Consider the following 56,923-nt stretch of genomic DNA (forward strand, 5'->3'; position numbering starts at 1 on the left):
TGCGCTATACACCGACTATGCCCTTGCTTTGGATAGCAACGATTGGGATCGTTGGCCGGAGTTCTTCGTGGACGATTGCGTCTACAAGATTCAGCCGCGCGAAAACTATGATCGTGGCTTCCCGCTCTCGACGCTCGCGTTCGAAAGCAAGGGCATGTTAAAGGACCGTGTCTACGGCATGACCGAGACCATCTTCCATGACCCGTACTACCAAAGGCATGTAGTTAGTATTCCAAAGGTAACAGCAGTCAATGCGGGGCACATCGAGGCGCAGGCCAACTACGCGGTATTTCGTACGAAGCCTGACGAACTCACGAGTGTGTTCAATGTGGGCCGCTATATCGACTCAGTCCGACGCACGCCTGACGGACTAAAGCTCGCCAGCCGCATCTGCGTGTTCGACAGCGAAATGATCGCGAACTCGATTATTTACCCGATTTGAGGTGAAAGATGGCAAAGCAGTGGACGAAGGTCATCGAACTGGTCGCCATACCGGCGGACGATGTGACGGCTGTAATCGCCGCCGGACGCGAGGTCGCTATCTACAGCGTCGATGGAGCGGTCTATGCAACTGACAACGTCTGCACGCACGGACACGCCCGTCTGTGCGATGGATTCCTCGATGACCACGAGATCGAGTGCCCGCTGCACCAGGGCAAGTTCGACGTACGCAGCGGTAAGGCCATGTGCGAACCGTTGACCGAGGATATCCAAACGTATCCGATCAAGGTCGAGAACGGTTCGGTCTACATCGAAATTTAGCCCGACACCGGGCGCTGAAGAAACTGTCGCTCGGCGACACATTCCGTGAGCTCTCGCACCGCGAGAGCGTAGATGCAGGGACGACCATCATCAGGAGACACGCATGACTGCTAATACGGTCAAAGAACAGCGCGCTGCCTATTATCAGCAACTCTCGACACAACAGCTATCTCCGCTCTGGGAGTCGTTGCACAACCTCGTGCCCAAAGAGCCGCGACCGCAGGCCAAGGCAGCTATCTGGAAGTACGCTTCAATTCGCGATCTGGTCATGCAGGCCGGCTCGATCATCAGCGCCGAGGAAGCGGTTCGGCGAGTACTTGTGCTCGAAAATCCAGGCCTGCCGGGCAAATCAAGTATTACACCGGCGCTCTACGCCGGCCTGCAGTTGATCCTTCCCGGCGAGGTTGCGCCGAGTCATCGCCATACTCAGTCGGCGTTGCGCTTCATCATGGAAGGCCGGGGTGCTTGGACCGCGGTCAACGGCGAACGCACCACCATGCATCCCGGTGATTTCATCATCACGCCTTCCTGGACCTGGCATGACCACGGGAACCCGGGCGTCGCCGACGGTGGCGAGCCGGTTGTGTGGCTTGACGGTCTGGACATTCCTGTCGTTGGGGCGCTTGACGCTGGATTCGCTGAAAGCTATCCCGAATCCAGCCAACCGGTGCTACGCCCGGAGGGCGACAGCTTTGCGCGGTTTGGGCACAACATGGTTCCTGTCCGTCATGTGGTCAGCGATCCAACGTCGCCGATCTTCAGCTATCCCTATGAGCGCAGCCGGGAAGCACTCGATACTCTCCATCGCAATGGCGAGCTGGACGCATGGGACGGCGTCAAACTCCGCTACCTCAATCCTGTGACGGGTGGCTGGCCGATGCCTACCATTGCGACATTCATGCAGTTTCTGCCAGCCGGATTTTCCGGGAAGACTTATCGCACGACCGACGCCACCATCTTTTGTGTCGTGGAAGGCAAGGGTAGCGTGCGTATCGGCGATGCACACTTCGAGTTCGCACCACACGATATCTTTGTCGTGCCGTCGTGGCAGCCAGTGAGTCTGGAGGCCAATGACGACAGCGTGCTTTTCAGCTATTCAGATCGCCCCATCCTTTCAGCGCTGAATTTGCTGCGTGAAAAGCGCGACTAAGTTTTCGCCTTCGGTGCGAGGGATGCGCTGAGCGTTCTTCGCACACATTCGTCCAGTCAGTTAGCTATCAGGAGACTCTTGTTATGGAATTCGTTTTTCAACCTGACGCACCCGTCGCTGTGCCTATTGTGGGTAGCGATGCGCATTATGCTGTGCGCCGCGTCTATTGCGTCGGCCGTAACTATGCTGCACACGCGCGTGAAATGGGCTTCGATCCCGATCGCGAACCGCCGTTTTTCTTCTGCAAGCCCACAGACGCGGTGGTGCCGGTGGCCTATGGCGAGTCGCTGGAGTTGAACTATCCGCCTCAAACTAACAACTTCCACTACGAGGCGGAGCTGGTCGCGGTGATCGGAAAAGGTGGGTCCGACATCGCGGTAGCCGATGCACTCGATCACGTCTGGGGCTATGCCGTCGGCCTCGACATGACGCGCCGCGACTTGCAGATGAAGATGCGCGAAATGGGGCGTCCGTGGGAAATCGGCAAGGCCTTTGATCGCTCCGCGCCGATTGGCCCGATTCACAAGGCGGGTGACGTCGGGCATTTTGAAAACGGCGGCATATGGTTGACGGTGAACGGCGAAACGAAGCAGCAGAGCGACGTCGCGCATCTGATCTGGTCGGTTGCTGAGACCGTCGCCGACCTATCGAAGTTCTTCCGCCTTGAGCCGGGCGACGTCATCTACACAGGAACGCCAGAAGGCGTTGGCGCAGTAAACGCAGGGGATTCGATCACGGTAGGCGTTGAGAAGCTGGGCGAGCTTCACGTCCGCGTGGTGTAGAGGGGGGCGTCATGGAACTGCACAGTTTTTTCAATAGCTCGACCTCGTATCGGGTACGTATCGCGCTTGAGCTCAAGGGCGTTTCGTTTGACTACGTTCCGGTCAACATCCGGACCGGTGAGCACCGCAAAGAAGCGTATGTCGAAGGGGTAAATCCCTCGGCTGCCGTTCCGGCGTTGACGGATGGTGAGTTCAGCCTGGGCCAGTCACTTGCGATCGTCGATTGGCTCGACACCCGCTATCCGGAGCCGCAGCTCATTCCTGCAGAGCCCGAGCAACGTGCGCGTGTGCTGGAAGTGTCACAGCTGATTTCTTCCGATATGCATTCGGTCAACAACCTTCGTGTGCTCAAGTACCTCGATACTGTTCTGAATGTCACGCCGGAGCAGAAGAGCGAGTGGTACAAGCATTGGGTAGCCGAGGGGATGAGCGGCGTTGAACGGCTGCTCTCGAAATATGGCAGACTCCCCTGGTGCTTTGGTGAACAGCCTACGTTGGCCGACTGTTGTCTCGTTCCACAGATTGCGAACGCGCTGAGGATGGGGTGCAACCTGGATGCGTACCCAACGAGCATGGCCGTTTATCGCCACGCGATCTCTCATCCGGCGTTTGATGCAGCGCAACCTGGACTTCAGCCCGATTTTGTCTCGCCGTAACAGAAACATGGCCAGGCGCTTGCCCTGGCCTGGTTTAGAGCTCCCATGGAATGGGGCGCGAGGACAATGTTATTTATCCTCGCGCCAGTTGGGCTTGAAATGCTAATCAGAATGGGTACGGCTGTCCCGCTGGCTCGATCGTAATCCACTTGAGTTCGGTGAATTCGTCGATGACCGCACGTCCGTCGAAGCGGCCGTACCCGCTTTGCTTCATTCCCCCGTACGGCGCCTGCGCTTCGTTTTGCACCGTAGCACCATTGATGTGTACGCAGCCGGCATCGATTCTGCGTGCGACAGCCAAGGCACGGGTCACGTCGCGCCCAAAGACGGCGGACGACAAACCATACGCGGTATCATTGGCTACTCTCACTGCCTCCTCGACTCCAGATACCCGTACAACCGTTGTGACGGGACCAAAGGTTTCCTCGTCGTAAATCGCCATCGTCGGATCTACGTGGTCGACGATCGTGGGTCGCATGACTGCGGCGGCTGCTTCGCCCCCTGTCACCACCTTCGCGCCTTTCGACAACGCATCGTTGATGAGCGAATTGATTCGCTTACCCGATTCCGCGCTGACCAACGGGCCAACTACGCATTCGGCACCGGTGGCCGGGTCGCTGACCGGCAGTTCGTTTGCGCGCGCGGCAAAACGGGTAACAAACTGGTCGGCGACCTTTTCGTCGACGACGAATCGCTCGGTCGACATGCAGATTTGACCCTGGTACAGAAACGACCCGAATGTTGCCGCATTGACGGCCGCGTCGATGTCCGCGTCGTCGAGTACAACAAATGGCGCTTTGCCGCCCAGTTCAAGCAGGCAGCGCTTTAGCTGGCTCGCCGCTTTCTCTGCAATGATTCGACCTACTCGCGTTGAACCGGTGAAGTTGATTCGGCGAACTGCGGGGTGAGCGATTAGCGCGTCGATGACTTGTGGTGAATCTTCAGTAGCGCAGGTGACAAAGTTCAGCACGCCCGGGGGAAAACCCGCTTCGTAGAGACTCTGTGCGACGGCTAGGTGGGTCGCCGGACTGGTCTCGGACGCCTTGAACACGACGGTGTTGCCGCAAATCAACGGGTATGCGATCGCGCGGGCAGCAAGGAGTACTGGACCGTTCCACGGGACGATGCTTAAGACGACACCTACTGGATGCCGCTCCGTAAAGGAGAGCGTGTCAGGCTTATCAGTAGGAATTGTTTCACCTTGAATTTGCGTCGCTAACGCGGCTGCCTCGCGAAAGAGAGCGGCGGACCCCATGACGTTGAAGTCGGACCACAGGTTAGATGCGCCTATCTCGTTGGCCATTGTCTCGCGCAGAGAGAGAAGCTTGCCTTCGAGAATGTCCGCTGCCTTCAATAGTAGGCGACGACGCTCTGAAGGGCCCACCTTACTCCAACTGCCTAACGCTGCTCGCGCCGAGTCCGCTGCGGCGATCGCGTCTGCAACGGTCGCCGCTGCGCCTACCGTGACCACGCTGCCCGAAACCGGGTGGTAACGTGAGAATGTTTTACCGTCTCCAGCGTCTTTGGTTTCGTTATCTATGACGAGTTGCGTCTTCAAGTTTCTGCTCCTGTAACCCAGATTGAGCCAGTTTTACTGGCCTTCAAACATCAGTACCGGCTTGATCGTCGCTCCGCTCTCACTGTCCTTCATCGCCTCGTTGACTTGGTCGAAACGATATTGCTTGATGAGCCTGTCGAACGGGAAACGTCCTTGGCGGTACAGCTCGATGAGAGTGGGGATGAAACGGTGCGAAAGGGCGTCGCCCTGAACGATGCCCATGATTCGTCGGCTGGGAATCATGACGTCGTTAATATTCAGCGAAACCTCAGTGCCGATTTTGGTGGCACCCACGATTCCACACGTGCCGAAGATTGACAGACTGTCAACTGCTTGACGAAGCACCTCGGGCCGCCCACTGCATTCCAGTGTAAAGTTCGCACCACCCCCGGTGAACTCGCGGATCGCCTCAACCGGGTTAGCCAGTTTCGGGTTGACAGTGTGTGTGGCGCCAAGCTGAAGTGCCAATTCGAGCCGATTTGGCACGATATCGACGGCGATAATGGTAGTCGCGCCTGCTACTCTGGCAGCCATGATGGCGGCCAGTCCGACTGCCCCTGTCCCGAACGCCGCAAAGCTTGAGCCCGCTGATACTTTCAGAGAGTTCAGCACGGCGCCGGCACCCGTCTGGATACCGCAACCCAAAGGGGCGAGCAGTTCCAGTGGGATGTCTTTGGGAACCTTGATAACGTTGCGATCGCTTGCGAGTGCATAGGTTGAGAATGAAGATTGGCCAAAGAAATGACCGTGGACGGAATGTCCCGCGCAATCGCAGAGGCCACTCGTACCATCTTCTCGCGCTCCTCCGAAATTCAGAGGTGCCATGTTTTCGCAGTATGCAGGGTGCCCGGACACGCATGTATCGCAATGTCCGCAAGACATGTATGTCATCACGACGTGATCGCCCGGCACAACTCGCGTTACCTCGCTGCCGACGGCCTCGACAATTCCGGCACCTTCGTGACCGAGTACAAGTGGGAGTGGCGTGGTAAACAACTGGTCACGGATGACCATGTCCGTGTGGCAAACACCAGTGGCAACTATCTTGACAACTACTTCGTGTGGTTGCGGATCTCCGAGAGTGAGTTGTTCGAGCGTGAGAGCACCGCCCGCGGTGCGGACGATGGCTGCAGTAATCTGTTGTGGCATGAAATGTCTCCTGGGGAATCGCGTCGGGTCGGCTTTCGGGAGCAGTAATTTTTTTGCGAATAGGCTGCCGCCGCTGCTCTGTTTCTTCGAGAGATCACTGACCGAAGTTTGACGCATCAATCGTTTTATGCATGCACGGCGTCAGCTTTGCTCGGTGGTGTCGACTTACAAATAATGGACGACAGTGGACGTTGGGCCAATAAAGCCACGCTTAATTGGCATATTCACGGGGTGAATATTGCTTCGTCGGGAGGAGCGCGATGGATAGGCCTCGCAAGGTTCGCCGTACCTTCCTGGCTGGCAGGTTTGGCGGTAATGACGCACGAGGCAAGCGGGACCTTGGAAGTAACGCGACCAGCCGAATTTTCAAGGATAGCGACCAAGTGAACCGATGAGCCTTTTCGTCTAGTTCAGGTATCTCGGCGTAGGCGTCGACACATTGCCTCGTGCACCTAGCGGGTGAAGCTGCTGGCTCTAGTCGGCTCACCGCTCTGCTAGGTTGGCAGTTCGGGAGATGCACATGGGCCGCCCCATTGCAGGTACTGGTGTAGAGCCGCTTCCATATCTTGTGGCGATGATCTGCTGCGGTTCGTTTTAGTTTTCGACCCAATCCACCATCCGCAGCAGCATATCGTGAGCTTCGTCAGGTGGCACGAAACACGGATAAGGTTGACCTAGTCTCATGCCTAGACTATGGCCGAAATCGCTGCGGAGGTGGGTGAGGAAGACGTCTTCGTCGTCTGATCACGAAAGGGATACGTGTCGCGTTTCGCGCATGCAAAGCATGCCAATAAGGCCTACCGCTGAGGCTACGGATACATACGCGCCTACCCAACTCAAACCGCCGTGTGCGGCTAGCAACTGAGCGATATATGGCGCGACCGACGCTCCAAGGATACCGCCCAAGTTGTAGGAAACGCCCGCCCCGGTGTATCGGACGTTTGTCGGAAAGAGTTCTGGTAGCAGGGCGCCCATCGGGGCGAACGTTGCACCCATCAGGAACAACTGAATGACGAGGAAAAGCAGGATCAGCGTAGTGGAGCCACTTCCGAGAAGCGGCTCCATCAAGAATCCCGACAGAATAGCTGCAGTAATGCCCGCGATCATCACAGGTTTTCTGCCGCAACGGTCTGATGCCCACGCCGCGAGCGGTGTAGCGAGCGCCATAAATACCACTGCAATGCAAAGCAGGCCGAGAAAGGTCTGACGTGGCATGTGCAGCACCGACACGCCGTACGAGAGGGAAAACGTGGTGGAGTTGTAAAACAACGTGTAACAAGGCACCATCGCCAACGCCCCGAGCAGAGTGGGGAGCCAATGTTTCGAGAGGAGTTCTGCGCTTGGGACCTTTATACATTCGCGCTTCTCAATTGCGGCGCGGAAGGCGGGCGTTTCGGCAATCTTGAGACGGACGTACAGACCCAACACAACGAGGACTGCGCTGACGAGAAAGGGAACTCGCCACCCCCAGTCGCGAAACTGGTCGTCAGTCAGTGTCAACGATAGCGCAAAGAAAAGGCCGTTCGAAGCAAGGAAGCCGATTGACGGGCCCAGTGCGGGAAACATGCCGTACCAGCCACGCTTACCCGCGGGAGCGTTTTCTGTGGCGAGCAGTGAGGCACCTCCCCATTCACCGCCCAAGCCTATACCTTGACCGAAACGGAGCGCGCATAGCAGAACCGGTGCGAGACTCCCGATCGAGTTGTAGCCAGGTAAAAAGCCGATCAAAGTGGTTGACGTGCCCATCACCAGGAGTGAACCAACTAACGTCGACTTCCGGCCGATGCGATCACCAAAGTGACCGAACAAAAATGATCCTATAGGACGGGCAATGAAGGCGATCCCGAACGTCACAAATGCCGACAGGGCTTGCGCGGTTGCCGATCCCCGTGGGAAAAATACCGGGCCGATAACTAACGCAGCGGCTGTCGCATAGACGTAGAAGTCATAGAATTCGATGGCTGTACCTATAAAGCTCGCGAACAATATCTTCGTACTCCTATTTTGTTGTTTGACGGAGTTTACTTTTGTAGTAGGTACAGATGAGACTGACATTTTTAGGTTCTCCGAGGCGTGGCTACGTCTGTTCTTGTGGTGGTGTAGAGGTTGTCCGACCGGCGTGCCAGTGACAACGGTCTGCGATCGAATCAGGGCTGAACGAGGCAGATGTCGTCGACGGCGGATTCAAGTGTTCGCAGCGGTAAATTTATACATGAAATATATTGTGCATATGTAGAAATATGATCAGGATAGTTCCTGATAGGGTAAATGCGTATAACTGGCGCAGGCCTCGTTTTCCATGAAATATGGCGATTAGGTCTTGCCAACGTGCAAAGGCAGTGCCAGCAACTATTTCTTCTGGATTGGTATGAAACATAGAATTCGTATGTGAATACTTACCGTTTTCAAATGTTCGCGCAGTCTTCCACATGAGACGGCGATCTGGTTGGCGCGTGTCTTGCAGCTGTTGCACTGGCTCAGTAGGAATGCACCAAGTGGACGCCAATAGATAACCGCTAACCCTGCAGTGTGCGACGCGTTCATCTGACCAGTGTCTTACTAGAGGCGCGAAAGACGGGTTCAGAAACTTGCCGGCGCGTCTCGCGCTGCTCGACGATGTCAATCATTGATGGGGAGGCAGTGGTCGCAAGATCGAGCCGACGGAATCATTACGGTGGACTTGACATCCGGTTTCCGAGAACACTACCTGGCGCCCTGCATCAGACCGTTAGTGGCTTGTCAACGACTTCCTGGTTAGCGCTGAGCCTGTGGTTGCCTCTTCGCTGCTGATGGCGGAAATGGCGCGCGAACATCTGTCACACGGTTGGTTGCTTATTGTGTCGCACCCGATGCGGTGTTTCTAATCGGATTCGTGGTACCGACGATCGTCATTCACGTGGACGAATCGGCTCTTCCAGTGGTGAGCGACGTATAACCCCGTGCTGCGTCGAAGCCAGAGATGAGAGGCGTCCGTAACGAGCGTCGTCGATTGCGCGACGCAGTCTTGACGGTTTCTCGCTGTCGTCGTGCATCGACAATAGCAGCATTCCGCTGGCAGAAATCGCGTCGCACGTGTTTGTTCAACGAAGCACATGCCCACGTCGGACAGCGGTAATACGCCGGTCGACGTGGGGGTAAGGAGAGCCGACCGGCGGTTCAGAAACCAGCATGTCCTTTGGCGACTCGCCATAAGGCGTCGGAGCCATGTCCTATGGTAGATAGCCGCTTTCTTCCGGGCTCAAAGCGAATCAGATCGGGACCCAATTTCCCGCCGGCCGAAGTAGATCGAACGATGACGCATGCTAGTCGCAGCCCGCGACTAGCAATCTTCAATCAGACGATGTTGCGACGAGGTCGAAGTGCTCGACCTGAGGTGCGCAGGCGAAGTAGGGGTCGACAATGCTTCGCCACTCAACGGCTGCGAGGGTGCCCCGAAAGCCGAGTGTGTGGTCCTCCAAGCTATCCCATTCGATCTGAAGGATATAACGCTCCGGTGATTCGACGCTTCGCCGCAATGAGTAGTGGCGAAAGCCCCTTGCTTTTGCGATGACCGTCTCGACACCGCGTCGCACGGCTTGCTCAAACTCTGCTTGTTGGCCGGGATAGGTGAGCAGATCCGCTAGTTCGAGAATCATGGAGGGTCCTATTTGGTTCATGGGGACAGATGGGAGTCGTGTCGTGTGGGCATTTCGTTCAAGATCCACGATGTGACCGACGCGTGTTGAGGCGACCATCCCAGATCGTGCCGCGCGCGCTTGGCGCGGACGCGGCTGTTGCTGCCGAGCGAGTAGAAGGCAAGCGGTTCGCTCCAGCGGCTTGCGGCTTCTTCGGCGTCGAGCGACTCAACGGTGCCTAGCCCGAGCCTTGTCGCGATTGCCGCCCCAATCTCGGCGAAGGAAGCCTCTCCGTTCTCCACAAAATAGAATGCGCCGCTCGTCGCGTTGTCAAACGCGAGCAGATAGAGCGCGGTGACGTCGTCGATATGGACATTCGACCACCGATTTGCGCCTTTGCCGACGATCTGCACCACGCCATTTTCGCGCGCGTTCTGGACCAGAGAAGGGATCTGTATGCTGAGCGGATTGATTCCACGCCCAACTCCATAAATGAGGCTGGGACAGATCACAGCCGACCGGATGCCGCGATCTGCCGCGCCGAGAATGAACTGGTTCAGCGCATGCCTGGGCTGTTTGAGCGGCTCGACGACGAACGGCGTGTCTTCATCAAATATCGCATCCGCGGTCCACTCGCCGCGGGCATCGTCGCCGATCACCTTGACCCGCTCGTATGCAGAAATACTTTGCCCGACCCTTGTAGGGCTTCGAGCATGGCTTCTACCGATTCAAGGTCGTCGGCACTTGCGGTGTTGATCACACCGTCGGCGGCTCTTGCTTCGAATTTGAGCAGATCGACATCGGCAAGCGATCCGAAGACCGGCTCGATTCCGGCGTTACCGACCAGTTCGGCGTTAGCTGGCGAACGAACGAGTCCGCGCACACGATGCCCCGCGTCCTTCAGCGCCGCGGCGACGCTGCTACCGATGTATCCGGTTGCGCCTGTAAGGAAGATGTTCATTGGTGAGAATCCTTGATGAAGTTGCGGACGGGCCGCGCGCGGCAAATCTATGTTCGGGTCGGCAGACTATCAGCGTCCGTCGACAGCGTATGTTGACGCTGCTGCCTCCGCCCGCGCACCGCAAATGCCGCAGTGCGACGGACCCGATTCCGCCGCCTCCGCCCGTGACGACCGCGATCTTGCCTCTGAGCCGCGGGCCATCAAGTTTCCTTGTTCTGTGTATGCAAGCCTCTCGAACGTTGGTCGGACGTTCGAGTCATCCGACACGTTAAAGTCTACATTAATTCATATGTGAAGTATTAAGTGTACTGGCAAACAGATCGGCAAGTGCGGATCGAAAATGTGGCGACATTGATGTTTTTATGCGAATTCCCTATTGTGCTCGGAGAGCGCAGCAATCTGGATGTCGGCCGGGTAGTACAGATCGCTGCCGCGGGCTGGGCTATAGCCGGCCTTTTCGAGTTGGGCCAGCTCGGCGTACTTGCGGGTGACAAGCAGGTCCGACTGTGCGAACGAGGCGACCGGAGCGGTGAGCACCGCGGCAATACGGCGGCTTGAATGAGCAACTTCACGATGACTTACTTCTGAATTCTTTCTGTTCATGCTGCGAACACGCTTGTTGGTAGCCAGTGAGCCATTCTATTAATTCATTTGATGCGGATAAACAGCTGTCGCCTAGACAATGAAACGAATGGTTCGCCGCCTCGCACATGGCCGTGACAATGCTCATTAAGGCTGCCGTCTTGCGCCACGTCAATTCCGTTGAACAGAGCGTGGGGTGTTTCTACACCCACCGATCCATCTTTTACTTTCCCGTTCACGTGACAGTCGGTGCGCTACGCGTCACTGATCATGAAGCCACAGAGGGTCGTTTTCGACGATCGCGCAAGCGCCAATCGTCGCCCGATTGCCGTCCGCTCGCGCGGTTCGTCACAAATTCGAGCGCGTCCGGCACGACAGTCGGCGCGACTCGCATCTCCCTTCGCAGCACCTCCCCGTCTCATGGCACCTCTGCGTATGTAGTACCAGTTTCACAAGCGAAGCGCTAACCGAGCCCGCTCAGAACGCGATGCGCCGTCATCTCGCGGCACTTTTCGTTGTCGTCATAGGGTTTGCCCTAGCCGGTTCTCCACCTATAGAGTGTTTTATATGCGCACACTATATTTCTTCCGTAAAACTTGCATTGCTGGCCATCGCCTCATGTCTGTTCTGTCGGGTCGACCGATAACAAATAAGTAGTACGAACATTATGGGATACCTGCCTATGTCTGCATTGCCCTTTTTCGACAACGCAGGCTGGGCTGTCGTGGGTAGGCGCACGTATCGATTGCATCGGCCGCCGGATTACTCGGCATGCTCGCAATGAACGAAACGAAGACCGTCTCCCTTTCCTGAAGCGGGAACGTTCAGCCATTGCTCTCGTATGCGTATCTTGCGCAGAGGTCATCTAGCCTCTCACTTATTGCCGCATCATCCTTCCGCATTCATCAACGTTCTAAATCGACGTAGGCCGAAATTTGCTGACGTCTGCTCCCAAGAAAATACCGAATTAAGTCAGCCTCAAGGAGACGACATGAACATGAGAAAGAGTGGCCAGGTTTTCGAGGCATCGCGGCAGATGGTGCCTGCTGTGATGGCATCATGCGTGGCCGCAGCAGCAATCGTTTTATCTGGCTGCGGAGGGCACGGCGACGGCGCGCCCGTCGTTAGTCCCGCAGGCCCCGTAACGAGTGCGCAGGTGCCATGCGAAACGCTTACAAACACGGCGATTCCTGACGGTATTGTGCAGAGTGCACAATCAATTGCAGCCGGAAGTTTCACTCCACCCGGTCAAGCAAGCGCGATTACGGGATTACCGGCTTTTTGCCGCGTGACGGTGCTGATGCAACCAACGCCGGATTCTGACATCAATGTCGAAGTCTGGCTCCCACAGACAGCTTGGAACCGCCGCTTCCTGGCTACGGGCAACGGAGGAGGTGCCGGATCAATCGCTTACGTCACAGGCATCGCGCAAGGACTTCAGCGTGGCTTCGCGTCAGCCAATACCGATTTGGGCACATCACCAAACATAAACAATATGATTGGTCATCCGGAGCGCTGGAACGACTTCGGTTACCGCGCGAATCATGAGATGACAATTGCCGGCAAAGCGCTCGTCAATGCTTTTTACAAGACAGGCCCGCAGACTTCCTATTTCTCTGGTTGTTCCACCGGAGGACAGCAGGCACTCTCCATTGCCCAGCGGTATCCGACCGACTACAACGGAATCATCGCGGGTGCACCAGCGTTCAACCGAACGCACCTGAATGCCATGTTTTCCTGGAACCTGAAAGCTCTTAACGCGACTGGAGCTCAGATGACACAAGGAAAGCTGAACATGGTCACCGCTAACGTTGTCGCATCGTGTGCGGGTAAGGACGGTGGAGCGCCGACAGACGGATTCCTCACTGATCCGCGCCAGTGCAACTTCAATCCAGACACGTTGCCGAAATGCTCGAGTAGCAACGACGACACCTGCCTGACGCCAGCACAGCTAACAGCGCTGGAGGCGACATACGCTGGCCCGACGAATCCTCGCACAGGGGAACGGATTTTTTCCGGCATGCCTTTCGGTACCGAGAACCTGCCCTTGGGTCTCGTAAATCAGCAAGACGCTTCCGCGTGGCCGTCTCAACAACTCTACGATTTGTTGTGGACGTTCGGCGCCGGCTACGACTACCTGTCTTTCGATTTCGACCACAACATCGACACGGTTGATGCATTGCTCGCGCCCCCGCTGAATGCCAATAGCGCTGACCTCAATGATTTCAAGTCCAACGGCGGAAAGCTGATCATGTACAACGGCAGTTCGGACCCAGGTGTTCCACTCCCATCTGAGATCGAATATTACGAGCGCGTCGTACAGGACCAGGGAGCCGATCTTAACGCGACGCAGAACTTCTTCCGCTACTACATCGTACCGGGCATGGGACACTGCGCCTCTATCGGCGGAGGAGCTGGGGTTGGTGAGTTCGGGCAGTCCTATGCTACTTACCTTCCTCCGGACAAGGCGCACGACGTACTTTTACAGCTGGTAGATTGGGTTGAGAATCAAACGCCTCCTATACAGCTTATAGCGAGCAAGTACAGTACGGGAGCAAATCCTCAGCCGGTGATGCAGCGTCCGCTTTGTGCTTATCCGCAACTGCCGGTATACCGGGCTGGGGACCCCACTGCGGCCAGTAGCTTCATTTGCAAAGATGGCCCTCGTGGCGGAGTTCCTACACCCGCGCCCCGCTACCTGAACTGAGTGCGCACATCGTGCCTCAATACCCGTGCATGAAGCCGTCGCGAGTATTAGGGCTCGCCTTGATCTTCCACGCCACGCGTATAAGTTCCTTTTACCGAAGTCCGCGAACGGTATTTGTACGGCAAGACGCTTTATCTGAAGCAATGACGACGATGAATTGCTCGCTAGATCAGCGACCACGGGTATCCTCGCGGGCTCCGCAGTTTCCGACACTTGCACTACAGTCATGATCGGGCCAAGTGTTTCCTCGTGGTAAGTCGCCATCGATGGAGTTACGTGTTCGATGATCGTAGGCTGCATCGTGTCGGCGGCCCTGGTTTGACCGCCCGTCATACCACCTTCAGCCTTTCGACAACGCGACACTGATTAGCGAACGGGTTCGCCTACCCGATTGTGTTAAGGGTGTCACTCTGGCCACTGATTCACGCTGCGGACTTTTGTCCGCACTCTCCAAACGGTGTGTTGATCCATTTCGGTAATGAAAAGGTAGCCGCCGTGAATGGTGACGTTCGACGGAACCATGCCGGCGCCAGCGGGCATACGGATGGCCCCGTAATAAAAGCCGTGGGAATCGAAGACATCGACCTCGCCGGCGCCATAGTGCGCGGCATAAACATTGCCGTCAGAGTCAATGGTCATGCTATCCGGGCCACGACCGCCGTTGAGATAGGCAAAGACCCAGGCTGAATCCACATCCAGTTCTCCCGGACTTCTGACCGGAACGGCAATTATCCGATTCGAGCCCCAGTCGTCGATGTACAGCGTTCGCTCATCCGGCGACAATACAATGCCGTTAGGAAAAGCAAGATTTCCCGAGATTAGCTTACGTACGTCGCCGTTTGTTGCGAGATAGAAAACCTGACCTTGTGGATGAAGCACACTCGATCCATATGCGTCGGTTAGATAAAGTCCTCCTGCGCGATCGAAATAGAGATCGTCGAGACCGTGAAAGTTCTCGGTTCGATATCTGTTTGTTACGTAGGTTACCTTTAGTGTCTTTGTGTCAAGCCAGAAGACACCAAGCTTGTTGTCTACGCCAAATAGACGACCATCGCGTGCGAATCGCGTTGCATTTGGAGCCGGAGTCTGAGCAACTACCTCACAGTGTCCGCTGGGCGTTACGCGAAAAATGCTGCCGGTTGCCGGGCTGACCATCCAGAGATTCCCATCTCTATCAAAACTCGGTCCCTCGAGGCGCCCAACGCATTCATCGGTGAACTTCTCAAGCTGACAGGAACCGCAGATAGCTTCCAGTCCGAGAGAGCGGCCCGGCATGCCTATCTGACTACCGAGACTGACGCTGGGTTGCGGCGATGTATAGGTAAAGTTCGACGACGGCATTGGATAAGCCGACGGTTGCGCCATAAGCAGTCGTGGCGAGGGCAAAAGGGCAATTAAAAAGCCTGCCACACCGGCAATCGCCCGATAATTGAGTGTCATGGAATTTCTCTGAAGACATGTCGGTAACGGGAAAACCCAGGATGAACGAGATGGAAAGACCCGGCAACGAGTCAACGAACCGTGACGGGTCTCAGCTTCGCTTAGAACTTGTGCCTTATCCCCATGATCACCGAGAGTTCATGATCGTTTCCAGAAGGCGCTGTACCGCTCGTGAGATCAGCTACAGCGCTCTTTCCAAGCGAGTTTGTACCGGAAGCTTTTTGATATGCAGCCGTCGCATAAAGTGAAGTTCGCTTTGAAACTGAATAAATGGCGCCCAGATTCATTTGTTGATACTTCGCGCCTTCACTATTATTCGCCCCGCTATCTCTCGTCTGACTGTAAGCAGCGCCGAGCAGTAGCGCTGGATTCACCTGATACGTTACGTTAATTTCGCCAGTGTTGAACGACGCCGAACCACGATACTGTGCCGCCGCGCCTGTCGTCACGCCTGTAATACTGCCGAGCCCACCGAATTTGACGTTGCTGTAGAGCAAAGAGACAATAGCGGGACCTAAGGTATATCCTCCACCGACCACAGCTATCTGTTCTGATTCGGCAGACGCGTACCCCGCGACTGTGACGTACGGGATGTTGCTTCCTGTCAGACTGTCGCTGGGCTTACCCCCCCAGAAAGAGAAGTTGGGATCCTTCGCAAAAAAATACGATGCTCCCATTTTGAGCAAACCATTGTCGTAACCTACTGCAACGTCATAAATATTATTTCGGGTGAAGTTACCCGCCACGCCCCCCAGGCTGTACATACCGGAAAAGATCAAACCGCCGAAGTTTGGGGACTGGTATTTGACGGCGTTGCTGATGATATTGATGCCGTCGAGGTTGTCGACATCCACTGCATGGGTACCATCCGCAGTTCCGCTTGATGCCCACGTGCCGCCCGCTGACAGGCGTAGATAGCCCGTCATCGTGCTGTAAGAAGCGTCATTCTGTCTGCCGAACGTCACCGTCCCATATTGATCGCTGCTAATGCCAACAAAGGCTTGGCGGCCGAAGAGGCTACCACCTTGCTTAAGTGCACCCATGGTCGCACTGAACCCATTCTCGAGCGTGAAGATGGTTTTCAACCGGTTCCCTAGATCCTCCACACCAGTCAGTCCCCATCGACTTCCTGTCTCGCCGCCGCTTGTCAAAGCGACTTGATGAGATCCACCTACGTTCGATGTATATGTGATGCCAACGTCAACAATGCCGTAAAGCGTAACGCTGCTCTGAGCGTATGCGCTACCGGCAAAAAGTGTCCCAATGACGGAAGTTATGAGCGTTTTTTTCAACTTCTCCTCCTTTTTATCTTGTACACGGCTATAAAATATTCGTATTCCTAATCAACCTAAAAACTCGAGCAAGCGCGACCGTCTGGATATGGTCTACGTTTATCGAAATACCAACAACTCCCTTGCTAAATCTCGCGTTCCATTTCCGGGCTTTGACTCAACAGGGCGAACGAATGCCCCGCTTCATGGTTAAGTTCTAAGCTGCTTCGCTCCAGTGGCGGCCCTACTGCGCAGCGATGTACAAAGCCACCACATCTTTGAGATGGGCGATCTGAACGTCAACGCGTATCGTGTCGTCTTCAACCTTATTGTCGGAACGGACAACCACACCTGATGCATCTCCCGTTAGAACCTCAAAGGAATGATATTTACGTGCCGGAAGGTCCAAGGCGATCGATATATCCCTGACCGGGACGAGATCTACAACGGGACGCCGGGGCGAGGACGTGACGTTAATGACGTGCAGCAAAAACCCGCCTTCGTCATTGTCAACTTTCGAAATCGTCATCTGAACGCTAGCCGGCGCATTCGTGCTCAACCTGTTGGCATCGCCAAGCATGTACGACACCGTATTTCCCAGCAGCATCGAGTAATCCGGGTGTCCGTGATGCCAGACATTTCTGTCCACTTCGGTGGCGAAGTAAATGGACCGTCCGTCGCCGAATACGTTTTCGATGACAGTTGCGTACGGAGTCTCCATCGACGTTAGCCATGCTTTTTCCGGTGGCTGCGGATAAATGGCCGGAACATATGTGGCCAGTGATTGAGCGCCGCTTCCTTGATGCACTTCGACCAGCAAACATTCACCCCAATTAGCGATGAGTTGAGTTTGCTCGAAATCGCGCATGACCGGGTGCTCCCGTTGCCTGATCCACTGATATCCCCACTTCGATGAATCTTTGGACAGACCTGAGTAAGAGCAGCCGAAGACGTCGGTCAAGGCAAAATCGTCCCGAAGCTCCCCAACCTCATTGCGAAGCGCTGTAGATCCCGTCGAGATAACATGTCCGCCAGCGGAAACGAAAGCGCGAATAACTTCAGCATGCGTGTCCGATAGCAATTCACAATGCGGAATTATCAATAATTTCTTATTCGTAAGCTTCTGGGCCGAGAAATCAAGATCGAGAACGAAATCATATTGAAGGTGTCTATCTTGCAGAGTTTGCTCTAGACCGAGAATATTAGTGAGATAGTGGTCTTCCGCCCGATTTTGTCTGCGATGTTTTATATTTGTCTTTTGTGAATAGAATATTCCGACTGGCGCGATCGACTTCTGAGAGTGCAGCTTACCCTCGTGTCTCTTCATTACTCTGAATACGTCGCGAACCACAGCTTCGTTGCGCCGATCGTAGGTTGCGCCCGGGTGTTGACCGTTGAAGATAACATCCCACAGCGAGCCGCCAGCACTCAGTGCCTGCCACATCCATATCTTTAGTTCTGCCGGCGAGTTTGAGACGTAACGAAGTTGATTATCCATGCCCAAGTGACCGAAGAGAACGACCGGTGTCTTTTCTTCATCTAACGCCTTCAGAAACTTGGTGAGGGTCCCAGGTCCATTCAACGGCTCATGATTTCCTATAAAGAGCGGAGTAACCAGAAAGTCCATTGCGTCTTTTATGTTGTAGAGATCATGCCCCGCGGAGTTGTAGAAGTCATAGAACAAGCCGAATATTTCGGCGCAAAAAGCCTTGTCGTCTCCGAACTTCTTGATCTCCCGACGAAAAGCGGAGAGATGGCGGTGTAGCATTCGGGACTTCCACGCCCTATATGTATCGTATTTCGATTCAGCGAAGTGTCCGCCACGTGGCAATTCATCGTCATGGTCTTCCATAAACGCTGCCTGGCATCGCTTGCAGTAGCACACTCCCTCGTGCATTGAGGCGTTTTCCCAAATTCCGTCCACGTTGTATTCTTCGAACAGATGCCGCGCGAAGTCGAAGGCATGCTCATTGCGATACCAGCCAAGGTAGCACGGCGTGTATAGGGTTTCTGGAAGTGGATGCCCCAGGTAGTTGAACACTTGAGGTTGGCAAGCTTCGTCTACCGCAAACGCATCAGGTCGCTGTTCGAAGACTCTTTTTTCGGCGCCCCGAAAATCAACTCGCGCAATGACTCGAATGCCGCGCGAGTGGCACTCCTCTGTTAGCTCTTGAATGATGTCTTTCGAGCCGACAAATTTGCTAATATTTGCGAATTCGAGTTTATTCTGAAAAAAATCAATCACTCCACCTGCGTTGATGACGAGGCAGTTAGCATCGGCCGAGACGAGATACTCCACTACGCGTGCAGCGTCGTAATCGATTAGATCCACTTCACGCAGTACTGTCTGATATATCCTGAGCTGCTTTTTGTACCAAAGCTGTTCTTTCATGGATGCACCCTAATGTGATGTTTCTTCGTAAATTGCTTTTACGTGTGTATATCGAGAAGCACGCGCTTTGCAGCGTGCTCTCACACGTTATTTTCTTGAACTTCACTGATGGCTGTTTCTCCTACAACGTTCTTGACGAGAAGAAAAAGACTGAGGCCCGCAAGCATGCAGATGAACGCACTCAAAAATAGCGCGGACCGAAATGATCCTGTAATGTCGATCGACAGACCGGTGACCAGTGGCGAAAGGGTTGCGCCGAGGAACGCTGCGAATGTCGAAGTAGTAATCGCAGATCCCACCAGACTCTTCGGGAAGAAAATCGTCACAGCGGCCCATTGAGCGGTTCCTGCCATCTGCATGAAAAAGAGGGCACAGAAGCTCGCTGCGATAGCCAGTGCCGGAGCGTTCGAAAAGCCTACGACCGCGGTAGCCGCTCCTGCACCGCAAACGCCTACAAGAATCGGTGCTTTACGGCAATTAACACGCCCGATCCCCCGACGTTCGAGCCAATCGGAACCGATTCCACCGATGAAAGCACCGAAGATTCCACCCAGAAACGGAATCGCAGCAAGCACCCCTGTCTTGGCAATACTGACATGAAACTCTAGTTCAAGATAAAGCGGCAGCCAGCCCGAGAACATCAAGCCCACCCAGCCGAGGCTGAAGGCACCAATCATGAGTCCCCATGTCGTCCTGAAGTGGAAGAGCGCTTTCCAACGCGCAAACGTAACGGGTACGTGAGCCGCCCCTTTTACTGATCCGCCTTCGCCATCCGAAAGGAGCCGTCGCTCGCCGTCCGAGAGCTTTGCGCGACTCAAATCTCGATACATGACGAAATAGACAATGGAAAAAACGATTCCAGCGACACCCATGCACAGAAACATGTTCCGCCAGCCGAGATGTAACATCGCGCCAGTCAGTAGAAGCGGGGCAAGAAAAGGGCCGAGTGAGGTGGAGGACGTGTATACCGCAGTAGCCAAGCCGCGCCTGCGGATCGGAATCCATGTTGAAACCATCTTGGCGTTCGTGGGCGCGGTTGGTGATTCAGCGACGCCAAGGACAATGCGAGTGGCTAGCATTGGAAGGTAGCCACGGACAAGACCACCGGCCAACTGTGCGCACGACCACACCATGATGGCGCACGTCATAAGGTATCGAGCGCCAAGCCGATCAACGAGGTAACCTGCCGGCATGTTGCACAAGGCATAACTGAACGACCAGGCTGAGAGAAGGGCGCCCAGTTGCACTGCCGTGAGGCCAAGGTCAGACCGCATATGAACAGCAGCAATACTGATCGTACTTCGATCAAGGTAATTTATAACAGTCATTACCAATGCAAGAATGACAAAGGTCACCTGTTTTCTGCGGAGACTACTTGCAGCAATCCGATCGTCCGTCAATATTCCCAAATTTAATTCACTCATTATTTCACCTGAAACCGTTTATTCGTAACGCTTAAAATTAGATCCAAGCAAGCCGCGCGATGCTGACCCTCTTGGCTGCAAAACCAGATAAAACGTGTCTGTCCAGAAATTGGAAGCCCCCAATGACGGAGAAAGGTTATCTCCTAAACAATCGCTACGCGGCGATCTAACGATCGGATATTGGAAATACACACCTTTTTTATCAAAACATAGGACTACTTTACATAGCAAATACTACCTGTTTAGCCGGCCAATTTGCCTACTGCCGGCTTTCGAAGAACGGACCACCTCGATGATGCTGGGGCCACCCTCTATGTGTCAGATTTTGTACCATCGCCTGGTATCGCCAGCGATGCTTCTAAGTTTGACCAGGCTGATGGGAGCCCAAAAAACACTTCTTGAAGTTGAACTTGGAGATCGTTTTTCTCGGTCTAAGTTATCCTGCAGATTTACCAGTCGATCGTGTTGGTGGGTTCTACGCGTTGCGCTGGCTTTCCTGGGCCGTTAGCGGATTCCAGCCTCAGCGAGTCTGCGAGCAGCGTTGTATAGGTGCGTTTGAACAGCAGTGCGTGCGGCCATTGGATCGCCCGAACGAATAGTCGCGGCGATAGCCATATGCTCTTCACGGACTTGCCGTGAAAACCGCTCGCTCATCGCTTCATTGTGACGCGTCACAATAACGCCGGCCTCGAAGTACTGATTTAGAAATGTCAGTGTTTTGATAAAATAGGGATTGCCCGCAACAACTGCGATGGAATGGTGAAACCCGACATCTTCGGCGACCCCATCGCGTCCCTCTGCGACCGCGTCGTCAATCTTGGTCAGAGCAGAATCAATTTCCAGCATTTGGGCGTCAGTACGGTGCGTCGCTGCCTCAGACGCCGCTTCGGCCTCTATTGCGCGTCGCAGCGCAAGTAACTGGAAAATGGAGCCGCCCTCCGTCGCCTCAGCGTAGTCGATTCGCAAAGGACGGATCGCCCCATGCACTGATATATAGATCCCGCTACCTTGCCGTGGCTCCACAACACCCTCGTTTTTCAGTCGGGAAATCGCTTCGCGAATCACCGTACGGCTAACGCCGAACTCCTGCGCCAAGACGGCCTCCGTCGGCAGTTTACTGCCTCGCTTAAAGGCTCCATCGGCGATCTCGGCGAGCAACTTCTGCGCAACGGTGTCGCTAAGTGCCACGATTGGTAATTTTTCTAACATGAAAGTTTCAGAGAGCGTGCGTTGGTAAGTCATATTGTTATAGTACAAATTCGCGGTTGTCGAAGCATTCGGACAAACCCTTTACAAGAGCGTCTGACGGGAACGTATGGAGATCTTTTAAGCAACTATCCGCACGAGGAATCTTCTGTCCAAGCCTTATCCCACCTTAAGTTCCACGACTTGTCTCCAAACGCACAATGCCCATTATCAATTTCAGTGATATTTGATATCACAGCGAATCAAACCCAATCTCGGGATCCTCGAGACAGGGATAGGACAACGTCGCAACGACTACCGCAGCATCAGGGAAGTGCGTCTGTGGATGCAGCGCCATGAGGGCGGCGGCTGTCCGGCTGCCGGGTGTTGATCTCGACATACTTGTGCCATACCTCAAGCACGATCAATTAGCGCGAGTTTGCGTGGTACTCACCGACAAACCCGCTGGAAAGGCGCGCAAGTGGGTCCTCGCGTTGCACCACCCCTGATCAGCGATAAGTGGCGTGTGTCACTTCAAGCGCGAGCGTCCCGACAACCCGTCCTGAGTTGCATTGACCGTCTCGGGAGTATCGCGTCCGCTTAACGAAGGCTTGCGCCCGATATGCCATGCACCCTCACGAGGCTGTTGCCGCCACGTGCGCAGAGTGGCGGTGCCGGCCACGCCAATCGAAAGCGCTGCGCGAGTCCCGTCTCAACAGGCGCCCGAGATCTTCAGGCGTTTGCACGAAGCCGATCCACGACGACCCATGCCATGAGTTGGTCAACGCGGTGATCGCGTGGTCGGCGATGCGCGCAAGCCCGAAGCGCAGATACGCCTCGGGATCGACATCGTTAAGTTTGGCCGTGCCGATGAAGCTGTAGATCGCGGCAGCGCGTTCGCCGTCCGAGTCAGCGCCAGCAAACAGATAGTTGCGGCGACAATGCAATTATGTGCACTGAAAAGGAAACGGGCTTCGGGTTCAGCTCGCGCGGGCCGGCGTCAGGTGAACCGGACACGATGCTCCCAAGGCTGCTACGTCGATGCAAGATGCCATCACTGGCCGCTTACGGCGCTCCGCGCCCACAAGATCATAAACGAGATGAAGAAGGCAAAACGACAACTACTCCTCGGGTAACATTCCCTCGTGAGGCAACACGAGCGGACTTCCTAGTTGTCGCGCACCACCGGCTTTGTAAGCGCATGCAGTCCAAGGGGTCCCACGTGGCGTTTGGCTATGAGGCCGGATCGTGTGGGTTCGGACTGCACCGCCAACTGACGGACAAAGGTCATACTTGCATGGTCTGCGCGCCGTCACTGATTCCCAGGACGCTTGGCGAGCGAGTGAAAACTGATTGCCGCGATGCGGCCAAGCAGGTGCGATCGCTGCGTGCCGGGGGATCTCTCGCCTGCGCACGTGCCGACGGTCGAGGACGAGGCGTTCCGTGATCTGGTGCGTGCCTGGGGCGCGGCCAAATAGGATCTGAAGCAGGCACGGCAGCGTCTGAAGACATTCCTGCTGATTCCCGACGTGCGTTACTCCGGCCGCGCTGACTGGGGCCCGGGACACCGACGCTAGACAGTGGCTATCCATTTGATTCACCGTGGCAGCAACTCGCATTCGAGGAGCACCGCCGCACGATCGAGTACCGACTGACCCAATGCGAACGGCTGGAGGCAGCCCTGCGCGAAGTGGCACCACAGTGGCGTTTCTTCCATGTGTGAAGACTCTGCAGGCACTACGTGGCATCCAGTTCACCACGGCGATCGGCCTGCTGGCCGAACTCGGTGTCGATGTCCACGCAGAATTGACCCTAACAGCAATGCGCGCCGTTTGCTGGTCAAAGTAGCGTGGTCTTACCGTCACCCGGCCAAGATCAGCCAAGCGATCCAGAAGCGACACGAAGCGCTACCCAAGCCCATCATGGACCGTGCCTGGGATGATCAACTGCACCTGTGCAAGCGCTACCGCAGACTTACTCACGCGGCACCCCCCCAACGTTGCTCTGGCAGCCGTCGCCCGTGAGCTGGCGGGTTTCGTCTGGGACCTCGCACAGATGACGCCCATCACCGCAACCGTGCAGGCCACGTAAAACCATCGGCTCAGGCCTCAGTCACGCGAGGGAGGATCAAGAGTCTTCTGAAGGCGGTGCGGCGCGGTCGGCGAACAACCCGCGAAGATCCTACGAGATGACATCTGATGCTGACTCCCAGTCATAGAGCGCGGAAGGTTCGCCAGACGGAGCCCTGTAATGTGCTAGCCAACCCACGAATATCAGAAGGATCCACCGTCGAAGTTACAGGCTGCGCCGCCTTGAGGAGATTCAAAAACACAGTGATGCACTAAGACAACGCGACCCGCGGTTCTTGACTACGGAAGTCATATCAGGAGCTAGTAAAGATCAACGCAGTCGGGTGGGCTACCGTTCTTTTAAGACAGAGACTGTATCCGCTCGTTTACCAAGCCACTCCACTCCGTCAAGATTGCTCGCGACGGAAATTCGCTCTGTAATGTGCGGGCGACAACTTCATTGCCTTTTTGAACGCTGTGCTGAAGGCACTTTCCGATGCATAACCCAATTCGTTGCCGATGTTAGCGACGGATCGGGCACTTTGCGTTAAGTACACAACGGCGCGCCGCATCCGCAAATCGCGCAAATATGCCTGTGGGGTAACGCCCACGCTCGTGCGAAATCGGCTTGCATAGCTGGTGCGAGACATATTGCAAGCATCGGCAAATTCTTGAAGTGTCCATGGATGCTCGGGACGATCATTCATAAGCCGCAGTGATTTAGAAATCCGTTGATCTTGGGTCGCGAGTGGCCAGCGTCCGCCGAGCGCACCAGCACTCTCCGAGGCCGTCTCTCGGTAGGCTCGAAGCACTCGGAGAAAGATGATTTGTGTCAACTTATCTACGGTCGACTTAGCGCCGATGTCGTTAGCCCGGACCTCATTGACAAGTTCGTCGTAAAGTAAATGCAATGTAGATTGACTGTCGTGACGGGCTCTGATAACAAAATAGTTTGGCAGTACGTTCATTAACATGTTCCCTGCACTTTCTTCGAGGGAAACAAAACATGCCAACGCCACGCAAGCCGACGAATGGTATGCGTCGCTTGTCATTTGCGCATCCTGGTGAAAGGTGACTTCGCCGCCTAAAGGCGCATCAATCGCACTTGACATGGTGTACGCATTTCCGCGTCGCACCAGGAAGAAATCTCCCCGATCCGCAAAAATCGGAAGGCCCCCCTCCAATGCGAAATAACAACGGGACTTCATCACGAAGAGCTTCAGAGATTTTGGGGATGGCAGGCGTGCGGCCCATTGTCCGGATGCAAGTACGGCACCGCTGATGCTGCAGCGCGCCTCGGCCAAGTCGACAAGATCTGAAAATGCGTCGGACATAATGTTGTACGAAATAGCAAGAAATGCGTACTCAAGAGTGTGCAAGAAACAAAAAATCCCGGCTACGATCCATCCCACTGCAGCGTACCACCAAATTGAACAGCGAAAAGGCGAATGAAGCTGCCGGATGCCACTCGAAACCTTTGGCGGCCGCCACGAGAAAGTGTCCCCAACAACAATGCGTCGCTTTTAGGCGCCAATTTAAGATGCAGGAGAATTGACTTTGACCGGTCCGTCCACCACACCCGTACGTTCCGATCGCGAATTGCCTAAATCGGCAGATGTGGTCGTCATCGGCGGCGGTATTGTCGGGGCATGTATTGCGCTGGAACTTGCGGAGCGTGGCGTTCGGGTAGTGCTCTGTGAGAAAGGCAATATAAACGAAGAGCAGTCCAGCCGAAACTTGGGATGGGTGCGGCTCACAAACCGTGCACCCGCCGAGATTCCTCTCATGATCGACTCGATTGGCCTTTGGGCAGATATGGATCGCCGGTTAGGTCGCGCCACGGGCTATGTGAAGTGCGGGATCGTGTTCTCGGATCGCACGGACGCTCAGGCCACGCAACGCCAAGATTGGTTGCTCAACTTGCGCAATACCGGTTTCCGCGTCGAGGAGTTAACAAAGGAGGCAATGGGCGCTCGTTTTGGTGGCAGCTCATTTCCCGCAACCTACAGCATATTCAGCCCTTTCGATGGACGCGCCGAGCCGCAGCTTGCCGCGCCCGCAATCGCCGAAGCGGCGCGGGATCGAGGCGCACTCATTTTTCAAGATTGTGCAGTGACTGCCATAGAGAAGTCTGGGGGAAAAGTTAGCAGTGTTGTCACTGAACGGGGCACAATCGCCACATCGACGGCGGTGATTGCTGCGGGCGCGTGGAGCGGTGCATTGTGCGAGAGCTTGAATATTCCGCTGCCGCATCTGGATGTTCTGGCTACCGCCTTTCGCACCACCGCCATCAACGACGGACCCGACGTCTCATTTGGCACCGGTGATTTCGCGGTCCGCAGGCGGCTCGACGGCGGATATACCGTTGGAAGCTTTCGTTCGCGTGCCGAGCTCGTGCCGAACTCATTTCGGTACGGTTGGAGATTCCGCAGCGCCCTACGTACACCCAATATGGGTATCCATGTGGGAAAGCGCTTTTATCGCGAGCTGAAACACACTTTTGGCAAGGCCGGCATCTTGGATCGCCTCGCGGGTGGACGGACCCTCGATCCCACGCCATGGTTTTGCCAAGACGCGGTACTTGACGAAGTGGCCGCCTACTTTCCGTTTCTTCGACAAGCGCGGGTAGCGCAGGCCTGGGCCGGCTGTATCGACGTGACGCCGGAGCAAATTCCGGTTATCAGCACGCTTGGAAAAACGCTAGGTCTTCACATCGCCAGTGGTTTTTCCGGCCACGGCTTCGGATTGGCACCAGGTGCAGGCCGACTCATGGCCGACTTGATCACGGGAAGATCCCCTCGCGTGGATCCGGCTCCATTTCAATTTTCTCGATATCAACGATGAGGAAATCCGACGCCAGCGGGACGTCAGCGTCGCCGAGCGATTAGCACACCTTTTTAATGAGACTATCGAAAACATGGAAATAACCACCACTGTCGGCCGCAACGGCCGTGTTTACGTACGAACCCAATCGAAGACCGAGAAATGGGTTAAATACTCGCGAGCCATCAAAGACGGCGAATGGGTGTTTGTATCGAACACTTCCGGTTTCCGTTACGACGAAAACCGCATTGATGAAGGCATCGTAGATCAAACGCGGCAGATGATCCTGAATATCAAGGCCGCGCTGCAAAGCGTTGGCGCGGCGCCGGAGGACATTGTCCGTGCCGTGATTTATTGCCCGCGTCCAGACGAATTTCCAAAAGCGCTCGATCTCATCGCCGAATTTTTTTCCTCCATTGAGCCTGCCGTTACCGCAGTTTGTGCGCCGCTCGCGGAATCAAGTCTCCTGATTGAAATGGAAGTTACCGCGCTAATGAAGCGCGCATAAACTTTAGCGGGAGAGATGTCCTGCTGCGGCGCGGCGACGCGCGAGTGCGTCGGTTCAAGATGTAGCGATGAGTAACCCGGGGCATAGTGTAAAGAGCATGATTTCAATAAACGATGTATCTAAGTGGTATGGAACGCAGCGAGTACTCTCGGGATGCTCGGCGACCATCTCAGAGGGGGAGGTTGTAGTGGTTTGCGGGCCGTCTGGTTCCGGAAAATCCACTTTAATAAAGACATTGAATGGCTTGGAGTCTATTCAGTCGGGACGAATCATCGCGGCGGGATGTGACCTGGCCGATCCCAAGACTGACTTGAACGCGTTGCGTTCGAAGGTAGGGATGGTTTTCCAACATTTCGAGCTGTTTCCCCACTTGACCGTGGAGGAAAACATCCTGCTTCCGCAGGTGAAGGTTCTCAAGCGCTCTCGCTCCGATGCGCGAGAGCGGGCAAATACACTGCTGCGCCGTGTAGGTCTGTCGCAAGTGGCGATGAAGCAACCGTCCCAGCTCTCTGGTGGGCAGCAACAACGCGTCGCCATTGCCCGCGCGCTCGCGATGGATCCGGTTGTGATGTTGTTTGACGAACCGACGTCTGCCTTGGATCCTGAAATGGTCAACGAAGTGTTGGACGTGATGACCGAACTGGCGCGGCGAGGGATGACGATGATCTGCGTGACACATGAGATGGCCTTCGCGCGGAAAGTCGCATCGAGGGTGCTGTTCATGGACCAAGGGTGCATCCTCGAGGATGGCGCGACGGAAGCGTTTTTTTCCCATTCCAAAACAGATCGGGCAAGGAAATTTTTGTCACAACTCGCTCACTAGAGCTTTCAGGCTAGGAAGGAAAAACATGAAATTACCAACCCTACTTAAAGCAATCTTATTGCTGCCATTGGTCGCAGCATCCATTGCGAACGCACAGGGCCAATCGGACGGAACGCTGACGCCGGGTAACCTCCTGGTCGGCGTGGATGCCAACAATAAACCGTACACGTATGTCGAGGATGGAAAGCTAACTGGATTCGATGTCGAAGTTCTGCGCAGTGTGGCGGAAAAAATGAACCTTGATGTTGATTTTCGTATCCAGGACTTCAGTGGATTATTGCCTAGCGTCGCAAATCGCCAGGTGGATGTGGCAGCGGGATGTATCGGCATTACGGATGCGAGATCCAAGATTGTAGATTTCAGCGACGGGTACTTATTGGGCATTTTGAGTCTCGCCGCGTTGCCCCATAGTCCAGTCACATCAAACCCGAACTCTCTCAAAGGAAAGCGAATTGGCGTAGTTCAAGGCACGATCGAGGATACGTCGGCCGACACCTTTATCGCAGGTGCACAGATCGTGCGCTTTCCTAACGTCAACGCGGGATTTCTCTCGCTGCAATCGCGGTTCATCGATGGCTATCTTATCGACAAGTCGCAACAGGATGCCTTGGCAAAGAAATATCCAAAAATTGGCTTGATTAGCGTGATCGATCTGACCGCAACGACCTTGATTGCTGGCTTTCCAATGCACAAAGGAAACGATGCGTTTAAAACTAAGTTCAACGCTGCATTGCGGGCAGTGGTCGCTGATGGAACATGGGCCAAGCTTTACGAAGAATATTTTCCGAATTACCCGATTTCCAAGGCCCTTCCGCCTGGTCTTAAGTGACGCTTGACAATTGATAACCTCTGGATATCCTGAACGATGGATGCACTCCTGAACAACTTTCTCGATTGGTCCCTGCTAATCGAGACGTTCCCGGCGCTACTCAAGACCGGCTTGCTAAACACCCTTGTCCTGTCCATGGTGTCGACGGTGTTAGGGATTATCGTCGGAATGGTTTTGGCGCTTTTTGCAGTGTCTCGGAAACGATGGTTGACGATCCCGGCGTTGCTGTATGTCGACATATTCCGTGGTCTTCCCGCGGCACTGATAATCTTGATCGTTGGGCAAGGACTCGCGCCGGTCGGACTATCGCTTTTTGGCCCAAATCCTTACCCGCTTGCCATCGTCGCTTTGGCATTGATCGCATCTGCTTATATCTCGGAAATTTTCCGTGCTGGGATCCAGAGCATCGGGCCAGGGCAATTGAACGCCTGCCGCGCGCTGGGGATGAATTACTGGACCAGCATGCGCTACGTGATCGTTCCGCAGGGCGTTCGACGAGTCCTGCCTGCCCTTGCGAACCAATTCGTTTCAATAATCAAAGACTCGAGCCTCGTTTATTTCTTGGGCCTGTTGACGTCGCAACGCGATCTTTTCACCATTGGTCAAAACATTTCGGTTAACTCTGCGAATCTAACGCCACTGGTAACATCCGGCTTGGTTTATCTCGTCATAACGGTTCCGCTCACGCACGCTATTAATTACATCGACAGGAGAGGTCCTTTGATCTCCCTTCGCAAAAAGAAACCTGCCGTTGCTGTCGATGAAAATGGTGGTGTTGTGGAAAAGTCGGTCGCTTAACCGGGTGAACTCGAACGTATCGGGAGAGGTGATCGTTAAATCTCGTTGAGTGAGCTCTAGTACGTTCCAGCATGACAAATCTCAACAATTTAGGACTACAAAATTAAAGATACGCCCCGGAATGGTATGTCGATACCAAGTATTCCAGGCGTCAAGATCGCGGCGGGGATTGTTGCGTCTTTGGTTTGTCAACTTGCGTCGGCTCAAAGCAGTGTCGTACTTTCTGGCCTCGTCGACGACGGCATCACCTACACGAATAACGTCAAAGGTCATTCGGTCTGGCGTACCGATCAAGGTTTCGCGCAAAGCGGGCGCTGGGGCCTGAAGGGCATTGAAGAACTCGGCGATGGCTGGGCCGCGAATTTCGTTCTAGAAAATGGCTGCGATATAAATAGCGGCCGCTTATCACAAGGAGGCCGCGAGTTTGGGCGGCAGGCTCGCGTTGGATTGACATCCGCGAAGTTCGGCACGGTGTCGATGGGACGACAATATGATTCGGTCGTGGATTTCCTCGGTCCACTTACTGCAAACGGTGGGTGGGCGGGTGCCCCATTTTCGCATCCGTACGATAACGACAACACCGATAATTCGTTTCGTGTAAGTAACTCACTGAAATATCTGAGCCCGAATGTCTATGGTTTCACTGGTGGAACAATGTTTGCTTCCGGCAATGACACTGACTTCTCTAATAACCGCGCCTGGAGCGTCGGCGCGCGTTATGACCGAGGACCAATCCTCGTGGGCGCAGCCTATCTCCGCGCAAACCGATCAGGGCAAACCGCTGCGGGAGCAATCAGTACGACAGATGCGGTTATTTCCGCACAAGGGCAGCAGATCTGGGGCGGTGGCGTCAACTATAAGGTCGGGAAAGGCGTAATCGGCCTCAGCTATACCAACTCCGTATTCTACGGTCCAGGGATGAATAATCTCACGGGCATCGAATACAACGGCTCGAAAATGTCGTTCCAAAATTTTGAGACAAGTGTTCGGTTTTTCGTGAAGCCCAACCTTCTGGTGGGCGGCATGTACACCTACACGAAAGGCGAACACACGGAGTCCGCGGGTGAACAGCACACGCATTGGAATCAAGCGGGACTCATGGCGGATTACTTCCTTTCCAAACGTTCGGACTTGTACGCGATGGCAGTTTGGCAGCGCTTGGGGGGCGATCACACTGGCGCAGGTGGGATGCAGGGCGCGCTCCTACTCGGGGCAGCGGGCGTGTCGGCCACCAGCAACCAAGTCCTTGTTCACGCGGGTATTCGCGTGAAATTCTGACAGCTCGCTTGCGTTTCGCCAGCGGCTTGAAAGCATTTCCCCTTCCTCGTTGCCGAATGGGATTGCAGGCCACTCGGGCAAAAAAAGCACAGTCTTCACACAAACCCATGTTAGCCGGCATGATGGGCGCCGACCCGGTCGAGGACCTCGCGTCTGCCTGGAACGGATGCAGAAAGCTCGGCGAGCAATTCGGATACTCGGTCGTTGTGACCGCCGGCCCGCATGGCGCGGCGTGGAAGGATCACGCGGCTGACTATGGAACAGTTGCGGGCGAGAGAGTTGACGTCATCTCATCGCATGGGGCGGGGGATACTTTCATCGGACATCTGGTTGCACAGTGGGCAAGCGGGGCGCAGCTCGGCCAGGCGGTCGCCATCGCGAAAAGGCAGGCTGCAGTTTTCGTGTCGACGCCTCGAACAATGGCAGTCGCAGCGTGAGCGAGCCGCCTTTTAGTCCATTGACCCCTGCCAACGGAGCAGTTCCGTTCGACGCGGTGTTATTCGATTGTGATGGAACATTGGTTGAGTCGGAACCGATTACGTTCCGCGTCCTCTCGGACATGTTGCACGCGGCTGGGTGGAAAATATCCGCCCACGAGTTCTCGGAGCTCTTCTTTGGACAATCGGTGAAAAGTCGGTTCGATCTCATTCGATCGAGGACAGCAGTCGTGGATATCGAGGCCTGGTATCTCGATTACCGCGACAGACGCGATCAGGCGTTATCGCGAGAGGTTGCTGCCACGCCTTTTGCCGGTGAAACCGTGAAGCATCTGGCGTGGCACTCAGTTCGACTTGCAGTGGTTTCTGCCTCGAGCCGATCCAAGATCACACTACAACTTGACAAGGTTGGACTGACTGACTGGCTGGTTCGGTGGCCACATCTACAGTGGACAACACTCGCGACGAAATAAACAAATAAACCGTGGCCGGACGTGTACCTTGAGGCCGCATCGTTGTTGGGTGTCGATATAAGACGGTGTGCAATCGTGGAAGATTCTCCTTCCGGGGTATTGGCAGGAGTGTCTGCGGGCGCGACGGTGTACGCGTACAGTCCGTCGCACCGCGAACTAGGTCAATGCGGCAGACTGCTCGCAGCAGGCGCGAAGGACGTGTTTGGGGATATGCGGATGCTTAAGCGCCTGTTGACCGGAACGAGGATGGTGTGACAGTCGGGCGGGGAAAACCAACCCTATCGTGCCTTCCGGACAACCAGCTCAACGTGAGGTGATGTGAGGTTGTAGCGCACGCAGCCAGCAGGCAATGGCGACCGCGCCACCATCCGGCGAACCGAGCGCGCGGGCACCAAGATAGCTGGCCCGCCCGGCGCGCGGTGACATGTGCGCCGTATCCTGCGCGCCGGACTCCGCCGCGCTCACTGCGGCCGCCCACGCTTCAGCGGCATTCAGGCCACGCTTTAAACCCCCATCGAAAGCCTCGATAGCTGGCACCAGGGCATCAAGCATGGTGCGATCTCCTGCCTTCGCTCCGCCCAGTTCACTGATAGCGTCGGCGCTGCTCCTGAATGCAGCGGCCCAATCCTGAGCGGTCGGTTCAGCTGCATTCGCCAAGCTGCGCGAAGCGCGCACCAGCGCAGTAGCGTAGAACGGCCCAGAGCTTCCAGCGATTGCCCTTCGCAAAGCAGTGCCCAGTGTTGCAAGTGCACCGCTCGGAGTCGTCAAAGCGGTCGTTGGGACAGCCACGATCGCATCCGCTGCGCGCTTCATGCTTGCTCCGAGATCACCGTCGCCGGCCTTCGAGTCGAGATCCGTCAGGATCGCTTCATTGGCGATCAGCGCGTGCGCAACCGCGTCCAGCGCGGGCTTCAATCTCTGCGCCCAGCCGGCATCGTTTTCATGGGTGACCGTGCTGTTGGGCTCGGACGTGAGGTTCGATGTGACCGCGATCGGAATCCGTATGCTTTGATTCACCTTCCCGCCACTGGGCCATGAACGAGCCTCGGTTTCCAAATCCAGCAACGCCAGCCGTTCATCGTCGACGCGCAGCACGGAGATGGAGCAACCGGGCATATTGAGGGCCGAGAGCAGCGTGCCGCACCACGCTCGCTCGACCGTCACATTGCGGTGGGTGAGATTGTCGAACGCGGCGCGAAGCACAACGGCCAGTTCCATATCGGGCGTGGCGCCAAGTCCGTTCACCAGCAGCACGACACGCTCGCCGCTCTTTACTTGCAGATCTTCGATGATGTTTGAAAGCAGCGTCTCGGTCAGATGGTTTGCGGGCATTGGGGCCCTGCGCTCCACGCCTTTCTCGCCGTGAATTCCAAGTCCGAGCTCGATCTCGTTGTCCGCCAAGCTGAAGCCGGCCTTGTCGGCACCCGGTAGCGTGCATCCGTCGAGCGCAACGCCCATCGTCCCGAGATCGGCACAAGCTTCGCGGGCAGTTGCGGCTACTTGAGCCAGTGAAACGCCACGCGCGGCCATAGCGCCTGCAATCTTGTGCACCAGTACCGTACCCGCGATGCCACGGCGCTGATTGCGCTGGGATTGGGCGCGAAGTGACACGTCATCGGCCACGGTCACTATTTCGACCGGAATTCCCTCTGCTCTGGCAAGCTCCGCTGCAAGTCCGAAATTGAGCCGGTCTCCCGTGTAATTCTTCACAATCAACAACGCACCGTTCGGACCAGACGTTGCGCGGATCGCTTCGAGAACGGCGTCGGTGGACGGAGAGGTGAACACTTCACCGCAGACGGCGGCACTGAGCATGCCGGCGCCGACATAACCCCCATGCGCCGGTTCATGCCCGCTGCCCCCGCCGGAGATGATGGCTACGGGGCGTTGCGGGGGCGCCGGCACTCCCCGTCGGACAAGAACGTTTTCATCCCCGAGAATAGCGACGTGCGGGTCCAGGCGGGCAAGCCCTTCCAGCATTTCGCGGACAACATTCGACGGGTCGTTGAGAAGTTTTTTCATGGCTGGAGGCAGTGACAGTTTCGGATCGATTGGCGCTGAGTTTGCGATGCGTACTGATGCACTTACGCACTGACAAGCGCAGCACGAGACTCGACGACCGCGGCCGCGAGCACCGAACGCTCTGTTGCGACATCGAACGCGTGGGGCGCGTCAGGCTTGTGTTGCAACGTGATCGTCTTGCCAATTTCCAGTCCGGGCTGCCGCTCGAACTGAGCAACGACCAAACAATTCCCGACCGTCACCTGGACCATGACCTGAGAACCCAGCGGCTCGACCAGCTCGATACGTCCCTGCATCCAGCCACTTGCGGAATCCGTGAGACCGTCGCCGTCCGCTGCCGGAAAGAGATGCTCGGGACGAACGCCGGCGATGACTTTCCGGTTCGACAACTCCTTGAGCGCCCGGGCCATACGGTTAGACCCGCGCAGCTGGAAACCCGCTCCTCGCATCATCTCGCCGTCGCCATCTATCGTTGCTTCGAGGAAGTTCATCGACGGGCTTCCGATAAAACCAGCGACAAATCGATTAATGGGCTCGTCATAGATACGCTGAGGCGTGTCGATCTGCTGGGCGACGCCATCGCGCATCACAATGATTCGATGCCCCATGGTGAGCGCTTCCAACTGATCGTGTGTCACGTAAAAAGTTGTGACCTTGAGTCGCCGGCACAGCTTCGTGATTTCGCCGCGCATGTCCACGCGCAGCTTCGCGTCGAGGTTCGACAGCGGCTCATCCATGATGAAGATGCGCGGTTCGCGGACAATTGCTCGCCCAAGCGCAACGCGCTGCCGCTGTCCGCCGGAAAGCGCTGCCGGTTTGCGCTGCAAAAGCGGCGTCAGTGACAGTGATTCGGCAACGGTACGCACGCGCTCGTCAATGCGCGCCTTGGGCCAGTTGCGCACCTGCAGGCAAAACGCCATGTTTTCGTACACGCTCAGATGCGGATACAGCGCATAGTTCTGGAAAACCATGGCGACGTCCCGATCAGTTGGCGACAGGTTCGTCACATCCTGGCCGTCGATGAGTATCGAACCATCGGTTGCCTCTTCAAGTCCGGCGATCATCCGCATCGTCGTGGATTTTCCGCAGCCGGAAGGACCGACGATCACGATGAACTCACCGTCCTCGGTCGTGAGATTGAGCGATTCAACGGCGTCCACGCCACTGAATGTCTTCTTGAGATTTCGAATTTCAACAACAGCCACGTTTGTCTCCTCAATAGGGTGTTGCCAGCTCTTTGCCAGTCCGTCTGGAACCGGCACGCTGGCCGCTAGGCGGTCCGCTTTTCCTTAAATCGATCAAGCCGCTCCCGGAACTCCGGGTAGTACTGCTCGTAGATCTCTTCCCATTCCGCGAGCGGCTGGATAAACCGAACGTGCCGCTGAAAGGGCAGCCGTGTCTCTGATGACTCGATCGCATCGCGGGCGATCAAGGCGGCGCCAAGCGCAGTCAGCTCGCTTTCCTCGACCGAGGCGACTGCCTCGCCAAACACGCTCGCGCGCAGTTGCAGGAGCGCATCGGAACGCGCCCAGCCGCCGACCGCATAGATGGGCGTGGCCGATGAGCCCGTGTCTCGGATCGCTTCAAGCATCCGGCGGGCGTACAGACATGCCGATTCAAGCGTTGCCCTAAGCTGCACAGCGTCGCCATATGGCACCGGGTTGATTGTCGGAACCAGACCACGTTTCAATGCCTCGGCAATGTCCCCGGCCTCGCTGGGCTTTCCGGGCAAACGGCCGCCGGCAAGAAATGATCGTAATGCGACGCCTGCGTCTCGTGCGCGGAAAGGCTCCAGTGCAGCCGAAAACTCATAAACCCCAAGACAGGCGACACCGGGCGTGCCTAAAGCCGGTACGGAAAACGCCACGAAGGGATCAGTGCGCGGCTCAACGCTCTCGATCTCCGTGTACATGAGATTGGCGGTGCCCAGGGAGTCCACCAATGCCTGCCCGTTCAAACGCCGTACCGCAGAGGCGGCGATCGGATGGTCATGCCCGCCGGCCACAATAAGCGTATTGCCGGAGGCCGCTCCACTCTCGAGCAACGGACCCGCTGCAACGGTTCCGACTACGGTGCCGGCGGCGAGAACGGGAGGCAGTGGAGGCGCGCCACACGCGCCGAGCATGGCGGGCATCCACGTGCGACTGAAGACGTCATAACAAGCGGTGCGGGTCGCAAGCGTTTCACTGATGAACGGCGTGCGGCTCCACCAAGCGGCCGCGTAGTCCGTCAGCGTCAACCACAGTCGGGCGTCCCGCATGACCTCAGGGCGATTCTCGCGAAGCCACAGCCACTTCGCCGCCGTGCGAGACGAATCGATCGAAACGCCTGCGCGTGAAGACTCTCCAGCGAAGTCGCGCAGTCTTTCGCTTTCGTTGTCGGCACGCTTGTCAAACCAGGGGATTGCCAGGTCAAGCGGCCGCAAATCGTCGGATACAGGAACCCCATCTTCGCCAACGCCCGTGATCGAGATCGCGCGCAGAGGAGTCGCGGCACCGGTAGCACGCCACCCTTCGATAACCAGGCCTTCAAGCGTGGCAACAAGCGCCGAGGCGTCCGTTGCTGGCAGGCCGCCCTGCATGCTCCGCGGAACAGGAATCGCCTTGGTCCATACGGACCGCGCTGACCTGTCAACGAGGATGACCTTTACATTGGTCGACCCAACATCAATACCACATACAAGGGAATCCATTGCTAGCCTCTGCCTCTCGTCTTCCCTTGCGTAAATGGCATCCGGGTAAATCGCTTCGTGGCCATTTAAATCCCCATTGACGACTTAGGCGAAGCTAAGCTGCGTCTTGACCGCGTGCCCCGACTCCATGCTCTTTACAGCCGCGGCGAAGTCCCATACAGAAAAGGTATCGCCGATCAGTTTCGCGGCCTGTTGGGAAATGTCGGACATGAGGTCAACTGCCCCCGCAAACTGATTCGCCAACGAGTTCGAACCGATAATGCGCAGTTCGTGTTCGTAGACAGTGAACGGGTTGATATCGACCTTTGCGTCAACACCATGGACGCCGACCTGCACCAGCACGCCCGTCTTGCGGATAAGACCTAACGCTTGGCGCAGCGCCGGCATTGCGCCCGCGGCCTCGAAAATCACTTCGTATCGCTCATCGCGTAGTTCGTCGGGCGATGCGGCCCTGTTCGCACCGACTTCAAGAGCGATTGCATGCTTCGCAGGGTTCGGGTCAACGACGGTCACATCGGCCGCACCGAAATGCTTCGCGATGATCGTAGTGAGCAAGCCCATTGTTCCCGCACCCATCACCAGCACGCGCCGGTCCTTGATCCCCTGAGCGGACTCGACTGCGTGCAGCGCGCAAGCAAGAGGCTCGATGAGCGCGGCCACGCCATGCCCGATGCTCTCCCGCACGACAAACGCGTTGCCACCGGGAACGGCCACTTGCTCGGCCGCCGCACCGGCGCGACCGACCCCGATGGGCGTGAGCGCATTGCATAGATGCGGTTTGTTTTCCCTACACCATTCGCAATGTCCGCACGAGACATTGGGGTTCACCGCGACAAAGTCGCCTTCCTTGATACCGTTCACATTACGTCCGACCGCCAGCACGTGTCCGGCGAATTCGTGCCCAGGCGTGACCGGGTAATTCGTTCCCGGAAATCCATGTTGGCAGATGTGCAGATCGGTTCCGCAAATTCCACACGCAACGGGTCTGACAATGAGTTCGTCCGGCGTTAGTGTCGGAGCGTCGAGCTCGACGACGTCGATCATGTGATTGCTTCCAATACGGACAGCGCGCATTTCGAATCCTCAAGTGTTAGATCAGGAAAGACCAATTACCGAACCGCGCCGAACGTCAGACCGCGCGTGAGGCTCTTCTGAGCCAGCCAACCCGCCGCGACCACCGGGATGTTCAAAAGCGTTGCGACGGCGGCGACCTGAGCCGTGTACAGCTGACCGAAACTCAAGAACTTTTGCAGGAAGACCGGCAACGTGCTGACTGTCGTCGTGAGATTGACCGCGAGGAAAAACTCATTCCATGCAAAGATTCCGCATAGCAACGCTGTAGAAGCGAGGCCCGGCATGATCAGTGGGACGACGATCAGCAACAGCTCCCGAAAGAACCCCGCGCCATCAACACGTACCGCATCGAATACTTCAACCGGGATCTCGTTCATGAACGATCGGATCATCCATATCGCAAGCGGCAGATTCATCGACGTGTAGACGACGATCAGGACCGAGGCGCTATTCAAAAGCCCGAGGCTCTGCGCGACAAGGTAAATGGGTACGATCCCCGCTGCAATCGGCATCATCTTCGTCGAGATGAAAAAGAACAGGACATCGCGCCATTTTTCCACCGGCCTCACACACAGGGCGTAAGCTGCCGGGACCGCAAGACAGATCACGATGGCGGTTGATATGCCCGTCGCCAGCACTGAGTTGATCGCGAACGAAGCAAACTCATTGTCGAAGATCTGGCGGTAGTGTGCCAGCGTAGGCTTGAAAAACAGCAGCGGAGGTGAGCTGACCGCATCCTGCTCGGATTTGAAGCTTGTCAAAACCATCCACGCGATCGGCGCAAACATGGCAAGAGCGCCCAGCCACGTCAACACAGTTATCAGCGCATTGAATGCGCCCTTGCCGACTTTGGAGTTCATGCGCGGCCTCCGGTGCGGAAGATACCGGCAACGACTTTCAGCATCGGCATCACGAGCGCGATGGCGATGGCAAGCGAAATGATGCCGTAGGCCGATGCCTGGCCAAGATCAAAGGCGCTAAACGCCTCGAGATAAACATAGTAGGACAGATTCGTCGTGGCGTACGCCGGGCCCCCAGCGGTGAGGGTGGCGATAGCAGCGAAATTTTCGAGCACATACATGGACGCAAGAAGCGCCGTCAGCTCGAAGAATGGTCGCAGATGCGGCAACATCAGGCGACGAAACGTGAGCCAGCGGCCAGCGCCGTCAATGGCGGCCGCCTCGGTCACTTCAACGGGAAACGACTGCATTCCGGCAAGCAGGATCAGCAACGCGAACGACGACCATTGCCAGGCGGTGAGAATAACGATCGAAAGGCGAGGGTATTCGCTGACCCAATTGATCTTGCCCAAGCCAAGCGCCGCAGTTGACCAGCCAAGGAGGCCGAAGGTCGGGTCGAAGAGGCCAGCCTTCCAGAACAGTGCGGCGGCCACCGGCATGACGAAAAACGGCGTGATGGCGAGGGTTCTGGCAATGCCGCGCCCTCGGAAGTTACGATGCAGGCCGAGCGCAAGGAGCGTCCCGATCACAATGGCGCCCGCGACGATGCTGAGCGTCATGCCGGCCGTATTGGCGATGGCTTTCAAAAACACCGGATCGGTAACGGCACCCAGGTAGTTCTTGATGCCGACAAACCGCCTTGAGGAGGTCGACACCAGATTCCATCGGAAGAGGCTGTAGTAGAGGGTGATGACAAAGGGCGCCTGGGTCACCGCAATCACGACAAGCAATGCCGGCAAAAGCGGCGCCCTGAGCCGCCAGACCTTCAGTTGTTTTCTCTTTCCATCAGTCATTGGTTGCGCGACTTTGGGTGGAGCAGTAGTAACGCTTGAATAAGACATGACCGTTCTTCCCAGGTTGAAACAGCCGGCGTCGCGGACGCCGGCTCCGTTCTGATGAACTCAACGTGACTTTCGCATTACTTGGTGTATCCGCTGTCCTGCATGATGTCGACGATCTTCTTCTGGGACGCGTCGATCGCCTGGTCAACTGTGATCTGCCCGCTGATGGCGCCGGCAAGCTGCTGCGACGTGAAGTCGCCAATCTGTTCAAACTCCGGAATATCGACGTACTGCACGCCGGTGTAAGGGACTGGCATGATGGTCGGATGTAACGGATCGGCTGCGTTGATCGATGCGAGCGTCAGATCGCCGAATGCAACAGTGGCTTTCTTGTATTCCGGAATCTGGTAGGTTGACGTACGTGAACCGGGAGGCACCTGATCCCAGCCCGCTTTCGTGCCGGCCAGTTTGATGTACTCGGGGCTGGTCAACCAAGCGATCAGCTTCCACGCCGCTTCCTGGTTCCGGCTCGTCTTCGGGATGGCAAGCCCCCATGCCCAGAGCCAGCCGGAGGCCTTCGTCGCGTTCACTGGCGCCATCGCAAAGCCGATGTTGTCTTTCAAGCCCGGGGCCGCTTGTTCGAGGACCGGACCGGCAAACACCGTATCGTCGTACCACATCGCCGCATGGCCCTGAGTGAACAGTTGCAGACATTCCTGCCATCCATCTTTTGCCGCATCTGGTTGCCCGTGCTCGCGAAGCAGATTGACGTAGAAATTGATTGCGGCCTTTGTCTTGGTTTCGGAGAGTTGCGGCTGCCATTTCTCATTGAACCAACGGCCGCCGAACGTGTTGATCACCGTCGTCAAAGGCGCAAGATTCTGACCCCAGCCAGGAACGCCGCGCAGGCAGATTCCGGCTACCCCCGCGCTCTTGTTATCGAGCTTGGCTGCGTACTGGGAGACCTGGTCCCAGGTGGGCGTCGGCGGCATCGTCAAGCCTGCCTTGGCGAAGAGGTCTTTGCGGTAAAAGACAAATGATGACGATCCGTAGAAGGGCGTCGCGAAGAGCTTTCCCTGATACGAGACCAGATTGCGGATCGGCTTCAGAAGGTCAGCCTGGTTCCACGCGGTATCCGCGCTTGCATGGGTACTCAGATCGGTGATCCAGCCCTTCTGCGCCCACAGCGGTACTTCATACGCGCCAATCATCACGACATCGTACTGACCAGACTTCGTCGCAACATCCTTAAGCACCGCTGGCCGCAACTGGTTCTCGGGAAGAGTCTGGAACCGCACTTTGATGTCGGGGTACTTCTGCTCGAAATTTCCGATCAACTTCGCGGCCGTCTGCATCTGCGGATTCGCCGCGAGGGCGACCGTCAATGTCACCGGCTCGCTGTAGGCGAGGGTGGAAAATCCCGCAATCGACGTCACGGCAAGGACAACCGACAACGTCAACGAACGCAACTTCGCTTGGCTAACCATTTAAGTCTCCTAACTTTGTTGTTTGATGACGTTGAGCGGATCAACGTCTGAAATGACACGAACACTGGTCGTTATTTAATCGCTACTTAGTCATTCCCTACGGCTGCCTGCGCTTCCACCGTTACCTTCACCACATCACTGCGCAACCACGACGTGTAGAAGTCGAAAGGTTTGTTATTTCGATCCCATGAAACGGACGTAATCAACAACAGCGGCGTGTGAGCCGGAACGGCGAGCAACTTAGACAGCTCTTCGGTCGCCGCAACGGCCTCGACACTTCGGCGTGCGCGGAATACTTCGAAACCCGCCGACTGCAATACCTTGTTCAGTGAGCCGCCGCCGGACATCACCTCACTCGATCGCACTGCTTGTTCAATCTCCGGAAGCATGTAATTGACTGAATAAAGCGCGAGATTGCCGTCAAGACGTCGAACCCGTGCGAGCTTGAATCCGTCGTCTCCGCCCTCCAGATCGAGCGCCACCGCTGCAGCATCAGGTAACGGACAGCACATAGCTTCTATCACTCGCGTTTCAACTTCGCGATGGTGATGGTCGACCTCGGCTTCAAAGAAGCCCTGGGCCACCTGTAGCAGCCAGCCCGAACCGGTCTGCTCGGCGACAAACGCTCCACGACGCGGCACTACTTTGATGCGGCCCTCGTCGACCAGGTGACGCAACGTTTCCCGGACGGTTGAGCGCGCGAGGTCGTAGTCGCGGCAAAGGTCGCTCTCGGTCGGCAGCCTGTCCCCGGGCGCGTACTCGCCACGGTCGATTGCCTGCTGCATCAGCGTTGACAGTTGCAGGTAGTACGGGACTGGCGAGGTTCGGTCGATACCACGCGGCGGACGAATAGCTTTATTCATAAGATCCGTTTTGTAGGTGTTGTACGTACAAGACGTACCAAGTATATGCGTGTGTTTTGGCCAAGGGTAGGGAGGGATAAACCCTATCTTGGTGCGACGAAATTCGTGTGTAATATGTTGTACGTCTTGTACGTACAGTACGTATTTAGTCATCAATTCATCAACCGGGCCGCGTCCGCACTGCGCCCCAACAGCATTCAAGGGAACCGTCATGTCAATGGAATATCGCCTGCGCCGCACTCTCCCCAGTGATCGCGTCGCCATCATAATGCCGGTGGATCACGGCTTGATTTTTGACCGGATCGAAGGACTGGAGACGCCGTCTGCGCCTTTCTCAGCATGGGGAAAAAACGATGTGACAGGCTTCATGATGACGCCGGGCCAAGTGCGGCAAACGGCAGGTTATTTCGCGGCCAATCCGCAGCTGACGCGCGTGCTCACCATCGACACCTACTATGACTACCGAGAGATGGACGGCGGCGGATCACACGGCCTGATTACCGATATTGAAGAAGCCGTGAGAATGGGCGTGGACGCGGTAAAGATGCTGTTTCCATGGAACATGTCCAATGCAGAGCGCGTGGCGATGTGCACACGTGTTGGGAAAATCGTCAATGAATGCAACCGCTGGGAGATTCCCTTGGTTCTCGAGCCGGTGATTATCGGCGCGCCCCGTACTGAGGAGGTGATCGAGCAAGAGGAGAAGATCGCGCGAATCGCATATGACCTTGGCGCGCATATCATCAAGATCGCGTTTCCGGGCGAAGATCGCACGCGACGTCTCGTCGAAGAACTGAAGGTCCCCCTCGTTATTGCCGGCGGGCCCCTCGCGGGGAACCCAGCGGACACCGTCGATGCCGTTGCGCAGACAATCCGTTCGGGCGCTCGCGGCGTGATTGTCGGCCGTAACATATGGCAGCGCGAGCGTAGCGAGGGAGAGAAGGTGCTGGCTGATATAGCCAAACTCACGCGAGAAGTAAAGTTCAACGACTGACATTTGCTCGAGAAGTCGAACCGCGCTACGAGGATTAACACGCAGAAGTAATGCCCGCGATGCTATCTGCGTGTTCTTTCAGGAATTCGCAGCTCGCTTTCATCGATTACCGCTTCTGCGCCAACTGCCGTCGCAAGAAGCCGTTAATTGTCGACAGCGCATCCGAGTGGACGGAGCATGCGCTTCGTAGTATCCGACTATATATTACGGACGTCGAATCCGGTTGGTGACCGAACGACAGCGCGCGGAAAAGGGCCTTGATGCGCGTCGGATTTTCAATCTCGTGCGTGCGTCATGGGGTGCCCTTCTATGACCAGGAAGTTGTCAAGATCTTTTGTAAGCGCCCGGTGATGGCACTGATAAATCAACCTGACAGCGCCGTACGGAGGCATGTCGATTTTCAATCTTGCCTATACTGCGCCCCAATTCGGTGTGTCTGGCGGTGTCTGCATAACCGCAGGAGGTGTGGTGAAGGTCGCCTTACGTAGAGGCGTTTTCGTTGAAGGTACGCACCCTACCCTGAGAGGCGGCGGCTGGTTGACGGTCATTCCCGCGGACGGAAACCTCTCTACAAACCTTGGAACATCAGCAGAAAAGACCAGGGTGATAACAAGCACACTTACCAGTGCCGTTACGATCGGAACGATCCAGATAAGCAGTGTTTGATAGCTGCGCCTAATGACGGTACTGGGTGGAATGAAGGAATTCATAAAAAGTCCTGCTGATTGAAAGAATGCCATCCTGCGGATGTTGATGAGACTTCCCGGTGCCAGTCCATTCCCTCGCCGGGGAAAAACTTTATCGTTAGGTTTGCACACATCCAAGCGGCAGCGCTCAAGTGGGACGTAACCCATCACCACGGCATCCATCATCGTCTTAGTTGCTCGCCCGACGTGACGGCACGGTGCACATTGGCATCGTGAATGTCGGGGTATATGCCAAAAACAAACGTGATGTACAGCAACCCCGCAAATATGCCGGCTAGTGAACCCCAAATATCTCGAGACAATGCGCCTCGCAGGAATTGGAGGGGAACGCCGACCAGCAGGTACACGGCAACGAATATCAGCGCGACCATCAAAGGTGGTGGCGCGCTCAGTGCAAAGAAATTCGCAATCGCGAGCATCACAACAAATCACCAGGCGGTTCGAGTTTGTGCGGGGCAGGTGCAAACAAGGCACAGGCAGTCATTTCGAGCCTTGTGCGTCGGGAGGTGCATGTTCGCGACCTGCGCCAAAGACCGGGGAGCGGCCGGAGTTAGCGGAGCTGGGCGAGCAATGCATCTGCTCCCTTGTCAACGCCAACCTTAGCCGCCCCAAGCGATCCAAAGCTGGCAGTGATGTTCATCGCATTCGGATACTGCCTGGTCAAGTAGGCGTTCAGCAACTTGTTATTCGACGCATCGTAGATCTCGACGACGTAGGACACCGATCCGCCAAAGGCGCTCTTCTCGCCTCGAACCGCCTGCACGCCGTTATAGATGTTGCCGAAAATGTCGAAATGGGTGACTTGCCCGGCCACTAGTTTGGTCGACTCGGCGCCAGTCAGGATCAGTTTGACCCGAAGTGTGCCGGGTGCCGCCTTCACTGTGGGCTCGAACATGGTCCCCAGCTTTTTCATGAACGTCGTCCTCAGATACTCAGCAAGGGCCGCCTTGTCCTCATCACTCAGGTTTCCGAACTGGCTATCTTTGCCATCGTAGATTTCGACGGGATCAACCATCACATTCGAGTAAGACCGCCAGTTCACGGCCGTCGAATAGCGATAGGGGACGCGGCTGGAATCGTCCTGAGCGTTCGGCTTCAGGTACGACGACGACGGAATGCCAGAGTAAGGAACGGGCTGTACACCCGCACAGCCTACCAACGAAAAAAATGCGATACCGCACAGTAGTGGGCGAAGATTTTTGATGAGATTCACTTTGGAGTCCAGGTTGGGCGCTCGCGAGCGATTGCGCCGATCGGATGGCCATTTGCCAGCTTGCGCCAGCACGCGATTAGGTATAAAACCGTCTAGACGGTTCGCAAACGGGTGCATCAAAACACGTAGTTGGCAAAAGCACCATAGGTAATCTGGTTCTTCTTTTCCACGACGGGGCTGCTGCCAACTGCTCCCGGCAGCCTCGTTGCGACAACCCGCGCGCCGAGGTTCCAGTGTTTGTTGAACTTGTAATTAGCACCTACTGAGAAGCGGACTGCAGCGATGCCCGATCCCGGGTTGTACTGCGGCAAGCGCGATCGGGCGCTATCAGCTTCGCTGATGCCGAAGAAAGTCTGGTTGTACTGGCTGCTCGCCCAGGTCACGCCCGGTCCTGCAGTCAGAGTGAGCTGGCTGACGGGGCGATATGCGCCAAGCAGGTCGAACGATGCCGTCGTGCCCTGATGCTTTCCGCCAATGTCCTGCGAGACAGCAGCGACTGCGGAAAGCCACTCAAGGTTGTAGCTGGCGAACAGCGTCGCGTGCGCTGTTCGGTCGATATCCCCCAGCCCATGCAAATGTGCATCGTCAGATTCTTTGCGGGGCTTGACGAAGTCGTAGGAGACGGCAACGCCCACACGAAAGCGGTCGTCTCGGTACAAAAAGGCCCCAAGCCCAAAAGGAACGTTTGCGTCTGGCACGGACCCGAAAAAGAATCGTCCATAGCCTACCCCGATGAGAGGGGCGGGCGTAAACCGGTAATCTCTTGCGCCAGGATACTTTGGGACCATGAATGCGCCAGCACCTAGCGAGAAGCGCCATCCGTCGGCAGTGAGCTGATCGTTCGTTGATGACGCGGCAGCAGACGGTGCGGTGCCGGTTTGCGCCATGGCCTGGCCGAAAGGCAGGGAAGTGGCCAACAAAATTAGGTATCCTGAGCATACATGTCGCTTCGCAGATCGCATTTGCTTCCCCATGAAATGTGAAAAGGTACTGGCCGGTCGACTGGCTATTTGATCGAGCCGGGAGCCGGGAGCCGGGAACCGGTCCGGAACATCCATTGACCAAGAAAAGCCGTCTGGACGGTTTTTATTGGTCTTGTAAACATTACGGAAGGAAGTCTATCATGAAAGTTCAGGTAAAAAAACGTCTGGACGGTTTTTGTAATAGAATTATCGCTACGGTCTTCACGCCATGGCCTAACGCACACGGTCTGATCGCTTCCAATGTTCCCGTGTCGTAGAGTAGGTGTGTTCGTCCGGACCCCTTGGGGGCCCGATCAACACTGTCTCCGTTTGGGGGGGATCGGAGTAGCTATTTTTGGGAGACAGAATTTTGGAAAGTCCTACGCGTTCAGAGCAAACCCGAAACGCAATTGTCGAGGCGGCGTTGACAATTCTGGATCGAGACGGTGCAGCCAAGCTAACTTTCGAGGCGATTGCCCGTGAGTGCGGTATAAGCAAGGGTGCGGTGACGCACCACTTCCACTCCAAGAGTGCTCTGCTCAAGGAAGTGTTCCAATATCGAAGCGACAGTTTCGAAGTTTTCCGGCGCAATTACCTTGCGTCCCGAACGCCGGAGGATGGGCAGCAAGCACTGGCGTTACATATCGCGACCACGCGTGAAATGGTGGAGCGGTCGCGGTCGCCCGCTCGCGCCATGTTGTCCATCCTTGCGGATGATCCAACCCCGATGGAAGTGCCCAGGAAAATGTTCGCGCAGCAAGTGGAGCAGATCAGGAAGGAGGCACCGGACCCGGATCTCGCATTGTTGCGTTGGGAGGCAGGATGGGGACTCGCACTATACACACTGTTTGGCCTCTCTCCGCTGTCTGACGAAGAGCGAAGCCGTCTGTTCGACCAATTGCTTGACAATAGTCGATGGACGTCCTTCGAAAGGCCATCCCGATCGGATTGATGCGATTGTATCGGCTCTCCCTTCTGTTGCTTGACGCGCAATGATTCAACCTAGTAATTTGTTGTGCCTGCCGGCATCCGCCGATGCACACTCAATCAGGACAAGATGGACAACTCGACCCGTTCGGAGCGCTCAAGAAACACCGCGATCAAGGCGGCGCTCGCCATCCTTTCACGAGACGGTCCCGGTGGCCTCACTTTTGATGCGCTTTCACGTGAAAGCGGTATCAGTAAAGGGGGGCTGCTGCATCAGTTTCGTACAAAGACGGGCGTCCTGAAGGCACTGCTGGATTATCAGAGACGATACTACGGCGAGGTTGAAATTGCTTATCTTCGATCCCACCATGTTCCCGAAAGGGCCCAGCGTCTTGCTGCGCATATCGCGACAATGAGGGAGACCATCAACCAGCGGTATTCGGTCAATCGGGCCGTTCTTGCCGCGCTTGTTCAGGAACCGGAACTTCTCGATAGCATTCGCGAGACTCACGCGGTAAACTTGACGAGGCTTCGAGAGGACGCGTCTGACGGGGATCTGGCGGTGTTTCGTTGGGCTGCAGCGATTGGTCTCGCTTTCACCGATCTGCTAGGCATGTCTCCACTTTCAACCCAGGAGCGCGAAAGACTGTTCGAACGATTGCTTGACGAAGAATGTTGGCAGGGCGGGGCACCGTCAGACACATCGACGGCTTGAACGGAGGCTGCGGATGGACATAGTTAGTCTATGCTTTTCCCAGTCGCGGTTACAGTGGCCTCGGCTTGACAGTTCAGATCTTCGGAGGGCGCTGTTCAGCCATTTCATCCCGTGCGGCGTGCATGAGGCCGTCTACATTCTCGACGGGTTGATCAGGAATACATCCGACGTGCAGCCCGATACCGCTCACGGCGCGACGCAGGCGCAAAGCACGCCGGTATTCGGTCTCACGCACCTGCTCGGAATCAACCTGATGCCGCGCATTCGCAACATCAGGGATCTGAGGTTCTACAAGGCCGACCGCCTCAGGTGCTATAAGAACATCAGCTCACCGTTTCGCGAGTCCATCGACTGGGCACTGATCGAACGACATTTCCCCGACATACTGCGCGTAGCCATCTCGATCAAGGCGGGCAAGATGAAATCCTCGACGATCCTGCGCCGCCTGGGCTCGGAGACCCTGAAAAACAAGTTGTATTTTGCGTTCCGCGAACTCGGCCGTGTAATCCGCACGCTGTTCCTGCTGAAATACATCAGCGATCCGCAGATGCGCCGCACGAGTGACGCCGAGACCAACAAAAGCGAACAGTTCAACGGTTTTGCGCAATGGCTGATGTTCGGCAACCGGAGCGTCATCGCCGAAAATATCCGGCACGAGCAGCGCAAGGTCATCAAGTGCAATCAGCTCGTCGCGCACATGGTGATCCTCTACACCGTGCAATGGATGTCGCGCGCGCTCAAGGCACTGCAGGCGAACCTCGTAGACCGACGAGTGGACGCAAACAATTAAGGTATGCCCATAGATACAACATTCTTCGCGTGAAACCGTGAGTTGGACTTACGGCCGACACCGAGCATGCGCCGCAAATTCGGACCATCTGGCCCAGCAGCAAGATTCCGACGCCTACCCGCTGTGGATGGCGGTCGATCTATATCACACGAAGCGATCGATCGCTGAGCGAGTTGAGGGGACGCTTAGGCAGTGGCACATGCGGAAACTATCCAAGTTAGCGTATTAATTCGGTAACCTAATTAATTTGACATAAAGCGAATGACCGAGTTTTTAATCGTAGTCCTTATTAATCGTTGCCATCAATTCACTAGCATCAGCTATCTCAAAAGGATGCGATTCGGGCGCTCATTTCGCGGTCGACTCTACGTTCAGTTGGCTGATGAATGACGCCACGGGTACTCGATATGCAATATTGGCACATCGCAGACGAAGCCGACCTTCTATGCTGTAGCTTGCGCGGACGACTCTCTTGAAAGGTGCAAGCCGGGGACAACAGTATCATGCCCGGTGTCGCCCGGGCGTGAAAAACTCGACGAGACGTTTGCCGATATCGTCTGAACTCACGCTGTCTTTCAACGAAACGCGGACAACCGACTAATTGGTAAAACGAAACAAGTTCTGTTACAATTAACGCCCGCGCGTTTTGTGCGCGATTTCAACCGACCCACCTTATAAGCGGGTTGCGTCCTTTGCTCGTTGCGATCCTTGCAAGTCATCAGTGCCTGAAGCCGTGATCCTGTTCATGTCGCGCAGGCCACCACGTTTGTGGCCATCGTCTCGCCGTCGCCGAGCAAACGTTTCGAGGAGAACGGATGGCAAATTTTGATCGGGAAGATCTAGGACCAGAAACGGGAGCAACGGCGCGGAAAACTCCGGCCCGTCGCTCATCGAAGGGCAAGCTCGCCGCCACCTTGACGACGATGGACGCCGCGTCAACGGCGCTTCAGGAGGATGAGCGGCAGCGTCAGTTGCGCGCGCTCATCCAGTTGGGCAAGGAGCGCGGATACCTCACCCACGCGGAAATCAACGATCACCTGCCTGACAACTTCGCGCAGACCGCTGCGATCGAGAACATTGTCAGTACGTTCAATGACATGGGCGTGGCTGTCTACGAGCAGGCACGCGACGCGGAGACGCTGCTTCTTAACGACACCGCGCCAGCTGCCGTGTCGGACGACCAAGCCGACGAAGAGGCGGAGGTCGCGCTGTCGACGGTCGATTCTGAATTCGGCCGCACGACCGATCCGGTGCGCATGTACATGCGTGAAATGGGTGCGAACCAATTGCTGACCCGGGCCGGCGAGGTCGAGATTGCGAAACGCATCGAAGACGGTCTTCACGAAATGATTCAGGCGATTGCGGCGTGCCCGACGACGATTTCGACGATCCTTGCGAGTGCGGAGCAGGTTGCGGCCGGTGAACTTCGCATCGACGAACTGGTCGACGGCCTCAACGAAGACATCGCAGAGGACGAGGTGTCGGCCTCGGGCTCGCTTGCATCACAGGGCATCGATACGGACGCAGCCGAGACCGACGACGCGCATGGCGATGACGACAGCGATATCGAAGCGGCCGATTTGAACAAGGCGAACGAAGCGCGCTTGAAACAGTTGACGAGCGACAGCCTCGCTATTTTTTCGCGAGTGGGTGAGTTGTTTGACCAAATTCCGCGAGTCGACGTCATGCAAGACAAGGGCGCGGCCGCCTTCACACGCGTGTGTGAAGAGATCCAACGCGAACTCGCGCCCATTCGCTTCACGGCGCGAACCATCGACCGGTTGTGCGCCGATGTCCAGCAGCAGGTGGCGCAGGTTCGCACGGTCGAGCGGCGCATTTTGCAAATCGCCGTGGACCGGTGCGGGATGCCGCGCGAAAAGTTCGTCGAGTCGTTTCCGGGTCACGAGACCGATCTGGGTTGGACCGCAAGCACCGCGGCGTCCCGCGAGTTCGGTGCAGCTCTTGAGCGGAATCTTCCGGCAATTCAGGCCGAGCAGCAAAAGCTGATCGATATCGAAGTGAACGCGGTACTGCCGCTGCAACAGTTGAAGAAAATCAACCGGCAGATGATGGCGGCCGAGTTGAAAATGCGTCAGGCGAAGCGCGAGATGATCGAGGCCAACTTGCGCCTCGTGATCTCCATCGCGAAGAAGTACGTGAACCGCGGCATGCACTTCCTGGATCTCATTCAGGAAGGCAATATCGGCTTGATGAAGGCGGTCGACAAATTCGAATACCGGCGTGGCTGGAAGTTTTCGACCTACGCGACGTGGTGGGTTCGGCAGGCCGTGACGCGCTCGCTCGCGGATCAAGGGCGCACGATCCGCGTGCCGGTGCATATGATCGAGACGATCAACAAGCTCAACCGGATATCGCGCGAGATTCTGCAGCAGACCGGGCAGCAAGCTCATCCTGCCGTGCTGGCGGAGCGCATGGAGATGCCGGAAGAAAAGATCCGCGGCATCCTGATGATCGCCAAGCAACCGGTTTCGCTCGAGACGCCGGTCGGCGAAGATGCCGACGCGACCCTCGGCGACATGATCGAAGATCCGAGCGCGGCATCTCCCGCGGACGCGGCTGTTCGCGCGAACATGCGGGCCGCGATCGACGAAGCGCTCAACGCGCTGTCGCCGCGCGAAGCGAAGGTCTTGAGGATGCGCTTCGGAATCGACACAGCGTCGGACTACACGCTCGAGGAGTTGGGCAAACAGTTCGACGTGACCCGTGAGCGGATTCGCCAGATCGAAAACAAAGCGATGCGTAAGCTGATGCATCCGAGCCACGCCGACAAGCTAAGGGAATATCTCGACCGTTGAGCCAGGTATTCAGGCATCGGCGCGTCAGATATATCGGATGACGAGCAGCGCCTGCGCTCGGTTAGAAGGGCGCCCTTGCTCGCGTCCACCCATTTCGCGCTGCCGCAGCGGGCTGCGGACAACATACGAGCCTATATCGGTTCCGTAGCGCTACCCAAGACGCCGTCGTTTGCCCTATTGGCGTTCCGGCAAGTTACGTCGGCCCGACGACGTGTTCAAATTGCGCATCGCCCTCGTTGGTTGCTGCCCACCGCGCCAAACCCTGAATCAACATCAAAGAGTAAATTTCACTGCATGGAAATTGGAAAACCTAGCCCCAAAGAACTGCTCGCACAGCGTCAAACGCTTCAGCAACAGGTGAGTGCGGCACGCCAGCGTGAAGCAGAAGTGGTCCTCACCGACATCGTACGCAAGATGCATGAATATCAGATCAGCCTCGCGGATCTGATGGGTCGAAAAGGGGAATGTTAAAAGGACACCTCGGCACGCGCCCCGAAGTATCGCGACCTACGAACCGGTGCAACGCGGAGCGGTCGAGGTCGGGCGCCGCACTGGATCGTCGACAAGAATCGAGACGTTTTTCTCGTGCGCGCCCAAGGCCGAGGCTCTGGCGAAGTGTCTGAGGCAGGTCGAAACCCGTAGACGTCAACGGGTTAAGCGGCGACTTGAAATCGCCCCGCGAAAGTAACGCACTACAAGGTAGTCAAGGCACTCCTGATGGGCCGTTGTAAATAATTTCGATGTATTGCGTGTTTCCTCTGGCGCGTGCCTTCTCGCGTCATCACACCCAATGGCGGCGTTAAGGACTTTATTTGCATACTTTTCGCGGGGCGAAGGCAGAGGGGCTTCCAGTCGGTTCAGGAGAACTAGAAGGGATCTCCCAAATGGGAAACGCTTGTTCCCCGTTTGAGAATCGGATACACTAAATCTCAATTGGGCATCAATCGTTGCCCATTTGGGAGACCGCCATGAAGGCAGAGACAGTCGCAGGACGGCCGCATTCGCGGCGGGTAAAGCCTAGCGTCTCAGCGGGAAAGTCCGCGACGGCTGCCAGGCTCGCGCACATCGCGACAGACGGGCTGGGCGCTCAGGATGACGACTTTACGTTCTTTCTCGGGCTCGACCCGATTGAACAGTCACGCCTGATTCGTGACGGCATGGAGGCGGTAATCGTCAGCCGAATCGCAACAGAGTTGCTGGATATCCCGGTACAGACGCTGCTCGCGAGTCTGCGCCTTCCCAGCAGCACCATCAACCGCAAGATCTCGCAAGGCGAGCGACTCAGTGCGAGCGAATCGGACCGTGCAGCACGCACGATGCTGATTTACGCGCAGGCCAAGGATGTTCTAGAAGACGGCAAGCTGGCCGCCGAATGGCTGCTGCGGCCCAACGTTCAACTGAGGGGTGAAAGACCGCTGGACATGCTGGATACGCAAACCGGGTTTGACCGTGTACGCGACATTCTCGTGCGTCTTGAACACGGCGTGACCGTATGAAGGTGTTTCGTCTTGCAAAAGAGAAGCCCGGCAGGTACCGGGCCGATGACCTGAGCGGCAGTGGTGCTGCTTTAGCTGGCGGACGCTGGAATCCGCGGGGCGTGCCGGTGCTGTACACGTGCTGCCATGCGTCGACAGCGGTCCTTGAGGCGCGCGTTCATGCGTCGGGCCTGCTGCCAGTAGCCAACTTTTATCTTGTCACGCTGGAAGTGCCGGACAGGGCTGCATCGACCGCTTACGTGCCGGATCTGCCCGACGACTGGAACACGCTGGATCACGACCCGGCCTCGACGGTGGACCTTGCGCGGCAGTGGCTGGAAGCCGGCAAGCGGCTTGCGATGCGGGTTCCGTCCGTTGTCTGCCCGAGTGACGACAACTTGATCCTGAACCCAGCGCATCCAGGCATGAAGCACGTGGTGGTACTGCACAAACAGCGTTTCGAGCTGGACCGGCGGCTGTTCAAATAAGACCAGTGGGGACCGCGGTTGTGCGGTTGCCCGACGAACACGACCATCTTGACCGGGCTGGTGGTTGCGGCGCCGGTGCCCAATTTTTTCATCAACTAAATGCATGTCCCGAATTCAACAGCAACGTTGGGCCAACTGCACATCGTTTCCGAACTTGGCCGCGTCTTCGGATTTGCCCAGTTAATTGCGTCTTGAATGCCGTACGAGCTGGTCTACCAGTTACCCTTTAAGCACATCGGCAAGCTAGGCAGCTATCTAGCGAGATGACTCGCAGTCTGCGCGGGGGGCCAAGGTGCAATGACCCGTGCCGTGATCACGAGACCTGTACGATGTCGAATTTCAGCAAGTCGCGTACGGCTGGATCGGCTACCGCACCCAGCCGTACCAGAGCGCCAGTTCGAACGAGAGGCAAGTAGAGGGAGCGAACAATTCTAGAACGTTAAGAATCCTAGCCGATTTGACATAAGCTTTATTATCAACCTCAGTGGTACCTAAAGAGGTGTTGCGCATTTAGGGCATCCGGCGACGGTCACTCAAGGCTCGCGACCGGATTTCGCGCAACAGAAACGGCCAAGCCAGCGACGCAACAGTTCCAGCCACTTTTTCATTGCAAAACATCACTCTAACGTCGATAAACGCTGACGTTGGCCGTTCCCTTTGTCGTGCAACACCTCGCCGTAGGTGCCAAGAATCAACTTTTTAGCTGTAGGCCCCAAGTAGTAATGTCGTACTTGAGCCAAGTGTACTTGGTCCGTGCCATCAAAAAAAGAGAAACGGTTGGGACGTCATGGGACACAAAGTCTCCTGCCGATGGAATGCATACCACCAGTTCCCGACGAATACAGCAAGGCGCCGTAAAACAGGATGGTCGAGCGCAGAGGCTGGCAATGTGATGGTAAGTGGCCGCGGTTCTTTTATTAAAACCGACGGCCATGAGGAGTTTGAGAGCGGTGATCGATGAACTTTCCATGGATGGCGCCCACTGGGTACGGCGGCGTCAGCCCTAAGCCGCCATCGCGGTGCCTTCCACGCGCATACCTTCAACTGCCGGCGCGGCCACGCCGACGGCGGGCGAAGGGGCACCCGTGCAAAGTAGTAGAGACGTGAGGATCTCTCCCAGATACGAATCCGTAAGGCAGCACTCAAAGCGGCTCTTTCATGGATGGTGCGTCGCCGGTAAGCGATAGGCACGATCTAGTGGACAGTAACAGCGCCGAACATGCTCTTGCTACCGAAACGTTAATGATCCTTCTCTCGAGGACCGGGATCTGCGGCTGGCCGCGCCTCCCAGTTCATCCGATGGCGTTTCACTGTTTCGCTGTGGCGCTTGTCCTCTTCCTCATGGAGGTACAGGCTCGTGGTGGTCAGCGAAGCGTGCCCCAGATTGTCGCGAACTGTTCGCAGGTCAGAACCACCATCGGCCTGATGCGAGCCCGATGTATGGCGTAGCCAGTGCGCCGAAGCACGGTCCAGCTCATCGGCGCGATCCGTGAACTCGAGCCCGCGCGAGCGCAGCCAGGTTGCGGCGTTGCCAAATACACTCTTGATCGCCTCATGAATGGCCGAGCGCGACATGGATCGGTTCTTTCCCCTGAACGGCATGACGAGCGGCGTTTCCTCGGCGCGGCTGGGCAGCGACGGCAAGTTGTTCGCCGTCCTGTAGCGGGCCAGCTCGACGATCAGTTCGAGCGACGCCGGCACGATCCGTTCCTTGTGCCCTTTGCCGAGTACTTCAAGCCACCACTGATCAACTCCATTCGCCCCGAGTCGCCTCGAGAAGTCACCCATCTTGCCGGAGGCGACCTCGGAAATACGCATACCTTGCAGATAGAAGAGGGTGGTGAGCCACCGGCAGCGGGCGTAGTAAGCCTTCTGCAGCTCCGTTTCCTGCGGTAACTGCTCAACAAAGTCTTTGACCTCATCCCACAGCGAGATGGACAGGTAACGGGTGATGCGCGGCGCCGCGCGCTCGCCGCGGCGCCGTAGCAACGCCATCGGGTTGCCGCGCAGATAACCGGCGTCCACCAGCCAGGTGAACATGACGTTCAGGATGATCAGCGCCTGCCGCTGACTGGCGGTCGACAACGGCCCATTGAACGGCCGCCAGCGTGCGTCGCCGCGTGGATACTTGCCGCCATTCGCCGACACCCAGCGACTGGCGGGCTGCAAATCGGTGAGGAACGCCTTGAAGAGCAGCAGGTCCTCGTGTGCGAGCGACGACAGCGGCTTGCCAAGCTGCACGACGGCCCACAGCAGCAGCCGCTCGGCTTCCTTGCGGTAATTGTCGTAAGTCGTCTTGGTATCCGCGTAATTGGCGAGCCAGGCACGCACCGCCTCCAGGTCATCGCGCGCTGACAACTGAGAATTCTCGACGTCACCGCGGTTGGTGCCGTCGCGACCGTCAAGCACCGCTGGGACGACGAGCGACTCGACGGGTTGCACGGACGTTATCGGCATGTTCGTCACGGTTCAGATGGCTCCTTGAGGCGTGGCGCGATTTCGGGCGAGTTGATCCAGATCGATGGCCGTGATCACCGCTGGTTTGAATAATGCGCGCCGGCCCGCACGTTGCCGGTATTTATTGGCGACGCGCCCGGCCGCCTGATGACTTTGCTCATTGAGCGTAACTGGCTCGGACGTCGTTTCATCAAAAAGCGACGGGAGACTCATCAAGGAAGTAAAGTTGGAAATAAAGCGAATGGAAACTGTTCAAGGAAGCAAAATTGGAAATAAAGCGAAATTCGGGGGTTTTTCGCGTTATTTCCAACTTTACTTCCAGTTTGGGGGAATTTCAGTATGGTTTTACGTTTGGGGCCTGCGGAAACGTGACATTTCTAAAAAGCCCTGACAACTTAAAAGTTGATAATTTGTATTATGTAAAATTAATACGTTATGAATTGACCAAGCGTACGGTACACCGCGCGCACGGTCGCATATCCGGTTCTTTGTTCGCCCGACGCCAACTACCGATCACAGTCTATGCGGACCAAAGCCGTAGCAGTCACTCTGTATCAGCCGCTCATAACACCGCATCATTTTGGCAAAATTTGCCAAAGCGTGCTAGAGTTGTTTTATGACGACTATGAACATTTCCCTACCGGATTCGCTGAAGGACTACGTCGATGAACAGGTTGGCGAGGGCGGGTACGGCACGAGTAGCGAATACGTCCGCGAACTGATCCGAAAAGACCAAGATCGCAAGCGTCTGCGCTCAATAATCCTGCAGGGCGCAACGTCTGGCCTCGCCGCCCCTGTTGACGCCGATTACTTCGAATCGCTGCGCGCTCGCGTGCGTACTTCTCGCAAATGAGGGCTAAGCCCGTCATACCGACAAGGCTAGCCAGGCAGGACGTGGAGGACGAGGTGACGCGCTACCTCGTAGACGAAGGCTCGGAGCAGGCTGCGCTCGGATTCATCGCGGAGATCGAGCAGGCTTACGAGCGTCTCTCCAAGCACCCGAAGATCGGGTCTCCCCGTTACGCGTACGAGCTGGGTATCCCAGACCTGCGGTCGTGGCCACTGGATCGCTATCCGCACCTAATCTTCTATATTGAGCGCGAGGCTCATGTGGAAGTCTGGCGCGTGCTCAACGGCAAGCGTGATATTCCGGCTTGGCTGGAGAGCAACGACGATGAGACTCATTGACAGCCTCTGCACGACACCAGGTCCGTGAGGAGCATTCACGCACTTCCCCCTTTTGCCGCCCCATAGTGCACGGACATTGCATCTAACCAGCAGCCCTCCCCGCCATGCGCAGACTGTCACCTCGCACCTTGGAGGCACCATAAATCCGAATTTGTGCAGCGGCCCGCTGCACAAATTGATAACCCGCTCGCTTTAATACGCATAGGAATGCGAACTAAATTTCGAACATTGTATTTATGTCAAATCTCTTGCGTTTGCTTGCAAAGAGCCTCCGATTAATTGCTTACTGTTGTCACTGCCATGTGCTTGGCTAGCCGACCGGTCGAACACATCCAGCGAAATAGATCAACTCGCATTCGCCTCTTGCATTGCCTTTTGTCTTCGCTGACGATTCCGCAGTGATCGCTATGGGCCGACGTGACTGTGTCTCATCGACCCCCGAACGGTCACTCGGGCTGATCGAAAGCAGACGCTCATCGTCTATCAACTGGCCGAAGAACCGCCTTCATACTGTTCGCCTGCGCCGCTCGTACAACAACGCCGTGGCAACGAAAAATATCGTATGCGCGAGGGCGAAAGTAAGCATGCCCAGCCACGTGAGGACACGATATCCCGCGAAGCCTTGACCAATAAGAGGGAGA

Annotated in this window: 46 protein-coding genes and 7 pseudogenes (1 of these 53 running past the window's edge); 27 read left to right on the top strand and 26 right to left on the bottom strand. The window is 56.3% G+C overall.

The features are described from left to right. The 5 genes from ACSQ36_RS43165 to maiA all read left to right on the top strand — a co-directional run. On the top strand, positions 1 to 442 hold the 3' portion of the coding sequence (locus tag ACSQ36_RS43165) for an aromatic-ring-hydroxylating dioxygenase subunit beta (protein WP_047847832.1). Its footprint begins 32 nt before the window's first position; only the last 442 of its 474 coding nucleotides appear in the window; the start codon falls outside the window, past its left edge; its stop codon occupies positions 440 to 442. An 8-nt stretch (positions 443 to 450) separates the two neighbouring features. After that, complete coding sequence (locus tag ACSQ36_RS43170; protein WP_047847833.1) at positions 451 to 762, top strand: non-heme iron oxygenase ferredoxin subunit; 312 nt, start codon at positions 451 to 453, stop codon at positions 760 to 762. 103 nt (positions 763 to 865) lie between these two features. Further along, the gene (gtdA, locus tag ACSQ36_RS43175) at positions 866 to 1,912 is read left to right on the top strand and encodes a gentisate 1,2-dioxygenase (RefSeq protein ID WP_047847834.1); all 1,047 of its coding nucleotides are present in this window, start codon (positions 866 to 868) and stop codon (positions 1,910 to 1,912) included. Between the two features lie 83 nt (positions 1,913 to 1,995). Beyond that, entirely contained in the window at positions 1,996 to 2,694 is a 699-nt protein-coding gene (locus ACSQ36_RS43180; RefSeq protein WP_047847835.1) for a fumarylacetoacetate hydrolase family protein, read from the top strand. An 11-nt stretch (positions 2,695 to 2,705) separates the two neighbouring features. Next, positions 2,706 to 3,350, top strand: coding sequence for a maleylacetoacetate isomerase (maiA, locus tag ACSQ36_RS43185; RefSeq protein WP_047847836.1), 645 nt, complete (start codon positions 2,706 to 2,708; stop codon positions 3,348 to 3,350). Between the two features lie 106 nt (positions 3,351 to 3,456). Here the strand turns inward: maiA and ACSQ36_RS43190 are convergent, their stop codons facing one another. From ACSQ36_RS43190 to ACSQ36_RS43215, 6 genes and pseudogenes are all read right to left on the bottom strand, one after another. Beyond that, positions 3,457 to 4,908, bottom strand: coding sequence for an aldehyde dehydrogenase (locus tag ACSQ36_RS43190; RefSeq protein WP_436186972.1), 1,452 nt, complete (start codon positions 4,906 to 4,908; stop codon positions 3,457 to 3,459). A gap of 33 nt (positions 4,909 to 4,941) precedes the next feature. Further along, positions 4,942 to 6,174, bottom strand: a complete 1,233-nt coding sequence (locus tag ACSQ36_RS43195) for an NAD(P)-dependent alcohol dehydrogenase (protein ID WP_407639149.1) — start codon at positions 6,172 to 6,174, stop codon at positions 4,942 to 4,944. 627 nt (positions 6,175 to 6,801) lie between these two features. Next, a complete protein-coding gene (locus tag ACSQ36_RS43200) occupies positions 6,802 to 8,112 on the bottom strand; it encodes an MFS transporter (RefSeq protein ID WP_047847839.1) in 1,311 nt (436 codons plus the stop codon). Between the two features lie 1,274 nt (positions 8,113 to 9,386). Further along, a complete protein-coding gene (locus tag ACSQ36_RS43205) occupies positions 9,387 to 9,692 on the bottom strand; it encodes an antibiotic biosynthesis monooxygenase family protein (RefSeq protein WP_047847902.1) in 306 nt (101 codons plus the stop codon). Between the two features lie 17 nt (positions 9,693 to 9,709). After that, positions 9,710 to 10,632: pseudogene (locus ACSQ36_RS43210) on the bottom strand (NAD-dependent epimerase/dehydratase family protein). A gap of 360 nt (positions 10,633 to 10,992) precedes the next feature. Beyond that, complete coding sequence (locus ACSQ36_RS43215; RefSeq protein ID WP_407639150.1) at positions 10,993 to 11,235, bottom strand: DUF4148 domain-containing protein; 243 nt, start codon at positions 11,233 to 11,235, stop codon at positions 10,993 to 10,995. 970 nt (positions 11,236 to 12,205) lie between these two features. Here ACSQ36_RS43215 and ACSQ36_RS43220 point away from each other — a divergent pair. After that, on the top strand, positions 12,206 to 13,921 hold the full coding sequence (locus ACSQ36_RS43220) for a tannase/feruloyl esterase family alpha/beta hydrolase (RefSeq protein WP_436186973.1): 1,716 nt from the start codon (positions 12,206 to 12,208) through the stop codon (positions 13,919 to 13,921). 207 nt (positions 13,922 to 14,128) lie between these two features. Here ACSQ36_RS43220 and ACSQ36_RS43225 read toward each other — a convergent pair. The 7 genes and pseudogenes from ACSQ36_RS43225 to ACSQ36_RS43255 all read right to left on the bottom strand — a co-directional run. Further along, positions 14,129 to 14,254 (bottom strand): annotated as a pseudogene (locus tag ACSQ36_RS43225) (aldehyde dehydrogenase family protein); the annotation flags it as partial. 72 nt (positions 14,255 to 14,326) lie between these two features. Then, positions 14,327 to 15,361, bottom strand: coding sequence for an SMP-30/gluconolactonase/LRE family protein (locus tag ACSQ36_RS43230; RefSeq protein ID WP_082163390.1), 1,035 nt, complete (start codon positions 15,359 to 15,361; stop codon positions 14,327 to 14,329). A gap of 101 nt (positions 15,362 to 15,462) precedes the next feature. Continuing rightward, the gene (locus ACSQ36_RS43235; protein WP_436186974.1) at positions 15,463 to 16,653 is read right to left on the bottom strand and encodes a porin; all 1,191 of its coding nucleotides are present in this window, start codon (positions 16,651 to 16,653) and stop codon (positions 15,463 to 15,465) included. Positions 16,654 to 16,876: 223 nt separating this feature from the next. Then, positions 16,877 to 19,024, bottom strand: a complete 2,148-nt coding sequence (locus tag ACSQ36_RS43240; RefSeq protein WP_047847844.1) for a beta-galactosidase trimerization domain-containing protein — start codon at positions 19,022 to 19,024, stop codon at positions 16,877 to 16,879. An 80-nt stretch (positions 19,025 to 19,104) separates the two neighbouring features. Continuing rightward, complete coding sequence (locus ACSQ36_RS43245; protein ID WP_436186975.1) at positions 19,105 to 20,448, bottom strand: MFS transporter; 1,344 nt, start codon at positions 20,446 to 20,448, stop codon at positions 19,105 to 19,107. A 504-nt stretch (positions 20,449 to 20,952) separates the two neighbouring features. Next, positions 20,953 to 21,657, bottom strand: a complete 705-nt coding sequence (locus ACSQ36_RS43250; RefSeq protein WP_047847846.1) for a FadR/GntR family transcriptional regulator — start codon at positions 21,655 to 21,657, stop codon at positions 20,953 to 20,955. A gap of 708 nt (positions 21,658 to 22,365) precedes the next feature. Continuing rightward, a pseudogene (locus ACSQ36_RS43255) lies at positions 22,366 to 22,571 on the bottom strand (transposase domain-containing protein); the annotation flags it as partial. 110 nt (positions 22,572 to 22,681) lie between these two features. Between ACSQ36_RS43255 and ACSQ36_RS43260 the strand changes: the two are divergent. Then, positions 22,682 to 23,724 (top strand): annotated as a pseudogene (locus ACSQ36_RS43260) (IS110 family transposase). 385 nt (positions 23,725 to 24,109) lie between these two features. Here the strand turns inward: ACSQ36_RS43260 and ACSQ36_RS43265 are convergent. Next, positions 24,110 to 25,081, bottom strand: coding sequence for an AraC family transcriptional regulator (locus ACSQ36_RS43265; RefSeq protein WP_152693133.1), 972 nt, complete (start codon positions 25,079 to 25,081; stop codon positions 24,110 to 24,112). A 178-nt stretch (positions 25,082 to 25,259) separates the two neighbouring features. Between ACSQ36_RS43265 and ACSQ36_RS43270 the strand changes: the two genes are divergently transcribed. The 9 genes and pseudogenes from ACSQ36_RS43270 to ACSQ36_RS43310 form a co-directional block, all read left to right on the top strand. Continuing rightward, entirely contained in the window at positions 25,260 to 26,546 is a 1,287-nt protein-coding gene (locus ACSQ36_RS43270) for an NAD(P)/FAD-dependent oxidoreductase (protein ID WP_047847849.1), read from the top strand. Between the two features lie 73 nt (positions 26,547 to 26,619). Continuing rightward, positions 26,620 to 27,033, top strand: a complete 414-nt coding sequence (locus ACSQ36_RS43275; protein WP_436186976.1) for a Rid family hydrolase — start codon at positions 26,620 to 26,622, stop codon at positions 27,031 to 27,033. A gap of 97 nt (positions 27,034 to 27,130) precedes the next feature. Next, positions 27,131 to 27,856 carry an amino acid ABC transporter ATP-binding protein gene (locus ACSQ36_RS43280; RefSeq protein WP_047847904.1) on the top strand — a complete coding sequence of 242 codons (726 nt, stop codon included), beginning with the start codon at positions 27,131 to 27,133 and terminating at the stop codon, positions 27,854 to 27,856. Positions 27,857 to 27,881: 25 nt separating this feature from the next. Further along, positions 27,882 to 28,685 (top strand): ABC transporter substrate-binding protein, encoded by an 804-nt coding sequence (locus ACSQ36_RS43285; protein WP_047847851.1) that lies wholly within the window; start codon positions 27,882 to 27,884, stop codon positions 28,683 to 28,685. A gap of 36 nt (positions 28,686 to 28,721) precedes the next feature. Then, positions 28,722 to 29,483 (top strand): amino acid ABC transporter permease, encoded by a 762-nt coding sequence (locus ACSQ36_RS43290; RefSeq protein WP_436186977.1) that lies wholly within the window; start codon positions 28,722 to 28,724, stop codon positions 29,481 to 29,483. Between the two features lie 126 nt (positions 29,484 to 29,609). Beyond that, complete coding sequence (locus ACSQ36_RS43295; protein ID WP_436186978.1) at positions 29,610 to 30,761, top strand: porin; 1,152 nt, start codon at positions 29,610 to 29,612, stop codon at positions 30,759 to 30,761. 119 nt (positions 30,762 to 30,880) lie between these two features. Then, a complete protein-coding gene (locus ACSQ36_RS43300) occupies positions 30,881 to 31,198 on the top strand; it encodes a PfkB family carbohydrate kinase (RefSeq protein WP_436186979.1) in 318 nt (105 codons plus the stop codon). A gap of 56 nt (positions 31,199 to 31,254) precedes the next feature. Then, a complete protein-coding gene (locus tag ACSQ36_RS43305) occupies positions 31,255 to 31,671 on the top strand; it encodes an HAD family hydrolase (protein WP_407639151.1) in 417 nt (138 codons plus the stop codon). 15 nt (positions 31,672 to 31,686) lie between these two features. After that, positions 31,687 to 31,926, top strand: a pseudogene (locus ACSQ36_RS43310) (HAD family hydrolase); the annotation flags it as partial. Between the two features lie 48 nt (positions 31,927 to 31,974). Here ACSQ36_RS43310 and ACSQ36_RS43315 read toward each other — a convergent pair. From ACSQ36_RS43315 to ACSQ36_RS43350, 8 genes are all read right to left on the bottom strand, one after another. Further along, positions 31,975 to 33,693: a dihydroxyacetone kinase family protein gene (locus ACSQ36_RS43315; protein ID WP_047847854.1), complete on the bottom strand. Its 1,719-nt coding sequence runs from the start codon at positions 33,691 to 33,693 to the stop codon at positions 31,975 to 31,977. A gap of 62 nt (positions 33,694 to 33,755) precedes the next feature. Continuing rightward, positions 33,756 to 34,898: an ABC transporter ATP-binding protein gene (locus tag ACSQ36_RS43320; RefSeq protein ID WP_047847855.1), complete on the bottom strand. Its 1,143-nt coding sequence runs from the start codon at positions 34,896 to 34,898 to the stop codon at positions 33,756 to 33,758. Positions 34,899 to 34,963: 65 nt separating this feature from the next. Beyond that, positions 34,964 to 36,385, bottom strand: coding sequence for an FGGY-family carbohydrate kinase (locus ACSQ36_RS43325; protein ID WP_047847856.1), 1,422 nt, complete (start codon positions 36,383 to 36,385; stop codon positions 34,964 to 34,966). An 84-nt stretch (positions 36,386 to 36,469) separates the two neighbouring features. Further along, entirely contained in the window at positions 36,470 to 37,429 is a 960-nt protein-coding gene (locus ACSQ36_RS43330) for an alcohol dehydrogenase catalytic domain-containing protein (RefSeq protein ID WP_235442850.1), read from the bottom strand. Between the two features lie 65 nt (positions 37,430 to 37,494). After that, complete coding sequence (locus ACSQ36_RS43335) at positions 37,495 to 38,319, bottom strand: carbohydrate ABC transporter permease (protein ID WP_436186980.1); 825 nt, start codon at positions 38,317 to 38,319, stop codon at positions 37,495 to 37,497. Further along, complete coding sequence (locus tag ACSQ36_RS43340) at positions 38,316 to 39,212, bottom strand: carbohydrate ABC transporter permease (protein WP_053063918.1); 897 nt, start codon at positions 39,210 to 39,212, stop codon at positions 38,316 to 38,318. Before ACSQ36_RS43340 ends, ACSQ36_RS43335 begins: the two co-directional genes overlap by 4 nt. A gap of 125 nt (positions 39,213 to 39,337) precedes the next feature. Continuing rightward, positions 39,338 to 40,687: an ABC transporter substrate-binding protein gene (locus ACSQ36_RS43345; protein ID WP_436186981.1), complete on the bottom strand. Its 1,350-nt coding sequence runs from the start codon at positions 40,685 to 40,687 to the stop codon at positions 39,338 to 39,340. Positions 40,688 to 40,773: 86 nt separating this feature from the next. Continuing rightward, positions 40,774 to 41,763 carry a GntR family transcriptional regulator gene (locus ACSQ36_RS43350; RefSeq protein ID WP_235442851.1) on the bottom strand — a complete coding sequence of 330 codons (990 nt, stop codon included), beginning with the start codon at positions 41,761 to 41,763 and terminating at the stop codon, positions 40,774 to 40,776. On the opposite strand from ACSQ36_RS43350, the gene ACSQ36_RS43355 reads away from it, so the two are divergent. Beyond that, positions 41,762 to 42,544: a class I fructose-bisphosphate aldolase gene (locus tag ACSQ36_RS43355; RefSeq protein ID WP_047847862.1), complete on the top strand. Its 783-nt coding sequence runs from the start codon at positions 41,762 to 41,764 to the stop codon at positions 42,542 to 42,544. The two genes, ACSQ36_RS43350 and ACSQ36_RS43355, sit on opposite strands and share 2 nt — an antisense overlap. 868 nt (positions 42,545 to 43,412) lie before the next feature. Here ACSQ36_RS43355 and ACSQ36_RS43360 read toward each other — a convergent pair. From ACSQ36_RS43360 to ACSQ36_RS43370, 3 genes are all read right to left on the bottom strand, one after another. Next, positions 43,413 to 43,673 carry a hypothetical protein gene (locus ACSQ36_RS43360; protein ID WP_200908660.1) on the bottom strand — a complete coding sequence of 87 codons (261 nt, stop codon included), beginning with the start codon at positions 43,671 to 43,673 and terminating at the stop codon, positions 43,413 to 43,415. 128 nt (positions 43,674 to 43,801) lie between these two features. Further along, positions 43,802 to 44,464, bottom strand: a complete 663-nt coding sequence (locus ACSQ36_RS43365) for a DUF3313 domain-containing protein (protein ID WP_047847906.1) — start codon at positions 44,462 to 44,464, stop codon at positions 43,802 to 43,804. Positions 44,465 to 44,580: 116 nt separating this feature from the next. Next, positions 44,581 to 45,351, bottom strand: coding sequence for a MipA/OmpV family protein (locus ACSQ36_RS43370; protein WP_436186982.1), 771 nt, complete (start codon positions 45,349 to 45,351; stop codon positions 44,581 to 44,583). 445 nt (positions 45,352 to 45,796) lie between these two features. Here ACSQ36_RS43370 and ACSQ36_RS43375 point away from each other — a divergent pair, with 445 nt between their 5' ends. The 8 genes and pseudogenes from ACSQ36_RS43375 to ACSQ36_RS43410 all read left to right on the top strand — a co-directional run bounded on the left by ACSQ36_RS43375 (position 45,797) and on the right by ACSQ36_RS43410 (position 52,637). Next, complete coding sequence (locus ACSQ36_RS43375) at positions 45,797 to 46,378, top strand: TetR/AcrR family transcriptional regulator (RefSeq protein WP_053063920.1); 582 nt, start codon at positions 45,797 to 45,799, stop codon at positions 46,376 to 46,378. Between the two features lie 105 nt (positions 46,379 to 46,483). Then, positions 46,484 to 47,068, top strand: coding sequence for a TetR/AcrR family transcriptional regulator (locus tag ACSQ36_RS43380; protein WP_047847865.1), 585 nt, complete (start codon positions 46,484 to 46,486; stop codon positions 47,066 to 47,068). A gap of 73 nt (positions 47,069 to 47,141) precedes the next feature. Further along, positions 47,142 to 47,819, top strand: a pseudogene (locus tag ACSQ36_RS43385) (Tn3 family transposase); the annotation flags it as partial. Between the two features lie 854 nt (positions 47,820 to 48,673). Then, positions 48,674 to 50,674, top strand: coding sequence for an RNA polymerase sigma factor RpoD (rpoD, locus tag ACSQ36_RS43390; RefSeq protein WP_436186983.1), 2,001 nt, complete (start codon positions 48,674 to 48,676; stop codon positions 50,672 to 50,674). A 75-nt stretch (positions 50,675 to 50,749) separates the two neighbouring features. Beyond that, a complete protein-coding gene (locus ACSQ36_RS43395) occupies positions 50,750 to 51,145 on the top strand; it encodes a hypothetical protein (protein ID WP_436186984.1) in 396 nt (131 codons plus the stop codon). Between the two features lie 30 nt (positions 51,146 to 51,175). Further along, positions 51,176 to 51,316: pseudogene (locus ACSQ36_RS43400) on the top strand (H-NS family nucleoid-associated regulatory protein); the annotation flags it as partial. Between the two features lie 326 nt (positions 51,317 to 51,642). Next, positions 51,643 to 52,170, top strand: a complete 528-nt coding sequence (parS, locus tag ACSQ36_RS43405; RefSeq protein ID WP_436186985.1) for a type II RES/Xre toxin-antitoxin system antitoxin — start codon at positions 51,643 to 51,645, stop codon at positions 52,168 to 52,170. Further along, positions 52,167 to 52,637, top strand: coding sequence for an RES family NAD+ phosphorylase (locus tag ACSQ36_RS43410; protein ID WP_436186986.1), 471 nt, complete (start codon positions 52,167 to 52,169; stop codon positions 52,635 to 52,637). Before parS ends, ACSQ36_RS43410 begins: the two co-directional genes overlap by 4 nt. Positions 52,638 to 53,876: 1,239 nt before the next feature. On the opposite strand, the gene ACSQ36_RS43415 is transcribed toward ACSQ36_RS43410, so the two are convergent. After that, the gene (locus tag ACSQ36_RS43415; protein WP_436186987.1) at positions 53,877 to 55,094 is read right to left on the bottom strand and encodes a tyrosine-type recombinase/integrase; all 1,218 of its coding nucleotides are present in this window, start codon (positions 55,092 to 55,094) and stop codon (positions 53,877 to 53,879) included. Between the two features lie 616 nt (positions 55,095 to 55,710). On the opposite strand from ACSQ36_RS43415, the gene ACSQ36_RS43420 reads away from it, so the two are divergent. After that, positions 55,711 to 55,947, top strand: a complete 237-nt coding sequence (locus tag ACSQ36_RS43420; protein ID WP_436186988.1) for a type II toxin-antitoxin system ParD family antitoxin — start codon at positions 55,711 to 55,713, stop codon at positions 55,945 to 55,947. After that, positions 55,944 to 56,282, top strand: a complete 339-nt coding sequence (locus ACSQ36_RS43425; protein ID WP_436186989.1) for a type II toxin-antitoxin system RelE/ParE family toxin — start codon at positions 55,944 to 55,946, stop codon at positions 56,280 to 56,282. The genes ACSQ36_RS43420 and ACSQ36_RS43425 overlap by 4 nt, the downstream gene beginning before the upstream one ends. The last annotated feature ends 641 nt before the right edge of the window (positions 56,283 to 56,923 follow it).

The sequence above is a fragment of the Caballeronia sp. LjRoot34 genome (genome assembly GCF_964253815.1).
Classification (GTDB): Bacteria; Pseudomonadota; Gammaproteobacteria; order Burkholderiales; family Burkholderiaceae; genus Caballeronia.

Bases quoted from the DNA above. Each gene is read 5' to 3' on its own strand.
- ACSQ36_RS43170 (WP_047847833.1), top strand. From the start codon at position 451: ATGGCAAAGCAGTGGACGAAGGTCATCGAACTGGTCGCCATACCGGCG.
- gtdA (WP_047847834.1), top strand. From the start codon at position 866: ATGACTGCTAATACGGTCAAAGAACAGCGCGCTGCCTATTATCAGCAA.
- ACSQ36_RS43180 (WP_047847835.1), top strand. From the start codon at position 1,996: ATGGAATTCGTTTTTCAACCTGACGCACCCGTCGCTGTGCCTATTGTG.
- maiA (WP_047847836.1), top strand. From the start codon at position 2,706: ATGGAACTGCACAGTTTTTTCAATAGCTCGACCTCGTATCGGGTACGT.
- ACSQ36_RS43195 (WP_407639149.1), bottom strand. From the start codon at position 6,174: ATGCGTCAAACTTCGGTCAGTGATCTCTCGAAGAAACAGAGCAGCGGC.
- ACSQ36_RS43200 (WP_047847839.1), bottom strand. From the start codon at position 8,112: ATGTCAGTCTCATCTGTACCTACTACAAAAGTAAACTCCGTCAAACAA.
- ACSQ36_RS43205 (WP_047847902.1), bottom strand. From the start codon at position 9,692: ATGATTCTCGAACTAGCGGATCTGCTCACCTATCCCGGCCAACAAGCA.
- ACSQ36_RS43215 (WP_407639150.1), bottom strand. From the start codon at position 11,235: ATGAACAGAAAGAATTCAGAAGTAAGTCATCGTGAAGTTGCTCATTCA.
- ACSQ36_RS43220 (WP_436186973.1), top strand. From the start codon at position 12,206: ATGAACATGAGAAAGAGTGGCCAGGTTTTCGAGGCATCGCGGCAGATG.
- ACSQ36_RS43230 (WP_082163390.1), bottom strand. From the start codon at position 15,361: ATGACACTCAATTATCGGGCGATTGCCGGTGTGGCAGGCTTTTTAATT.
- ACSQ36_RS43240 (WP_047847844.1), bottom strand. From the start codon at position 19,024: ATGAAAGAACAGCTTTGGTACAAAAAGCAGCTCAGGATATATCAGACA.
- ACSQ36_RS43245 (WP_436186975.1), bottom strand. From the start codon at position 20,448: ATGAGTGAATTAAATTTGGGAATATTGACGGACGATCGGATTGCTGCA.
- ACSQ36_RS43250 (WP_047847846.1), bottom strand. From the start codon at position 21,657: ATGTTAGAAAAATTACCAATCGTGGCACTTAGCGACACCGTTGCGCAG.
- ACSQ36_RS43275 (WP_436186976.1), top strand. From the start codon at position 26,620: ATGGAAATAACCACCACTGTCGGCCGCAACGGCCGTGTTTACGTACGA.
- ACSQ36_RS43280 (WP_047847904.1), top strand. From the start codon at position 27,131: ATGATTTCAATAAACGATGTATCTAAGTGGTATGGAACGCAGCGAGTA.
- ACSQ36_RS43285 (WP_047847851.1), top strand. From the start codon at position 27,882: ATGAAATTACCAACCCTACTTAAAGCAATCTTATTGCTGCCATTGGTC.
- ACSQ36_RS43290 (WP_436186977.1), top strand. From the start codon at position 28,722: ATGGATGCACTCCTGAACAACTTTCTCGATTGGTCCCTGCTAATCGAG.
- ACSQ36_RS43295 (WP_436186978.1), top strand. From the start codon at position 29,610: ATGTCGATACCAAGTATTCCAGGCGTCAAGATCGCGGCGGGGATTGTT.
- ACSQ36_RS43300 (WP_436186979.1), top strand. From the start codon at position 30,881: ATGATGGGCGCCGACCCGGTCGAGGACCTCGCGTCTGCCTGGAACGGA.
- ACSQ36_RS43315 (WP_047847854.1), bottom strand. From the start codon at position 33,693: ATGAAAAAACTTCTCAACGACCCGTCGAATGTTGTCCGCGAAATGCTG.
- ACSQ36_RS43325 (WP_047847856.1), bottom strand. From the start codon at position 36,385: ATGGATTCCCTTGTATGTGGTATTGATGTTGGGTCGACCAATGTAAAG.
- ACSQ36_RS43330 (WP_235442850.1), bottom strand. From the start codon at position 37,429: ATGATCGACGTCGTCGAGCTCGACGCTCCGACACTAACGCCGGACGAA.
- ACSQ36_RS43335 (WP_436186980.1), bottom strand. From the start codon at position 38,319: ATGAACTCCAAAGTCGGCAAGGGCGCATTCAATGCGCTGATAACTGTG.
- ACSQ36_RS43340 (WP_053063918.1), bottom strand. From the start codon at position 39,212: ATGACTGATGGAAAGAGAAAACAACTGAAGGTCTGGCGGCTCAGGGCG.
- ACSQ36_RS43345 (WP_436186981.1), bottom strand. From the start codon at position 40,687: ATGGTTAGCCAAGCGAAGTTGCGTTCGTTGACGTTGTCGGTTGTCCTT.
- ACSQ36_RS43355 (WP_047847862.1), top strand. From the start codon at position 41,762: ATGTCAATGGAATATCGCCTGCGCCGCACTCTCCCCAGTGATCGCGTC.
- ACSQ36_RS43350 (WP_235442851.1), bottom strand. From the start codon at position 41,763: ATGACGGTTCCCTTGAATGCTGTTGGGGCGCAGTGCGGACGCGGCCCG.
- ACSQ36_RS43370 (WP_436186982.1), bottom strand. From the start codon at position 45,351: ATGGCGCAAACCGGCACCGCACCGTCTGCTGCCGCGTCATCAACGAAC.
- ACSQ36_RS43380 (WP_047847865.1), top strand. From the start codon at position 46,484: ATGGACAACTCGACCCGTTCGGAGCGCTCAAGAAACACCGCGATCAAG.
- rpoD (WP_436186983.1), top strand. From the start codon at position 48,674: ATGGCAAATTTTGATCGGGAAGATCTAGGACCAGAAACGGGAGCAACG.
- parS (WP_436186985.1), top strand. From the start codon at position 51,643: ATGAAGGCAGAGACAGTCGCAGGACGGCCGCATTCGCGGCGGGTAAAG.
- ACSQ36_RS43410 (WP_436186986.1), top strand. From the start codon at position 52,167: ATGAAGGTGTTTCGTCTTGCAAAAGAGAAGCCCGGCAGGTACCGGGCC.
- ACSQ36_RS43415 (WP_436186987.1), bottom strand. From the start codon at position 55,094: ATGCCGATAACGTCCGTGCAACCCGTCGAGTCGCTCGTCGTCCCAGCG.
- ACSQ36_RS43420 (WP_436186988.1), top strand. From the start codon at position 55,711: ATGACGACTATGAACATTTCCCTACCGGATTCGCTGAAGGACTACGTC.
- ACSQ36_RS43425 (WP_436186989.1), top strand. From the start codon at position 55,944: ATGAGGGCTAAGCCCGTCATACCGACAAGGCTAGCCAGGCAGGACGTG.